This window comes from Lentibacillus sp. L22 (assembly GCF_040812445.1).
GTDB classification, from domain to species: Bacteria; Bacillota; Bacilli; order Bacillales; family Amphibacillaceae; genus Lentibacillus_C; species Lentibacillus_C daqui.
Genome location: NZ_JBFNXI010000012.1, coordinates 1 through 57,504, shown reverse-complemented (window position 1 = coordinate 57,504; position 57,504 = coordinate 1). Strand labels below are relative to the sequence as shown.

Sequence of the window (57,504 nt, the reverse complement as noted above, 5' to 3'; positions counted from 1 at the left end):
TAATAAAAAGCAAAGAATTACAGTTGATATTCCTCCAATTATACAAGAACTGCCAAAAAGGGAAGGAAAAGCCCCTGAGGTAGAAGTGAAATATCCTTGTCTGCAAAAAGAAGAAATGTCGCCGGAGCATTTGCGGAATGAGCTGTTGGATAGGGCGGCGGGTTTGCCTGGTGTTTCCTTAAAACCGACAGATCTGAATGTACCGGCGTTGGCTCTCAACATGGAGGACACCACAGACGGAACGGAGGAGGCTTTTATCAGGGATAAGGAATTTGCGCTGATCCGGACGGACGGGAGTATCCATATGCCTCTTGAACTTGCATGGGGAGAACATGTACTTAAAAGGGGATGGGCATGCATACATCCTCTTGTAATCTATATGGCGGGGGCACTTCCACCCCAGAACTTCATTGTATATGCACCAAGAGACGAGGAAGAGTTGAATATCGTGTGGCGCATTGTACAATGCTCCTATTATTACGCCACCGGTTGGATTGAACCCGTAGAATTGTAGAGAGGGGTAAGATAATGAAAACAACTTGCAAAATCAATTTTGTGGCAGCGGATATAATTTCATTGTACGGAACAGACGGAACAATGAAAGATTTGATAGAGTTATGAGTGAACATTATCCGGTCCATGTAAACCGCCCTGATTGTGAAGTCGATTTTGAGGCTGATTCCGAGGAGTACCTGCTCTATGAAGTATCAAAAACGGACCTGTACTGGCCACGTGCATGTGAGCAAGGCTGGTGTCTGTCCTGTGCTGCCAAGCTTCAAAAAGGAGAGGTTGACCAAAGTGGAGCCTACCTTTATTATCCGGAGGACTATGAAGCGGGTTTTGTGCTGATGTGCTCAGCTAAACCCCGTTCTCCGTTGGTAATTAACCATGATCCTCATAAAACAAGGCGGGAAATGATACAGCATCGTATCCAAAACGGGCTGCTGACCAGGACTTTTCCGAAACCTGGTTGGCGTAGAGGGCCAGCAAAAGGGAAAAAGAATTAGATAGATTCATTGTCGTGGGGTAGGATGGGTAATATTACCTATATATCGATAGAAGCTGTATCGTGTTTCGACGCAATTGCAGTAACCAAAAATAAATCTACGGTCTGAGTTGGTGACTATACCACTTGCAGAGAGGAGAATTTTAATGAAAAACAATGTACCTTTTACAGGGATGCCCAGGAATAAGTGGGCTATCCCCCCTACCCCCCAATTAATCAGAGATGCCTGGATGCTAATCATGGGATATAAAGCAGATACGAACGCGCTTCGTGAAGTGCTTCCCCCAGGATTGAAGCCGCATCCTAATGGTTTGGTTCAGCTGAACATGTATGAAGTGCCCGATGCAGATCAGACCAGCGGATTTGGCTCTTTTGGCTTGTCATACTTAACAATAGAAATAGCTGATCATGATAGCTTGGCTGCAAATGGGACAATCAGTATTCCTGGACGGTTTTTTGCCCATTATTTCAATAGCTCAAGTTTGATGAGAACCTATGTACGTGAGTCCATGGGAGTACCTGCATTGCCCGGTTCGTTGAAAAGGGAATTCAATGGTAACGAATTAACCTCAACGATGACTGTTGATGGAAGCCCCGTAATTAAGGCTACTGTAGATGTTGGGAATGAAGTGGTGGATAAAATGGGAGGACATTTGAATTATTATGCCCATCGCCAAATCCCTAAACCAGAGGGTGGGAGTGCAGCAATTAGCGAAGTGATTGAGTTTCCTTTGCCTTTTACGGCGGAAACATATGATATCAAGGTAAAGGATATCATATTTAATTTCCCTGAGAGCGATCCGGCATCCCTTTTGAAGCCAATTGAGCCTTTGGAAACACCTTCTGTTATGTATGGTAAATTTTCATTTACGTATTCAATGGGCAGAACAATTATTGACTATCTGGAAGAGGATTATTGATAGGTCATATGGATACAGGTATTTCCTTCACCCCCACTGATAAGTAAAGGATTTTATTTGCTAAGTCCCTAATTAGCTAGAGGTATTGTAAAAAGTACGATGAAAGAAAACTATAAATCCAGTTTTCGGGTTTTCGCAGCATGAAAGCGCCCGTCATCAACATGGTTTTAAATAGTATCAAGGGTGATGGGGACAAAAAAGTATGCATGTGTAAAAAACAGTCAGTTGAATGTTGATGTTGTTTCATTTAGCGGTTTCGCTAACATAGTAGAGACACCTCTTCTGTTTAGGTAGTGATTTTCGCCAAATCAACTATACCAAAAGTAGGGGTGTTTTTTGTACTCAATTGTTAATTGCAAAATATCGTTCCCAGTGGACGCTTATGGATATTAGCTCTACTGCAATTTTCTTGGTGTGAAAGCTAGGTTAAATAGCTTGAAATCAACGAAAGTGAAAATTTTAACTTAACAACTTTTCATGATACGGGAAAAAATCACAAAAGGGGGTTGACAGATATGAAGACAATGACGAACTTCTTTGACCGTTTTGTACAGCGCTATTTGCCTGATGCTTTTTTATTTGCGATCACGCTAACAATTGTCGTGTTTTTGATAGGTATGTTCGTGATGGGAAATACACCGGTTCAAATGATTGACTATTGGGGCAATGGATTCTGGGATTTACTAGAGTTTGCCATGCAGATGTCCCTCATTGTCGTAACTGGTAATGTGCTGGCTAACACACCGGTCGTGAAAAGGTTATTGGAAAAACCGAGCGCATTGGCAAAGTCACCCGCACAGGCGGTTATACTTGTAACAATTACCGCAATCGTTGCTTCTTTGATTAACTATGGATTTGGACTGGTTGGAGGAGCATTGTTTGCTCTCCAGGTCGCCAAACGTGTGCCATCTGCCGATTATCGCCTGCTCATTGCTAGTGCGTACAGCGGCTTTTTGCTTTGGCATGGGGGATTGTCCGGAGCTATTCCATTGTGGGTAGCAACTCCAGGTCACTTTTTGGAAGATACGATTGGGACGATACCAGTTACGGAAACTTTGTTCAGCGGTTCTAATTTGTTCATCATCCTTATATTGCTCATTACGTTACCATTCTTGAACAGGATGTTGCTCAAGACACAAGAGGGAAAAATTCAAAACCAAATTGACTGGAAGGATACCGGTTTTAAAGAGGAATTTGAAGAGCCGGAATTACAGGCCCAGACACCCTCAGAGCGTTTGGAGAACAGTCGGATTGTTTCACTTATTATTGGAATCTTTGGTCTTACATATATTATTTACCACTTTTCGGCAAATGGTTTTGATTTAAACATTGATATTGTCAATTTAATCATGTTGTTTCTGGGAATTCTGTTACACCGAACACCCAGGAGATTTTTAAACAGTGTGAATCATGCGGTCAGGGATGCTGGCGGCATCATCATCCAGTTCCCATTCTATGCGGGTATTATGGGGATGATGGTGGACTCAGGACTGTCAGAGAGCATGTCACTATGGTTCGTCAGTATCTCAAATGAATTTACCTATCCTTTATTTGTTTTCTTAAGTGCTGGTTTGGTAAATTTCTTCGTACCATCTGGCGGGGGGCAATGGGCTGTACAAGGACCCATGTTGGTTTCGGCTAGTATTGATATTGGCGTCGATCCAACCAAAACAGCGATGGCAGTGGCTTGGGGATCTGCGTGGACAAATATGATTCAGCCATTCTGGGCACTTCCGCTTCTTTCTGTTGCGGGTTTGAAAGTGAAAGATATCATGGGTTTTTGTTTCATTATCCTGGTTTATAGTTTCTTCCCAATCGCCATCGGGCTGTTGTTTTTCTGAAGATGACGAAGGATAGATAATATGATGCTGAATACAAGGGGGATTTTCAAATGATAAACTAATTAGCTACGGAAAAAACACGGAAAGCGTAGTGTTTTTCCGTAGCGATCGCCTATAAATTACATCTAATCTGTCAACTATAGATTTTGGTTAAGAGCCGTTTTTATCATTCACTTTTTCTGATTAAGTTCCCCATAAATTGTTACAGAATGCCCTGTTCATCGTGCCCCTCACCGAATGAAGTTTCACTTTATAATTCTTTTTGCTATGATGGAGATAATTCATTAGTAAAGATTGGTGATGAAGATGGATGAGTTTGCTTTTATTAATACCATTAAACAAGCTTCCTACAAACAAGCATCCTTAATAAAGGGAGTGGGGGACGATGCCGCTGTATTCAGACAAACCAGTCAGGACATCGTTACAGCGGTTGATACGTTTGTAGAAAATATACATTTCTCGTGTAAAACAATGGACCCTTTTCATATTGGTTACCGGGCACTCGCAGCGAATGTTAGTGATCTGGCTGCCATGGGCGCACAGCCAGCTTTTTATCTTGTATCGATTGTTATTCCATCACATTGGAAGCCTCAAGTGATTCAACAAGTCGTGACAGGTATGCAAGCACTGGCTGGAACCTATCGAATGGATTTGATTGGCGGAGATACGGTTGCCGGTAAAGAATTATCCCTCTCAATTACAGTTATTGGCTATGTTCCCAGAGGCAAGTCGCGTTATCGTCATGCTGCAAAGGCCGATGATGTAGTGTTTGCTACAGGGACACTTGGGGACTCTCGTGCAGGGTTGCACATACTAACAAATCCAGGTAACTATAATGATCATGAATTTTATGTGAAGCGACATCAAATGCCTTCACCACGGGTTGCTTTTGCCTGGAATTTGGAAGGACTTTCCCGATTGGCATTGAACGATATTAGTGATGGGATAGCTAATGAGGCTGCGGAAATTGCTGAAGCATCAGAGGTAACCATTGTATTGGATTTTGCCAAATTACCTGTGAGCGATGCATTCCATCAATTTACGGCGGAACAGCAGCGAACATGGCAATTATTCGGCGGAGAGGATTTTGAACTGCTTGGTACTGTTCCGAAAAGTGATTGGTCAAAGGTTGTTCAAGCTGCACAGGAAACAGGAGTCAAAGTAACAAAAATTGGCTATGTGACAGAGAGAGATCATGATGCGGTTTATTTACAGGATCATGGACATCAGGTACCATTAAAAAAACAAGGCTATACACATTTGAAGCAGGTGAAACGCAGATGAGTAATCATACAATAGAAACCCGTTCGGAAAGTGAAACCGTGACATTGGCACAACAACTCGCTAAACTATTAATGCCAGGTGATGTCATTACATTGGAAGGTGACTTGGGTGCCGGGAAAACTGCCTTTACAAAAGGGATTGCTAAAGGACTTGGCGTGAAACGTACCGTAAACAGCCCAACGTTTACGATTATCAAGGAATATCAGGGGGTACTTCCACTGTATCATATGGATGTTTATCGGTTGGAGGATTCAGATGAGGATATAGGTTTCTCCGAGTATTTTAATGGTGAGGGTATTTCCATTGTTGAATGGGCACAATTTATTAAAGAATTTTTACCGCCTGAACGGCTGGATATAAGCCTGACATATTTAGATGAACATTCGCGTTTATTGGCGTTTTCTCCATACGGTGCTCATTTTGAAAAAGTTGTTGCTGAAATCATTGGTTCATAAAGCGGTTGTTCAATGCGGAAACGCTGCAATCATCACTTTGCACACACTTATAATCTATGTTTTGAGGAGTTACAGGAATGAATTTACTTGCGATAGATACATCCAATCAAGTACTCGGTATCGCATTACATAAAGATGGCGTTTTGATTGGTGAATTAGTAACAAATATAAAAAAGAATCATTCAGTTCGGTTAATGCCAGCGATTGACCAATTGATGCGGGATACGGGTGTGCCCCCTGATATGTTGGATAAAATCGTTGTTGCCAAAGGACCAGGATCGTTTACTGGTGTACGGATTGGTCTTGCTACAGCAAAGGCGATGGCATGGGCTTTAGATATTCCCATCAGCGGTGTTTCAAGCTTGCAGGTGTTAGCTCATCAAGGAAGTTTAACTGATTTATTGATATGTCCATTTTTTGATGCACGACGAGGAAATGTTTATACAGGTCTATATCAATGGCGCAATGGTCAACCGGTATTGGTTAAACAGGAGCAAAATGTGGCAATGTTTGACTGGTTGCAGCAATTGGCAGCCGACGAACAAAAGGTACTATTTTTGAGTCCGGATATATCGGCCTATCAGGAAATAATCAATCAGGAGATGAGGTCGTTAGCCGTAATTCCGGAGGGTTCCTGTCATTTGGCAAATCCGTCACACTTGGCTTTGGCAGGACTGAACAAAGCCCCTGACAACACGCACACCTTAACACCACAGTATCTGCGTTTGGCTGAAGCTGAAGCAAAATGGTTAGAGGCACAAAAAGGACAGAAATCGAATGGCTAATTTGGTGATTCGTCCCATGAAAGTTACAGACATTGATCAGGTGATGGAAGTGGAAACAGCAACATTTGCAACACCATGGACGGTGGATATTTTTCAACAAGAAATGGTGGATAATCAGTTTGCTCATTATTTTGTTGTCGTAATAGATGATAAAATTGTCGGTTATGCTGGTCTGTGGGGGATTGCAGATGATGCGCAAATAACGAATATTGCTATCTTGCCTGGTTATCGGGGAAACAAGCTTGGCGAGAAATTATTTCAGTATGTGATGATGCAGGCTGTTCGTTTGGGTGGCCAACGCTTGTCCCTGGAGGTTCGGACATCAAACTTGGTTGCTCAACATCTATACCGGAAATTTGGGCTTGTGCCGGGTGGTATACGGAAAAATTATTATGTGGATAACCAGGAAGATGCAATAGTAATGTGGGTGAATTTAAATGGAAAAAGATAAATATATACTAGCGATTGAGACTAGCTGTGATGAGACAGCTGTGGCTATTATTAAAAATGGCCGGGAGATTATTGCCAATGTGGTTGCTTCACAAATTGAGAGCCATAAACGGTTTGGTGGCGTTGTGCCGGAAATAGCATCAAGACATCATGTAGAGCAAATGACGGTCGTGCTGGAAGAGGCCTTTTCAGAGAGCCTGTTGACATGGGATGATATTGATGCGATTGCAGTTACGGAGGGACCGGGCTTAGTTGGTGCGTTGTTGATAGGGGTGAGTACGGCAAAAGCACTAGCATTTGCCAAGCATAAGCCACTCGTTGGCGTACATCATATTGCTGGACATATTTATGCAAATCGGTTCGAACGTGAATTTGCATTTCCTTTGTTGGCTTTAGTTGTTTCCGGTGGGCATACGGAACTGATTTTGATGCGTGAGCACGGAAACTTTGCAGTCATTGGAGAAACCCGGGATGATGCAGCCGGCGAGGCCTATGATAAAGTTGCCCGAATGCTGGAGTTACCTTATCCCGGTGGTCCGCAAATTGACCGGCTTGCAAGTACAGGCAAAGAAACGATTGCCTTTCCGCGTGCATGGCTGGAGGAAGGAAGTTATGATTTTAGCTTCAGTGGATTAAAATCATCAGTTATCAACACGATTCACAATGCCAAACAGCGTGGAGAGACATTAAGAAAAGAAGATATTGCAGCCAGTTTTCAGGCAAGTGTTGTTGAGGTATTGACGGAAAAAACCTATAAAGCGGCAATGGAATATGGGGTAAAACAGGTGATTGTTGCCGGCGGGGTCGCGGCGAATCAAGGTCTCCGCACCGCACTTGATCAGCGGTTTGCTGATACCGGTATCCCATTATTAATACCACCATTGAAACTATGCACCGATAATGCAGCGATGATCGGTGCTGCCGGAACAATTTTTTACGAGCAAGGCAAACGTGCAGGCTGGGATATGAATGCCCATCCAGGCCTGTTATTAACTTAATAACAGGCTATCAACAGAGGTGTGGATATCTAAATCGATGTCCTTTATATTCCCTCATGAATATGTGGACAATAATTGTGGGTAAGTCACGAAAAATCTGTTGATAATGTGCATAACTCTAAACAAGACAGTATTCATCTTTTTTAAGCTGTGGATAACTGCGGAATAGACGCACACAGTTCTCAACTTAAGATAAACATACTAAGATTAGTGGGTAAAGTCACCCGTCGATGACCTTACCCACTAATCTTAGTATGTTTTTTCAAGCTGAGAAAGTTCCTCTTTATTGTAATTCCGTCCATTCTTCCATTAGTTGTTCGATTTCTCCACGTAGTTTATCCGTTTTTGTAGTTAGTTCCAATGCCTTTTCATGATCTTGATAAATTTTTGGTTCCGCCATTTTATGTTCTAAATGGCTTAGTTCTGTTTCTAATTGTTCAATGGTTGTCTCAAGCTCCGCAATTTTACGTTCCTTCTTTCGCTGTTCACTTTGCCGCTTCTTTTCTTCCTGGAAGGTGGAGGCCGATTTGTTTTTTGGCTCGCGTTCAGGTACGATTTTGTTCGCTTGTTTTATTTGCTCCCGTTCCGCTTCTTCTTGCTTCTTCTCCAGATAGTAGTCATAGTCACCTAAATAGACGGTAACCCCATCATGTTGCATCTCGACGACTTGATCGGTAATTTTATTGATAAAATATCGATCGTGGGATACGAAGATAATGGTTCCCGGAAAATCCATTAATGCTGCCTCCAGTACCTCCTTACTATCAATATCCAAGTGGTTTGTCGGTTCATCAAGGATAAGTAAGTTGGCTTTTTGCATCATCAGTTTGGCTAATGACAGACGGGCTTTTTCGCCGCCGCTTAAGGAATGTACCTGTTTTAAAACATCATCCCCGGAGAATAAAAAGTTGCCCAAAACGGTTCGAATATCTCGTTCATTGATGGTTGGATAGTCATCCCATAATTCCTGCAAGATGGTTTTTGTCGGGGTTAAGGTCATTTGTTCCTGGTCATAATAGCCAATTTGTACACCGGTACCAAGCTGGATCGTTCCATGATTTGGTTTTAAGGTTCCAAGTATTATTTTAAGCAGGGTCGTTTTCCCCACGCCATTGGGTCCAACCAGTGCAACCCGATCCCCGCGGTTGACATGCAAATTGACGTGGGAAAACAGCTCTTTTTTATCATCGTCATAGCGAAAGGAAACATCATTTAATTTTAGTACATCATTTCCGCTTCTGCGGGCAATCTCAAATGTGAAATTTGCTGATGATTCCTCCCCGGCAGGTTTATCCAGTTTCTCCATTTTTTCCAATTGTTTTCGTCTGGATTGAGCGCGCTTCGTTGTCGATGCCCGGACAATATTTTTTTGAATAAAGGTTTCCATTCGTTTGATTTCTGTTTGCTGTTTTTCATATTCTTTCATTTCCTGTTCAAATTGCTGGGCCTTTTGTTCTAAAAATTTACTATAGGTTCCATGATATTTTTTTGTATGATGGTAAGAGATCTCATAAACAATCGTCACGGTTTTGTCCAAAAAGTAGCGGTCATGGGAAACAATAGTAACCGCTCCGGGATAACCGGCTAAATAATTTTCCAGCCATGCAAGTGTATCAATATCAAGATGGTTGGTTGGTTCGTCAAGGATAAGCAGATCTGGTTTCATCAACAGCAGTTTACCCAGGGCAAGCCGGGTTTTCTGGCCGCCACTCAATGCATTGATCGGGGTGCTGTCATCATAGTCCTGAAAATTTAACCCCGTCAGTACAGATTTTATCTCTGCCTCGTAACGATATCCGCCACCTGCTGTAAAGGCTTGTTGTGCCCGGTCATAGTCATGTAATAGCTGTTGATAATCCTCTTGGGAAAGCGAATCTGTATCTGCCATTTGTTGTTCCATGATTCGCAAGCGTTTTTCTTGTTTCATTAAGTCTTGAAAAACCGTCAGCATTTCTTCCCAGATAGTTTTATCGGATTCAAGTCCTGTATGCTGGCACAAATAGCCAATGGAAAGATCTTTTGGTTTGTGTATTTCCCCTTCATCATGGGAAAGTTCCCCGGCCATTATTTTCAGCAAGGTAGATTTTCCTGCTCCGTTTCTCCCGACAATAGCAATTCGGTCTTTATCTTTTATTTCCAATTTTATATTCGATAATATTTGTTCCGCGCCAAAGGATTTGGAAATACCATTTAGTTGCATGATAATCATAAATCGTTCACCTCATCCACATTAGTGTATCGTATTCTTGGAAGGTTAGAAAGTATAAGGTAGATCATTTCGACTGCGGTTTTTGAATGTGAAATAAATCACGACTTCTGTTCCTGTTTCTGTTAAACTATAAGAAGTACGGTTGAAAGCGAAATGGAGTTGAAAAAATGGCGGATTTCACACACTTTAATCAACAGGGACGAGCCCATATGGTGGATATAAGTGAAAAGGCTGAGACAGAACGAACGGCCATTGCTGCGTCCAGTGTTAAAGTCTCAGAAGAAATTTATCAAAAAATCAACGATTATCAAATAGAAAAAGGCGACGTACTAGCGGTCGCTCAAGTAGCCGGTATTATGGCGGCAAAGAAAACATCTGACTGGATTCCCATGTGTCATCCATTGTCATTGAAAGGGATCGATATTTCATTTGATTGGCATGTCAAAGATGACGTGTTTGAATTGAAAATAGAAGCGTTTGTCAAAACAAAAGGCAGTACAGGAGTGGAAATGGAGGCATTAACTGCTGCTACTGCGACAGCATTAACCGTCTATGATATGTGTAAGGCGATTGATAAGGGCATGATCATTGGAGAAACACGCTTATTAGCGAAGAAAGGCGGAAAATCCGGTGACTATCATCGCGAACAAGGGGAGGATAACGGTGGAGCAAAATAAGATTCCGCAAGCAACAGCAAAAAGATTACCTCTATATTATCGGTTTTTAAACAATCTGCACATTCAGGGGAAAATGCGCGTCTCCTCCAAGGAATTAAGTGATGCAGTTAAAGTGGACTCAGCCACCATTCGTCGTGATTTTAGTTACTTTGGTGCTTTGGGAAAAAAAGGTTATGGCTATAATGTAGAATATTTGCTTGGCTTTTTCCGGAAAACGCTGGATCAGGATGAAACAACCGAGGTTGCCCTCATTGGGGTCGGAAATCTTGGTACGGCTTTTTTGCACTATAATTTTATGAAAAACAACAACACCAAAATCGTAATGGCGTTTGATACCAATAAAGAAAAAGTGGGAACCGATATTGGCGGGATACCTGTCTATCATATTAGCGATCTGGAAGAAAAGCTCGGCGACGTACAAGTGGCTATCCTGACTGTACCGGCAAGTGAAGCGGATGGAATTACAGAAAGGCTTGTCAACCAGGGAATCGCTGGCATTCTGAATTTTACCCCAGCCAGAATAACAGTCCCCGACAATGTCCGTGTCCATCATATTGATTTAGCTGTAGAACTGCAAGCACTCGTCTATTTCTTAAAACATTATCCATTGTAGGGACAGAGGGCCGGTTTCGGGTCGGTTCTCCTGCCTCACCTTTAGGGACAGGATCCTTGTCCCACCATTTTTTTCTTGTAAAAAATTGCCGGGACAGAAGAACCGTCCCTTTGTCCCGGAACAATTTGGGTTATCTGTCATATAGTATAGTGATCGTTCAACTTTGGAAAAGGATTGGTTGTAAATGGCGGTTGTGCAAACATCTAAGTGGCTTGACGCGTACATGGCAAAAAAAGATAAGGAAACATCCAAAATAAAGGTAAGAAAACATCACCAGGAGCAAATAAGCGGCAGACTAAAACCCTATTTTCATCATGCAAATACTGTCGAAATTCATGAGCATTTACTGAGAAACGGGCTGTTTTTACCCAGCCCGGACGATAAGTCAATCATCAAATCGTTAAAAGAAAAAAATTGTTGGGAGACCGTGAAGACATCACTGACCAAGTTGCGAAAAGATTGGCATGGCCCCGATGTTCCTGTCTTTATATTGCCTTCCAATGTGCAAAATCGAAAACTCCAGGCTGATTTTAACGGGCTATCCGGTTTGTCCTATCCGGATAAAGTGTTTTTGTTTGTCACCCCATACAATAAAAAAGTTGAGCTGGAGAAACTGCTGATTCATGAATATAATCATGTATGCCGGTTAAAACACCTTGATAAATCCGAAGCAAACATGGATTTGCTTGATTCTATTGTTCTGGAAGGTTTGGCGGAAATGGCCGTGGAAGAGCGCCTGGGCAAGGAACACCTGGCAAAATGGGCAACCCTTTATCCATCCAAAACGGCCTTGTATCACTGGGAAAAATGGCTTCAACCAAATTGTACCGTAAAAAGAGCCGAACGCAGGCACTATGAATTGCTGTATGGAAAAGGATTTATTCCGCGATGGGCCGGTTATAATACCGGCTATCATATGGTTTCATCCTATGTAGCGAATACAAATAGTACCATTGAGCAGATGTTGGATGTCCCAGCAGAAACAATTCTAAAGGAGTCCGACTTTCCAAAATAGTGTTACAAAGCCCGCTATATTGGCAGGCTTTGTAACATGTGGCAAGCAGCCGGTAAGGTATTTAAAGGGAGGGCAAACGAATCATCCACACATTCCGTCATCTTGGTCCGTTTTTTTACCAGAAGAAAAGTGGGGAAAATGCTGCAATGGCACCAAGGGCAATTCCTGAGACAAATCCCAGCCCAAACCCACCAAATCCCCATCCGTAGCCGTACCCGCCAAGACCTCTGTGCATTGGACGAAGATAGACATGGGTAGGTGTGACCCGATCAACAATCCCATGATGTACCCGACCATCTTTCGTTCTAATCCTTACTGGTCTGCCCCTGCATTCCATGCATCGATGATAATAAGGATTTACAGGCATTCTTCAATTTACTCCTTTCTTAACCATAAAGGTATCCTTCTATTGATGTGTTTTCTCACAATAGATAAAGCAAACAAGTGAAATCAATCATTCACTGCTGTAATAATACCTTATGTATTTACCCCCCCTGATGATTGGACAATAGTCTCGGGGAATTCATTAAATTACGTTAAAACGGAGGGATAAAGTGGATGGAAAGGTACACGTATCATGATTTGTTGGCGTACCTTGGTGTGGGTGGAGCGCATCCAGGCGGGCTACCGCTTACGAAAGAAATTGTCCGGGAACTTCCGATTAAATCAACGGATCATATACTAGACGCTGGTTGCGGGACAGGACAAACGGCTGCTTTCCTGGCTGATCAATATGGCTGCCATGTAACAGCGATGGATCAGCATCCAATCATGATTGAAAAGTCAAAAGAACGATTCACCGATCGGGAAGTTACCGTTGATTTGGTCAAAGGGAACATCGAAAACAGTCAACTGGAAGCAGGCACTTTTGATTGGATTATCGTTGAGCCCGTTACAGTATTTACCAATATTGAGAAAGCGGTAAATGAATATTGGCGGCTTTTGCGCACAGGGGGAGTTCTGATTGATTTGGAAATGACGGCAGCTGATTCACTTTCCAAAGAGGAACTCGGTGAATTCCAGTCGTTATATGGACTTCACGAAATTCCAAAAGCGTCCGACTGGAAAAGAATCTTTAAAATGGCTGGCTTTCGTACAGTTGACAGTTTTAAGGAAGATACAGTAGCCGAGGTGTTGATGAGGCAGTCTTTTGATACAGAGGCATTTGCCCAGCAGGAAATTGATTTTTCCGTTGCTCTGGATCCTGCATTATATGAAATTTGGGATCATCATCAGTTGTTGACCGAGGCGTTCGCCAATAGATTGAAATATGTAGTTTACCGGGCCGAAAAGGGATAGTTCAGGCACATAAGTCTGGCGAGGCTACCATGAAGTAAGTAGAAGAGAGCATCATTTTGACAGGAAGAAGACCACTACTTCTTCCTGTTTTTTTGTTTGAGCCGAAAATGAATCAGCATTAATCTAATTGCTACACCAAACTGAAGTGTTGCAATAATGGCCAGTACGATAGTGGAAAAGTTCCACATGGTGTTGGTCACCGTTTTCGTAGCGATATATGTAAAAAAAATTCCCATTACAAAGTAAATAATGGCCATGATTTTCGGTGATGTTTGCATTATTATCCTCCAATAAAGTGAAACTTCAATCAGGGGGTTTTTCCCCCCTTAGCAGTTAATATATGATAAGAATCATTTGCACTTTGTCGGCTTGTTCCATCATTTTTTGCAGATCCTCCGGAGACAGGAGCAGTTGAACGATTACGGAAATCGAGTTGAGTGTCATATGTACGAGAATCGGTGCGATGATCCGTTTTGTTTGGACATAGACAAATGCTAGTACAAATCCCATCGAAGCGTAAATCAGTAAGTGTTCTGGTTCCTGATGAATAATCGCGAAAATCAAGGCGGACAACAAAGCCGCAAAGAAAAAGTTCATTCTCTTGTAGAACCAGCCAAAAATAATCTTCCTGAAAATGATTTCTTCCAGAATGGGCGCAATCAGTGCAGGAATAATCACAAATAAAGGAGCCATTCGTGAAATATTGATGATCATATTCGTGTTTTCGGAGCTACTTTGGATGCCAAGTAATTTTGTTTCGATCCAGACGGCTATAGCCTGAAAAACATAAGCCATGACAACGCCAGCAATCACCCACACAATGGTATAACCCCAATCCGCTGCGTTGCGGTTGTTATTTGCCTTCATTTCCGGCTTCATTAATAACAATGTCACCACAAGCCCCGCAATAAAGCTGAAGATTGTCCAATAAATGGATATGTCAAAGTTATTCAACGAAGTAGTAAAATAGATGAGTGGCACAAATACAATGCCAGAAAATTGCATGATGATATAGGTTAGAATGACGTACCAATATCTTCTTGTCAAAATGAAACGACTCCTTTTGCGTTAAGTTGTATCAAAATAGTATATGCAAAAACACTAACCAATATTTTAGCATATTTTTCACCGGGATAATAAATACTATTGACTTGTGTTAAGGATTTTATTTAATTTGACTTTCTACAAAACAATCATCATACCATTTGATGCAATGTGTACAAAAGGGAATATGACACCACCTCGAAATGTAGCAGTAACATGGATATTAGAAAAATGGATAAAAAAAATAGAAGAGATTACTTGCATTTTTGTTCAGTATTATTTATTATATTAAGTGGAATTAGCACTCGGCATTCTTGAGTGCTAATAAAACAAAAAATACTTAGTAGAAACGAATTAAGGAGGTCGTCTCATTGATTAAACCACTAGGAGATCGTGTTGTAATCGAGCTTGTTGAACAAGAGGAAAAAACGGCAAGCGGTATTGTACTTCCAGACTCGGCAAAAGAAAAGCCTCAAGAGGGTAAAGTTGTTGCAGTTGGTGCTGGTCGTGTAACCGATAACGGTGAAAGGGTAGCCCCGGAAGTTGCAGAAGGTAATTTGGTCATCTTCTCCAAATTTGCAGGCACGGAAGTAAAATATGAAGGCACTGAGTACTTAATTCTTCGCGAAAATGACATTTTAGCTGTTATTGGCTAAAACAATGATAACATACGATTTTTTAAGGAGGACATTTAAAAATGGCTAAAGAAATTAAATTTTCAGAAGACGCTCGCCGTGCAATGCTTCGCGGTGTAGATACATTAGCAGATGCAGTTAAGGTAACATTGGGGCCAAAGGGTCGTAACGTTGTTTTAGATAAAAAATTCGGTTCTCCATTAATTACCAATGACGGTGTAACAATCGCCAAAGAAATCGAATTGGAAGACCACTTTGAAAACATGGGAGCACAGCTTGTATCTGAAGTCGCATCGAAAACAAACGATGTTGCTGGTGACGGTACAACTACTGCAACTGTACTTGCCCAATCCATGATCAGTGAAGGTTTGAAAAACGTTACATCCGGAGCAAATCCTGTAGGTGTTCGTCGTGGAATTGAAAAAGCGGTTGAAGCAGCTGTTACAGAATTAAAGACTATTTCAAAACCAATTGAATCCAAAGAATCAATCGCTCAAGTTGCATCCGTTTCTTCAGATGATAAGGAAGTTGGCGACCTGATTTCAGAAGCAATGGAGCGCGTTGGCAATGACGGTGTTATCACTATTGAAGAATCAAAAGGATTTAACACTGAATTAGAAGTTGTCGAAGGTATGCAATTTGATCGCGGCTATTCTTCTCCATACATGGTAACTGACCAGGATAAGATGGAAGCAGAATTGGAAAATCCATATATCTTTATCACAGATAAAAAAATCAGCAATATCCAGGAAATTCTTCCAGTACTTGAACAAGTGGTACAACAAGGAAAACCACTTCTTCTCATTGCCGAAGATGTAGAAGGAGAAGCCCTTGCAACATTAGTGCTGAACAAACTTCGCGGTACATTTAATGTTGTTGCTGTCAAAGCTCCTGGTTTTGGTGATCGTCGTAAAGCAATGCTTGAAGATATCGCTGTATTAACTGGTGCAGAGGTCATTACAGAAGATCTTGGCCTGGAACTTAAAAACACAACTATCGAACAATTAGGTCGTGCGTCTAAAGTTGTTGTTACAAAAGATAACACAACCATTGTGGAAGGTTCCGGAAACCCTGAAGCTATTTCTTCCCGTGTGACACAAATCCGTGCACAAGCAGAAGAAACAACTTCTGAGTTTGATAAAGAAAAATTACAAGAACGCCTTGCTAAACTTTCCGGCGGAGTAGCTGTTATCAAAGTTGGTGCTGCTACTGAAACTGAGTTGAAAGAACGTAAACTTCGTATTGAAGATGCACTGAACTCAACTCGTGCAGCTGTTGAAGAAGGTATCGTTTCTGGTGGTGGTACTGCACTAGTGAACGTCTACCATAAAGTTGAGGGATTAACACTTGAAGGTGACGAAGCAACAGGTGCAAGTATTGTTCTTCGTGCTTTAGAAGAACCAGTACGCCAAATCGCACATAACGCTGGTCTGGAAGGATCCATCGTTGTGGAACGCTTAAAAGGCGAAAAAGTTGGTGTTGGTTTCAATGCTGCATCTGGTGAATGGGTAAACATGATTGAAGCTGGTATTGTTGATCCAACAAAAGTTACCCGTTATGCACTGCAAAATGCAGCATCTGTAGCAGCTATGTTCTTGACTACCGAGGCTGTAGTAGCTGACAAGCCAGAAGAAAACGCTGGCGGTGGTGCCCCTGACATGGGCGGCATGGGCGGCGGAATGCCGGGCATGATGTAAGCCAAATCCAGTTTTAAAGAAATAATAAAAAAGACACCCTCTTGTATGCTTGTGATGCAAGAGGGTGTCTTTGTGTTTTACTGCATAGTTCCCTTTTGTTGTATAAGATAGGGTGTACAAATGAATGTACACCTTTCCATATTAATTTCCAAAGTTGTATGTTTGTTTTTAATCCATCTTATTCTAAATGATCAATGGCATATTGTGCTTCTTCTTCCGTAAATTGTTCCCCGTGTTCAGATATTAATTGATCAAAAATAGCATCATTCGACATATCCATGTCGTCCGCGTATGTTTTTGCTTTATTTAGAGCATTTTCTTTCCAATCAGCTTCGATATTTTCTATTGCGTAATCCGCCGCATCTTCCGGAAAGTTTTCTCCATGTTCAGAAACTAGTTGGTCATATATACCAGCTTTAGACATATCCATCGTATTCGCATATGTTTCAGCTTTATTTAATGCAGACTTATGCTCTCTGGGCACGTCTTCTTCTTTCTCTTCTTTATTATCACTATTGTCTTCGTTATCATCTGCTTCTTCTTCTGCATCGACTTCTTCTGAATCATCTTCATCTGCTGATTTTCTACTACTATTCTCCACAGTAGAGGAATCATCCTCGCCGTCCGCATCCTTTTCATCATCCATGTTTGACGCAACACCAATAACGACGACGATAACAATTAACCAAAACCACCACCGTTTGAAAATAGGCTTTTTTTCCTTCTCTTTTGCCAAATTAATAACCCCCTAGTAAAATAGTGCTATATAATATCTATAAATAAAACGACCATTTCTGATCGTGTATTATTTGTTTTGCTTTGACTTTAAATTTAATAAATCACTTAATACGTTTCATATCCCTAATCTCTGTTTCTTGTTTTAAGGAACGAGTTGCAAGGGATTCGAGAATTTTATCTTGTCGCAGCTGGCTATCAGCTAATTTATTTATGGATTCGCTATTTTGCTTAACGATCTTATTTGTTTCTAGTAAAGTTTGTTTAAGTTGATTTTGTTCTGTTTTCATATCTGAGAGGGCGTTTTCGATTTTATCAAATCTGTTATTCATATCTGATAATGTATTTTCAACTTTGTCAAATCTGTTATTTGTGTGTTCCTGCATTTGTTTCAACTGTTCATTGATTTGTTTTAATTCTTCACTCATATCATTTCTCACCCTCTATTTACAAGTCACTTTACTGGAGACAAGGTTTTTATCAATCATTTATCCTGCTGCACTTTAAACTTACACCTCTTTTAATTGTTCCGCATCCATCTTAGCTAGATTAATCAGCCTTTCTCCTTTTCTTCTATATACAATATTATACAGCAACAGTGAGTTAGATTAAATATATAGAAACAAAAAGTTGCATATAATAGAAATTAGTTGACAATTATATGAATCTTACGTTCTATCAGATATTTGGAATACTGTGTGGCTAAATCAACCCTTGATGCTGTAGAAAGGGCATGTCCCATATAGTTAATCGCTGCTGTATTCGCCGTTGAAATTACACCAAGAATGAATCTATCCGAAAAAGGAGCGACAGTTGACGAGGAAACGACACCATTGATCATTGAATTTTCGCTTAGGTCATCTTTTATTAAGGTATCGTTTAAAAATTTAATTTGCTTTTTTGCAAGTTCTCTTCCACGCATTAAATATTTTTTGATTTCCTCATCCTTAACAACCTGGATAAATCCCGGCAATAAAATGTCACCAAGATAAGTTCCGTTCGATATTGAAAAATATATCAGTGATCTCCAACACATTTACTGGGCGACTAGTGGTCTTTGTTTGTCATTACAGTTCCCTCGCTTCCAGTTGAGTGTCTTTTTTATTATGTGTAAAACATAAATTTTTAATGTATAAGCTGGATTCGTATTCAACTATGCTGGGGAATATCAAACAGAATTTGAATTATATTACCGTTCTCCAAATAGACATCACCATTTCGCATATGTTATAAATGTATTGATCCGGAACAATATTGATGATGTGAAAAAAACTAATTAAATGCCAGATCAATTAGAAGTAACTGTAGCATATTTTAATCAAATGAAATTCACAACAACGGGATAATGGTAGTTAAAACCATCATGCATATATGAAACTTCATGATGGTTTTTCATGTTAATAACGCGTACATCATGCCCGGCATTCCACCGCTCGTGTACTGGATTTTTCCGTTAAAAGATGGACAACAAGTATAGTATTCATGGTACGGGAAGGATAAGGAATAAATAAAATTAAAGTGAGATAGTGAGGAGGGAGAGGAAGATGACAGCGGAAAAAAACGCGGCAATCCGATTGAATCGTGTAAATTATACGGCAGGTGATACGCCGATTATCAAAAATGTTACCGGTGATTTAACAGAAGGTGCGATTACTACCATTGTCGGACCATCTGGAGCGGGGAAGACGACATTATTCAGGCTATGTAACGGTCTGTTATCGCCCAGTACTGGAGAAATTTATATTAAAGATAAACGTACTTCTGACTATGATCCGGTAACATTACGCCGAACAGTTGGTATGGCCTTGCAAAGCGCGACAATGATCCCTGGAAGTGTACGGAAAAATTTAGCCTTGCCGCGTAAACTGCAAGGAAAGGATTTGACTGATGAAGAAGCCGAAAAAATGCTTCACACAGTCGGATTAGACGAGAGCCTTTTATCACGAAATATAAAAGATCTCTCAGGTGGCCAGCGGCAAAAACTATCCGTTGCCCGTACACTGGTCAATCAGCCTGACATTTTATTACTGGATGAAATTACATCCTCCCTGGATCGCGTTTCCAAGGAGGCAATGGAGGAACTGATTGTGAAAATTAATCGTGAACATGGGACAACCATTATTTGGATCAGTCATAACCTGGAGCAAGCAGAAACTATCGGTGATTATTCATGGGTTATGATGGATGGTGAAGTATTGGAAACAGGAGAGAGCGGTTTTCTTCACAATCCCCAAAATGAGCGGGTGGAAGATTTCGTGAAGGGGGTAAACAGATGAGCTATTTGACATTATCCATGGCTCTTATTTTTGTTTTCATCCCCATCGTATTATCCAAAGTATTTAAATTGGGGCTGGAAAAAGATACAGTAATTGCTACCGTCCGATCCATTATTCAATTACTTATTGTTGGCTATCTCCTGCAGTTTGTTTTTGATTCAGAGCATCGCATTTATATTATTTTGATGATTATTCTCATGATTGTCGCTGCAACGCAAAATGCACGCAAAAAAGGAACATTTATTAAAGGGATTACCTGGAAGTTAGTTGTTACGTTTACCGCTGTGGAAATATTGACCCAGGCCATTTTACTTGGGTTTCAGATTACACCAGCAACTGCCCAGTATATCATTCCAATTAGCGGGATGATGATCGGCAATTCTATGGTACTCTCCATTCTCTTTCTTAATCGGTTCATCTCTGAAGTTGATGCGAACTACGATCAGACAGAATTGATTCTATCGCTTGGCGGAACACCGAAACAGGCCATTCACAGACAACTCGTCGCTGCCATTAGAGCGAGCACGATTCCAACCATTGAAAGCCAGAAAACGATTGGCCTCGTTCAATTGCCAGGAATGATGAGTGGTCAAATTATTGCTGGTGCTGATCCAGTACAAGCGGTGCAATTTCAACTGCTGGTCCTTTTCTTACTTTTGACGGCTGCGGTTGTATCCAGTATTATGCTGGGTTATTTATCGTATCCAGCGTTGTTTAACCAGCGGATGCAATTGATTCTGAAGCCACAAGAACAAACAGAATAGCAAGTTGGTTTTTAGGCCAGGGTGAGATCGGCATCGCTGATATAATGTCCAAAATCGCTGATAGGAGGGCCGGAATCGCTGATAATGTCCAAAACCGCTGATAGGAGGGCTGGAATCGCTGATATAATGTCCAAAACCGCTGATAGGAGAGCTGGAATCGCTGATATAATGCCAAAAACCGCTACAACATCACGTAGCGGTTTTTCCCATATTTTAAGCTTCCTGTTCATACAATACAGGAGTTTCTGCTTTTTTGTTTTGTGACCGGGATGGAAGCATGTTGAATACGATATTCAGAATGATTGCTGTGAAACTGCCGGCAACAATGCCATTGCTTGTTAAAATTTGTACGCTTGCTGGCAAGTGGGCAAATAAATCAGGTGCTACTGTTACCCCAAGGCCCATTCCGACCGAACATGCAATAATCATCGGGTTTCCTTGTGATTGTGAGATGGTGTCGCCAAGCATTTTAATCCCTTGGGAAACAATCATTCCAAACATGGCAATCATCGCCCCGCCTAGAACCGGGTCAGGAATAATGGTTGCCAGCGCTGCAACTTTTGGCAGAAAACCGAGCGCCACCAGCATTAATCCAGTAAGCACAATAACACGGCGTGAACGCACACCTGACATTTGCATTAAGCCAACGTTTTGGGAAAAAGTAGTATAAGGAAAGGCATTGAAGATTCCGCCAATCACCGATGCAAGTCCTTCTGCCCGGTATCCTTTTGCCAAATCTTTTTCCTGCAAATCTTTTTCACAAATATCACTTAAGGCAAAATAGACACCGGTGGATTCAACAAGCGAAACAATTGCAACCAGCGTCATCGTAAGGATAGCGGGCCATTCAAATGTTGGCAAGCCAAAATGAAACGGTTCTACCATACGAAAAACCGAAGCATCTGCCACTGCAGAAAAATCGACCTTTCCCATGATCATTGCAACGATTGTGCCGGCAATTAAACCAAGCAAAATGGAAATAGAACGAATAAAACCAGTCGAAAAACGATAGATAAGAACGATCAAAAGAAGTGTTCCAAAAGCAAGCCCAATATTGGATAAGGAACCAAAGTCACTCGCTCCGTCACCGCCACCCATATTGGTTACCGCAACAGGGATGAGCGTAATACCGATGACGGTTACCACCGAACCAGTGACAACCGGTGGAAAAAAGCGGACAAGTTTGCCGAAGAATCCGCTGATTAGTATAATGATAAGACCTGAAGCGATTACGGATCCATATACAGCTGCTACGCCAAACTCACCACCAATGGCAATGATGGGACCGACTGCGGTAAATGTACAGCCGAGCACGACAGGCAGCCCAATTCCGGTAAACCGATTGCTAAAAATCTGCAGGAAGGTGGCAACTCCACACATTAAAATATCAATAGAAACGAGGTACGTTAAGTCTTCTCCCTGAAATCCGAGGGCACCGCCAATGACTAGTGGTACAACAACAGCACCAGCGTACATCGCTAATAAGTGTTGAATCCCCAACATCGTATTTTTCATTACGCACGAACCCCCTCGAAAAATTCGACATGACCATTTTTCAGGGAGGAGATGTTGGCTAATGATTCGACACGAACACCACGATCGCGCAGCAATTTGCCACCTGACTGAAAACCTTTTTCGATAACAATACCAATTCCGGCAAGTGATGCGCCAGTTTGTTCCACGAGATCTATTAACCCGAGAGCAGCTTGACCATTCGCCAGGAAATCATCAATAATCAGCACGATATCGTTGTTATGAATAAATTCTTTTGAAATGGAAATATCATTTGTTTCGTTCTTTGTGTATGAGTATACCTTTGCTGTGTATAGGTTATCGGATAAGGTAAGTGATTTTCGTTTTCGGGCAAAAATGACAGGTGCATCCAACACGAGACCAGCCATCGTTGCCGGGGCTATACCTGATGATTCAATGGAAAGAATTTTGGTAATTCCCGTATCATGGAACCGTTTAGCAAATTCCTCCCCGATTTCCTTCATCAGCTGTGGGTCGATTTGGTGGTTTAAAAATGAATCAACCTTTAACACATCATCCGATAGCACTTTTCCTTCCTGACGTATTTTATCCTTCAGTCTTTGCATTATTTGCTCTCCCTTCCAAATCATCTTTAATGGTCCCCGGACAAACAAAAAAGCCCAAACGACCGTGCATCCATTCATTATGAGTGGAGCAAAGTCCTTTGAGCTGTAACATCGAAAGGAAAAGAAAGGAAATAACACCTTTCCCATTGCTACTCATAGTCAGTTTGTTATCGGCAAACTGGTAGAAACTTACAGGCCATATTCCTGAGATTATATGAGTGAATGCGTCTTATAAGAATGTCCTCATTATAACATGGAAATGGCAAAATTCAATGGTTTTTTGTCGAAAACCGATTATTTCACCTATAAAGAGCCGGGTTGTTCGTTTCCAAGTTGAACCTCTGTTAAGCCGCTTAATTCAACAGGCTGAGAATGGTGCATTTCATCAAGCGGGAAAACGGTTGCTGTTTCATTGTTTGGGTCAAGTGCTTGTATATAAACGGGAATGCCATGGTAATGAACATTGATCATCGGTAATGATTCCACAATTTCCTGTGCTCGCTGTATATCCATAATGCTCTCCTTTAGATGGCTTATCTCTATTTTTGGCGGAATAGGGATAACTATGTCAGGGAGAACCAGCCATTTTTGTACGCTTTTGCTTATGAATATCAACCAAACCTGCTCCATATCGGCCAAATAATCTCGTATATCAACCAGAATTACAGGATATCGGCCGGAAAAGAAGAATATCAACCAAAAGCACGGAATATCAACCCGGAGCACGCTGATATCGACTGAATCCGTGCATATATCAACCGCAGTCGTGTGGATATCGACCGAAAGCCAGGCAACCGCTACCTTTTGTCTATCTTTCCTCTAAGCAAAATAAATTGAATCAAAAAGCCAACTGCAAGACCAAGCGGGAGAAATAGTATCGGCAGCCACATCGGTCCCGGCAGTATACCAAATAGTCGGAGTCCGGGAGAGAAAATTAAACCTAATGTAACAAAATAAGCGGAAAATACAAAAGGCATAAAGGAATAGGATCTTTTTCCCCCGCCGGCATCACGAAATGCATCCCACATCGCAAAGAAATAAAGACAAGGATAAAACATGAGCCACAGGTAGTTTGTTTGCTCGACTGCCTCCAGTGTTTTCCCATTAAAACTTAGAACAATAATCGTGTTAAAATTTCCATTGACGTTAATGATAAACTCCAAAATGACAAAAAATATACCTTTGATGTAGTGTTTATTCAATAATTGGCCAAATCCGGGTAAAGCGATACTCCATAGCAGCATTTCTAATTTTTTATTTCGGGACTCATGGCTCGTTTGCATAGCCAAGGCCTATTGTGCCAAATCTTTGCGATCTGCTGCCATCGGTGGTTGTTCCATCCAGCCATGTTCGATCAGGATATTGGCCCCTTTGTTGGAGTACTTGCCGACTTCAGCCATATGTTGTGCATACATTGCACCTAGATCATGCCTTGGGCTAAGTGACATCGATGTACCGTATTGTCCCAGACCGGAGGCAATTAATGTTGTTATCAAACACATCATCAACTTGTCGGAAAAAGGGGCAACCGTTGAATTGGTTACTTCGGAAGTTAAGATGCATGCACCATCGGGAATATAATCTTTATTTAAAATTTTAGTGAACGCCTTGAGCTGTTTCGCGGCAATATCACGTCCTTTTTCAAAATACTGACGAACCTCTTTAGACTTGGCTACTTGCGCAAATCCGGCAATAAGTGCCTGTCCAAGCGCATTACGTCGTGTATTTAATACCAGTGCGGTAATTTCGACACCTAATAATGGCCGTTTTTCACCAAACCAGCCGGTCAAAAAGCTATCATTCGTAACAAATTCAACTTCTCTTGCTTTAGGAATTTTGGGGTAACTAATGTAGAATCCTTTTTCTTTTGTCAGGTTTATTGTTTTTTTAAACAAATGCTTTGCTGTATCAACACAGGTTGCATAAAAATGAATGATATCATCACGTTCTGACTGGGTCATAGCCAATCCCATAATGGCGATGTCAAAGTTGCCAATATTTAACATCAGGTCCAGGTAAATCCGGTCAGAAAATAGCCGTGGTGCATCCAAATAAACATCGTTTTCCGTAAAACCTTGTGGAATCGGGTAATCTTCCGCATTGAGGATGTTGGTCACCGTTGTTTGAATTTCCTCTGAAAACGCCAAAAAATCCTCAAGAACATTACGAATGTCCGCATCATCGACATGTTCCAAAAAATAACGCAATCCGCAAATCATCATTGTACTATTTTGATAGGATGTCCAAAGACTGGAAATTTCCGCTGCTGTTAATTCTTCATTTTGTTCATCTGCGTTTGCCATTGTTTCCATTCCCTCACTTCTATTTATCTGAATTGTATGCATGTCAGGCACTCCCCTAATTCTGAATAATGTGTATACCGTGCTTATTGGGTCACCCTGCATCTGTGTTAGCTTCGGGCGCACTGTCTTTGCTCATGCTAGTTCATTTTCTTCGTTTGGTTAGTTTGGCAAATATCGCCGGTTATATACTCGTCTATTTCGCATAAAAACATGAAAAATGGGAAACCAAAGGAGAGTGGTATCTCAAGGGGACTGTCCCCAAAAGGGAGAGATTGCGATGGGTTTTTTCAAACGTAAAAAGCAAGAAAAAAAGAAACAAAAGGATGGCAGCAGGTACGGTGTCGAGTTGGTCAAACAGCTTGATAAGAATACGGAAATCATCAAAACCATGCTGGATCAGCCGAATGACTTGATCGTTCGTACATTCTCCGTTCGAAATACGGAGCATAAATGCGCTGTCATTTGTATCGATGGGCTGGTAAATACTGCTGAAGTACATAACAGTATTATTTTAAGAATTCAGGGTGTAACAGAAAGAAAAGAACTCCCAAGTAATACGAAGGCTCTGTTTGACACCATTTTTCAGGAAATGATCGTATCAAGTGATATGGAAAAAGGACATTCGATGGATGATGTGATTGATGCGATTCTTTATGGGGGTACCGTGTTTTTCCTGGATGGAATCGATGAAGTTCTTATCATGGATACGAAAGGTTGGGAAACCCGATCCATTGAGGAGCCGCAAACAGAACCAGTTATTCGCGGTCCAAGAGAGGGCTTTGTAGAAAATATTCGTACTAATATGGTATTGATCAGGAGATATATTCGCGATCCAAATTTGCGCTTTAAAACGGAAAAGATTGGGAAACGCTCCAAAAAGAATCTGGTCGTCACGTATATTGAGGGTGTGACTCATCCGGATTTGATTAAAGAAGTCAATCGCCGCCTAAAGACCATTGATATGGATGATGCTCCCGAATCTGGGTTTATTGAACAATGGATTGAAGATAGCTATTTATCTCCGTTTCCGCAAATCACTAATACGGAACGACCAGATAAAGTTGCGATCGCATTATTACAAGGGAAAATTGCTATTCTGCTGGATGGAACCCCGCTCGTACTAGTGATGCCGTTTAATATTGGTGATGCCCTGCAGAACCCTGAGGACTATTATGAGCGCTGGGCAGTGGGGACGTTAATTAGGGCACTAAGGTATCTGGCCGCTTTTATTGCAATGTTTGCCCCGGCACTGTATGTTGCGCTTATTTCGTTTCATCAGGGCATGCTTCCATCAAAGCTCGCCTTTTCGATTGCCGCATCAAGGGAAGGGGTACCATTTCCTGCTATTGTAGAGGCATTATTAATGGCAATCACGATGGAGCTATTGCGGGAAGCGGGTGCCCGGTTACCAAAGACCATCGGGGACACGATTGGTATTGTCGGTGGGTTGGTTATTGGTGAAGCCGCGGTACAGGCAGGTATTGTCAGTCCGGTTATGGTTATCGTGGTGGCATTGACGGCAATTGCTTCGTTTTCCATGCCGGAGTATAGTGTGTCGATTGCTTTTCGGATGATTCGCTTTGGATTTATGATTGCGGCAGCGTTTTTTGGCCTGTATGGAATTATTCTTGCGTACATTATGCTCAACATTCATATTGTTAATTTGAAAAGTGTTGGTGTGCCTTTTTCGACTCCTTTTGCACCAAGTTTTCTGTCTGATTGGAAGGATCTTGTATTTCGTGCACCGGTTCAGGTATTAACGAAACGTCCACAATATTTGGACACAAGGAACGTGAAATCCGGCGATAACCATTATAAAGGCGACAAAACGAATAAGAAAGACAAAGGAAATAAAGGAGACAACGGATCATGAAATGGTTTGAATATGGCGATGAAAAAATTAGCCATCGGGAAATCTTGATTGCGATACCATCCATTATGATCGGTGTTGGTGTCTTGTCATTACCGAGAGATTTGGCTGGTGAAACAATTGGCGTAGATGGCTGGATATCGCTATTGATTAGTGGTGGGTTTATTATTCTTATTACCTGGTTAGCTGCCAGGTTAGCCATCCGTTTTCCACATCAATCGTTTGTTTCCTATTCAGCCAAACTTCTTTCCAAACCAGTAGCAGTTGTTGTAACGTTTATTTTTATTGTCATTGCCCTATGGTTGGCCGCTTTGGAGGTACGGGAAATATCGGATATTGCCAAACAGTATCTATTTGACCGTACACCACTTGAGATCCTGTCGCTTACATTTTTGCTTGTAGTCATTTACGCGGTTTCCGGTTCACGGGCAGGAATCTTTCGTCTAAATTTGATGTTCCTGCCGATCATTATTTTTATTGCCTTGGCGGTTATTGTATTGAATATTGGCTGGTTTCGGCTGGATCATTTACTGCCAGTTTTTGAAACAAGCTTTACAGGTTATCGTAAGGGGATTGGTAGCAGCCTGTCCCCTTTAATGGGATTTGGGATGATCCTGTTGTTTTATACGTCACTTGTCGACAGGCCGAAGAAGGTACCACGATCTGCTGTAATTGGGACATGTATCCCTATTGTATTATATATCTTCCTGTACATAACCAGTATTGGTGTGTTTGGCAACTCGGTAACGTCCAATCTGATTTTTCCTGTGATTGAATTGGCCAAAGTAGTAGATATACCGGGTGGGTTCTTTGAACGATTTGAATCGATATTTTTCGTAATTTGGATCATGGCGATTTTTAATACAACGGTAATGGCATTGGATATTGCCGTATTGGCACTTGGCAACATGTTTAAAAATAAATCAAAAATCACCATGGTTTGCATCCTGTCACCAATCGTGTATGTAGTCGCCATGTATCCGGAAGATTTAGTTGGTGTTGCATCCATGGGGAAATATTTAGGCTATGTCTCCATCGGTTTTACAACGTTCATTACGATCTTGCTGACCATTATTGCCAAGCTAAGGAAGGTGAGACAAAAATGAGACGACCTGTAATGGTACTTCCCTTATTTATTGCGTTGACATTGATGCTGGCAGGCTGTTGGGATACCACTGATATTGAAGATCGTGGTTTTATTGTTGGTTCCGGTATTGATTTAGGAGGAACGGAGAACGGCGGAGATGGGATCACCTTGACCCACCAATTTGTGGTACCAGCCGGGATCGGTACACCAACAGATGGCGGGGGTGACACGCAGGCATTTGATAATCTCACATCGTCTGGGGAAAGTATGTTTGATATCTCCCGCCAAATGACCGAAAAAACAAGTAAGAATCCCTTTTACGAACATGAGAAGGTCATTGTTATTTCGGATAAGGTAGCAGAGCAGCCATATTTGTTTGGAAAAGTAATGGATATGTTCCTGCGCAATTCGGAAATGCGCAGAAACATTAAAGTTGTTATCGCCAATGGACAGGCAAGCAAGGTCCTGGACACCAAACCGCAAAGTGAAAAAATACCGATCATTTACCTGGACGACATTCTGGAAAACAGTGTTGCCAATATCACGGAAATCCAGCCTATTGTAAATGGCGATGTGCAGGATAAATTATTAAATAAACTAAGCTATATACTTCCCCTTGTGACCCCCAAAAAGAAAAGTATCGAATCGATGGGTGCTGCTGTTTTTAACGGATACAATAATCAAATGATTGGCGTACTTAACGGTTTGGAGACAGAGGGATTAAACCTGATTACCGGAAATGGGAAGGAAGGGAACATTAAAATTGCGATTCACCAAAAGAACATTGCGTACGAGCTAAAAGATGTCAAAAGCAAGATCAAACTGAATGTTGATGATATAAAACATATGCATGTGCAGGTGAATATCGATACCAGCGGGGACATTTCGGAAACGTTTGGTACACAGAACCTGTTTCAAGGTGGATCATTAAGTGAAATCGAAAAACAGGTATCCCGCGAAATTAAAAGAATTGCCGAACAAACGATTAATACAGCACAAATGGATTTAAAAACAGATGTATTTGATATTGGCAAAATGTTAAAAGAACATCATTATAACCTGTGGCAACAAATCAAAGATGACTGGGATCATGGAGAGAATTACTTCTCGGATGTCACATTCGATGTAAATGTTACGTCAAGAATCAACGCAACAGGTAATGTTAATAAGACGAAGAAATAGGGAGCTGGCATTTCATGTGGACACGTATATTAGAATTATTGCCGGAACCGATTGTGATCTTTTATACCATTGTGGCATTCCTGGTGCCGCTTGTAATTTATAAAATCAATCGAAAACTGCATCGATTTGGTGATCCGCCATGGAAGGAAGATGAAAAAGGGGTGGACGAGGATGCGTAAAGCGGAGGGATAGTTTAATGTCCCTTCGCTTAATAAATAAGACTTGGATTGGGAGAGATTCGCTTTAACTCGGGAGACGGTTTGGCCAGGCCAGGAGGGAATCGCATCAACTCGGGAGACAGCCCGCTTTGGTCGGTAGAGAATCGTAGTAACCTGGGAGACAGCCTCCCCAGGCCGGTAGAGAACTGCACCAACTCGGGAGGCAGCCTGCTCTGGCCAGGAGGAAATCGCATCAACCCGGGAGACAACGCGCCCGGTCGGGGGAAGAGGAAGTAATAAGGTAATAGAAATCGAACCTCTATTATAAAACCACCTAATCAAACTTGGATTAGGTGGTTTTATAAACTGTTTTATTCATTTCGCGGTAAAATTTTTACGGTCGCACTTACGGGTCCTTTTCCCAACATAGGTGAAAGATACATACTGTTACTGTATTTTTCTTTATAGGCCTCGTCTATCTTTGCTGTTAATTCAGGATCGGTATCTACTGGTTGAAAAGTAACATTGTATTCTTCCCCTGCTAATTTTATTTTTCCGGCTTTTTGTTGAACAGCAGATTGATACCATCTGGAATGTTGACCATTATAAGCTCTGACATATAGATTGTTATCTGCAACAACGGACCAAATCCAAGTTGGTGTTCCAGGGGTTTTGCCATCACTGTAAAATGGCGATATATACATATCATCAGCTTGGGAAAAAGCAGCAAGTTGCTCTTGACTCCAGTTGGCTTGCATGTCGTTCACCTCCTTGTGTTTTATGATAATGCTAATACCTAGAGTCCACTCTAAGTCAAGAATAATGATCAAAATTGACTATACTGGATGTTATAAATAAATGTTAGAATTTGAGGGTTTATCCATTTTGATTATATTTTTCAATATTATTTCGAATTTGCTCTAAAAATTTACCCGCTGCATTGGAGAATACTTGATGTTTTTTCCAGATAATATTCAAACCAGCCTCTAATTTGGGATTCAATGGTTTAAAGCAAAGGTTGCTGTTGCCTGATGTATTAATCAGTTTGTCTATGCATAAGGCGTATCCAAGATCTTCTTCCACCATACGTGCGGCGTTATATAGCAAGTTATACGTTCCAGTAATATTTAAATCTTTAACATTTTGTCCAAACCATCCGGATAGCTCATTATCGACAGTTGTTTGACGAGAGATTATTAAAGGCTTATCCATTAGATCCGCTGGTTGAATCGATGGTTTATCCGCCAAAGGACTATCTTTACGCATTAAAACGCCCCAAACATCGGTAGCGGGTAATTGTATGTAATCATATTTTTGTTTATCCATTGGTTCAATAACAATACCAAAATCTAATAACCCACTATCTAACTTGCTGGTAATATCATCTGCATTTCCACTGTACAAATGAAATTGAATACTAGGATAACACGCAAGTAATGCTTTTAATGTTTTGGCAATAAAGTGCATCGCCTCTGTTTCGCCACCACCAATGTATATTTCGCCGCTGATAATTTCTTCGGGCTGGTTAAAATTAGCTTCCGTTTTATCCACTAATTCAACAATTTCTTTCGCTTTTTTTAATAAGAACACACCTTCATTTGTCAAGGTGATTTTTCTGTTTCCTCTGATAAATAAAGGAGTGCCCAATTCCTTTTCAAACTCACTTAATTGTCTAGATAATGATGGCTGTGATACATGGAGATATTTCGCTGCACCCGAGATACTCTGCTGGTTCGCTACCGCAATAAAATAGCGTAACAATCGGATTTCCATCATGAGCTTCCTCTCCTATGCTTAATAGTTATACCAATCTATTTGATATAGGTATTTGTTATCTGGATTGTATCATTTTAGAATGTTATTGAAAAGATAAGCACTTACGAGGAGGTGGAACTATATTTTATGAAAAACTCTAAAGGTTTGCTTATATTTATCCTGGCAGTTGGTGTTTTTGGTATCATCAATACCGAAATGGGTGTCATTGGCATACTCCCTGATTTGGCAAGTCATTTTAATGTCAGTGTCTCGTCAGCTGGTTTATTAGTTAGTCTTTTTGCCCTGGGCATTGCCATTGCTGGACCAACGATGCCATGAGTATTTTCTAGTATCAATCGAAAAAAAGTCATGTTACTGGTACTGGTTATTTTCATTATTAGTAACATTATTTCCGTCTTTACGACCAATTTTACGGTTGCATTAATAGCGCGTGTGATTCCAGCATTCTTCCATCCTGTCTATGTCTCGATGGCTTTATCCGTTGCAGGTGCTTCTGTTAGCGAAAAGGAAGCACCAAAAGCTATCTCCAAAGTATTTATAGGGGTTTCGGCAGGTATGGTTTTAGGTGTTCCAGTCGCAAGCTTCATTGCCGATACAATTTCCCTTCAAGTGGCGATGTCCTTTTTTGCTATCGTCAATATTTTTACATTTATTGCGACTATACTATTTATACCTTCCATGCCGGTGCAGGAAAGACTTTCTTACGGTTCGCAGTTAAAGATTTTAACGCATGGAATGATGTGGCTTTCTATTTTGGCAGTTCTCTTTTTAAATGCAGCCATTTTCGGCGTATATAGTTATCTTGCTGAATATTTGGATGTAGTAACAAATATGTCGGCAAATATAATTAGTGCTATGTTGCTTGTTTATGGTCTGGCCAATATTGTCGGGAATGTGATAGCTGGCAGACTGCTTACAGACCACCCTATCCATTCGGTAACCGTCTTCCCAATTGCGTTAACTGCTGTTTATCTGATCTTTTTCTTCGTGGCAGAACTGACGGTGCCTACTGCGATTATTATTTTGGTTTGGGGGATACTGGCGGGGATTGGTGCAAATATCAATCAATATTGGGTGATGTCCGCCGCTCCTAAGGCACCCGATTTTTCAAATGGGTTATTCCTGACTTCTGTTAACTTGGGTACCACGATTGGATCAGGTGTAGCTGGAGTTATCATCGCGCAATTTGGAACGAAATACATTTTATTCGTAGGTGTACTTTCGTTAGTGGTCAGTTTTATCTGTATTATACTTCGAAATTCATTGTATAAAACTACTGCATAATTGTTCCATTGTTTTAGGACTTACATTAGACATGAAGAATAGTTTCTTTTTAATAACATTAAAGCATGATAATCACTTGACCTAGAGTTAACTTCATGGGGTAACATGATTCCCAGAAGAAAAAGGGGTGATGTGATTGAAAAAATCTTATCAGGATATCTAATCGGTATTCTTTTCCTTATTGGTTGTTCGAGGAAATCCACAGGAAAAGGACGATAGGTTATACAGAATGCCGCTCGCTGATGCTAATTAAATCGAGGGAAAAATAAGTTGTTACTGAAATAGATTGAATAGTACTCTCAAAAATATGACTAAAGAAACAACAAATAATTTTAAAGCCTTGCCTTGGAGTTGACTTCAAGGTGTAAGGTATAACTATCAAAAGATAAAGGAGAGATCATATTATGGCAATCAAAGACAAAGTAGTAATTATTACAGGTACTTCGTCAGGAATTGGTGAGGCTACCGCAAAATTATTGGCATCAAAAGGTGCGAAAATGGTATTGGGTGCTCGTCGTGAAGATAAATTACAAAAATTGACGGAAGCTATCTCAAAAGACGGAGGTGAGGCCATTTACCAAGTAACCGATGTTACAAAAGTAGAAGATAATCAGAAATTAGTTGAATTAGCAAAAGCGGAATTTGGCAAAGTGGATGTCATCTTTTTAAATGCTGGTTTAATGCCGAACTCGCCATTGTCCGAACTAAAGAGCGATGAATGGAATCAAATGGTTGATGTAAACTTGAAAGGTGTTTTAAATGGCCTTGAAGCAGTTCTTCCAGAATTTAAACAACAAAAATCTGGTCATGTGATTACAACTTCTTCTGTAGCTGGACTCAAGGCTTATCCTGGTGGTGCCGTTTACGGTGCAACGAAATGGGCTGTTCGCGATTTAATGGAGGTCCTGCGTATGGAATCCGCGCAAGAAGGGACAAATATCAGAACAGCAACCATTTATCCAGCTGCAATTAAATCGGAGTTACTTGAAACAATCACGGATGAACAAACCGCAAAAAGTGCAAATGCAATGTATAATCAATATCAAATTGGCCCAGACCGCGTTGCCAATGTTGTCGCATTTGCAATCGATCAGCCGGAAGATACCAATGTTAATGAATTTACGATTGGACCGACAGCACAACCTTGGTGATGTAGAAATTTTTCCTGAATATAAAAGAAACCACAGACCATCTGATGAGCAGGTGGTTTGTGATAAATAACTTCTTGTACTGAACATGAAGGAGTTGATGGAAATGAAAAAAGTAAAGATTGCCGGAAGAGAAGTTTTTCCCATAGGCTTGGGGACTTTGAATATGGGAGATAAAACAGATAAATTTGCTCAAGAAGTTGAAGCGATAAGAGCCGGCTTGGACCACGGTGTTCAAGTGATTGATACAGCGGAAATGTATGGTAATGGAAACGCTGAAAGTTTGGTAGGGCATGCTATTGAACCTTTTGAACGAGAAAATTTATTTCTTGTCTCAAAAGTTCTTCCCAATAATGCTTCAAAAAAACAGATACCCATCAGTTTAGATCATTCCTTAAAACGGTTGAAGACAGATTATGTAGATCTCTATTTGCTTCATTGGGAAAGCAGTATTCCAATGGAAGAAACAATAGAAGCACTGGAACAAGCTAAAATGCAAGGGAAGATTAAATCCTGGGGTGTTTCTAATTTTGATGTGAACGATATGACGAAACTATTAAAGCTGTCTAATGGTCGCCACTGTGCCACGAATCAAGTCCGTTATAACCTGGGGGATCGAGGAATTGATTACGATTTAGTTCCCATGATGAAAGAAAATAGCATGCCGTTAATGGCGTACGCCCCTGTAGCAAGAGGAGACCGCTTAGGTGCTGATTTAACGAAACAAAACGTTTTACAAGATATATCGAAAAAGTATCATGCAGATGTTTTTCAAATTTTATTGGCATGGTGCATTCGAAATGGACAGACTATTGCGATTCCGCAGTCCAGTAATAAGAAACATGTTATCAATAACGTAAAAGCTGCAGATATCCAGCTTACCGAGCAGGACCTGGCGAAAATAGATTCTGTTTATCCGGAACTAACTATTATCGAGCCATTAGCCTTGTGGTAGTAAACCAATGATGAAGGAGCTGACAAAATATAACAGCATAACAACCGGTTGACTAGGAGTTAACTCCAAGTGTAAGCTAGCATTAGCCGATCTGTCACTTGAGTTAATACTAGAAAAAATGTCGTTACGGAATGCATTACACTTCATCGTACTGATTGGATTATGGAGTGCGGTACAAAAAGATTGACGACAACATGCGAAGGGGAGAAAATGAAACGATGCTAACGTTGATTATTTTACTTATTTTGGTCGGTGGCTTCTTTATCGGATTGAGAAGAGGCCTGGTTAATCAGATCGTTCATTTAACCAGTCTTATTGTTTCACTGGTCGTTGCCTATTTATTTTTTAATGATATTGCTCCGCATTTAAGATGGATTCCTTACCCCGGTTCTGCCGACAGCCAATGGGACTTTTTCTCGAATACTTTAAGCGTGGAAGATATTTATTACCAAGCTATTGCTTTCGCGATCTTGTTCTTTGGTACAAATTTCTTATGGCGCGCGCTTGGTTCCATACTCGATTTTCTGGCAGATTTACCTTTGTTAAGGATAGTGAATCGTTGGCTAGGCGGAGCGTTTGGATTCATGAAAGTATATTTGATCGTTTTTCTACTTTTATACGTAGTTGCTTTTGTTCCAATTGTTTCTGTACAACATGCAGTTACAAATTCGGCATTGGCACAGACGATGGTTCAGCACACGCCGATCCTTTCTGAAAAAATAGAAGAACTGTAAGCTGCCGAGAAGGTAATCCGGGAGCCAGCTCATTCCGGCCGGGAGGGATCCGCTCCAACTTGGGGAGATTCCAAGTTGGAGCTGAAATAAAATGAAACAAATCACAAGGGGTTCCCTAACCAGATTGTATCTCAATACATTTTTAATTGTAAATACCTTCCATGAAAAATCAGAACTATACTGGAGCGTGTAATTGTGAAACGGCTGATTCTACTATTATTGATTGTGTTTATCTGTTATGTTTCAAAACCATTATGGGAAGAGCCAGTTCAACAACTCGTTCCTTCATCTATAGGAGATTCCTTCCGTTCTACAGTCGATTTTGTAAAAGATAAGGCAAATAACAATTTTTCCTTGAATAACTTAAATCAGCAATTAAATTCTCTATTTCAATCGCATGATAATCCGCCGTCAGAATCAAGATATGCGAACGTTGAAACACCAGAATTGACAGCTCCTAAAGATGACACATTTTCAATCCATAATATTGAATTAGGTGAATCAAGGGATGAAGTTGAGCAGGAAACCGGGGAGCCGCAAAGGGCTTCGAAAAATGAATATGGTGTTAGCTGGGAAGCCTATCATCATAACTACCAAAATTTCATCATGGTTGCTTATGATAAAAAAGATATCGTTCGCGGCCTCTTTACTAATCAAGATTTAATTGCCTCTTCAACCGGAATAGAATTGGGAAGCTCAAAACAAGCTGTTCGAGATCAGTTGGGTACTCCCGAATCAACCATGAGAAAAGGTTTGGTCAACTACCAGATTAATGGTAATGGAGAATATGATGTATTCCGCCTCGATAACAACTATGTCACAGTTTTTTATGATGAACATGAAAACAATACGGTTACAGCCATTCAGATGATCGATGAAGGACTGGAACAAAACAAAGATAATATTTATACCGAATCCAGCCAGCAGCTAAAAGAAGGATTTGAATATCAGTTGTTTGATTTAACCAACGCTACAAGAGTAAAGCACAATCTGCCCATTTTAACGTGGGATAATGACGTGAGAGAAACAGCCCGGAAGCATAGCCGGGATATGGCGGACAATCAATATTTCGACCATACAAATTTACAGGGCCAATCCCCGTTTGATCGTATGAAGGAAGACGATATTCAATTTAATATGGCTGGTGAAAACCTGGCGTACGGTCAGTTCAGTAGCATCTTTGCCCATGAAGGGTTGATGAATTCCTTAGGACACAGGGAAAACATCCTTAAGGAAAACTATCAATATTTAGGAGTCGGAGTGGCATTTAATAATAAGTCACAGCCTTACTATACTGAAAACTATTATAGTGATTCACTGTCTCTATAAAAGTTTAATAAAATTGTGGTCGGGAGAGATACGCTCCAGCTCGGTAGCCAGCTTGCTCAGGACGGTAGAGAACGCACCAACTCGGGAGACGGCGCACTCCATGAATTGAACAAAACTGCCCCTAGGGATTGAAAACTATCGATACACCTGTTAGATTATACTACTTGATATTGATTTTGTAAGCTCAAGCATTGGAAAAATAAGTAAAAGATGCTGTTTTATATTTAAGAGGGGAATAGCACATGAAACGCATAAGAAATATACTCCTCCCATGGATGATTATCACCCTGTTTCTAGTTATTCTATTTATCGCCTATAACAAAATGGATGATGGATATCTAGGCTCGGGAAATAGATATGAAGATTTAGGAGAAGATGCGCCGATTCCGAGCGAACTACATCCAAAAGTTGAAAAAAACAAAAATATATTGTTGGAACAAGCGGCTGATATAAATATAGATGTAGTTATCACGGAAGAAACCCGCCCAATTGATGAGCAAAATGAATTATATGCACAGGGACGGTCAACAAGCGGTGATATTGTTACAAATGCAAGGGGTGGTGAATCCTATCACAACTATGGACTGGCCATTGATTATGCCTTGAGGAAAGATAATGGTGAGATCACCTGGGATACACAATATGACGGCAATAACAACGGAAAATCCGATTGGTTGGAAGTTGCTGAGCTTGCAAAAGATCTGGGATTTGAATGGGGCGGTGATTGGAAAAGGTTTCCTGATTATCCTCACCTGCAAATGGATTTTGGTCTAAGCATTAGCCAGCTTCAAAATGGAAAAAGGCCAGCTCATAATAAAAATACGGAAGAAGCGCTTGAATAGACAATCTTATTCACGGCGCTTTTTGCTTTCACTTCACATTCTGACCAAACTATATTTTAATTCCGACGTATAAAAAAATAATAACAGTCAATACTGGATTTTAAATTATTATAATACTCCAAAACTACCTTTACTTGTACTTTTACTTCAATATCCATTTCTAGTATAGTTAGGGTGGAGTACTGTCGGATCCATTCTGTTGTTGGGAAGGAGCAACCATGATGCAGGAAACAATGATGTATAATGAAAAAATTGAAAAGGTATTATCCAATATTAATAGAGTCATGATTGGCAAGGATCAGGAGGTAATATTAAGCTTGGTTGCCTTGCTTGCCGGCGGACACGTATTGCTGGAAGATGTCCCTGGTGTGGGTAAGACGATGCTTGTCAGAGCACTTGCCAAATCATTGGATTGTGATTTTCGCCGGATTCAATTCACGCCCGATTTATTACCGTCTGATGTGACCGGCGTATCAATATATAATCCGAAAGAATTGGAATTTGAATTCAGACCGGGGCCAATTCTCGGCAATATTGTGCTCGCAGATGAGATTAACCGGACCTCACCGAAAACGCAGAGCTCCCTATTGGAAGCAATGGAAGAAAAGAATGTAACCGTTGATGGAAACACGATACCACTAAAACAACCATTTTTTGTCATGGCGACGCAAAACCCGATTGAATATGAAGGGACCTACCCATTGCCGGAAGCCCAGCTTGATCGTTTTTTGTTAAAGCTGAAAATGGGCTACCCAACGCCGGAAGAAGAGGTAAGCATGTTAGAAAGGACATCTGCCCTTCATCCGATTGAACAAGTGACAGCCATTATCACCAAGGAGCAGTTACTGGAGGCACAGGAAGAAGTCAGGGCGGTATATATCGATGAAACTATTCAGCATTATATTGTGAATATGACGACCGCTACGAGGCGGCATCCGGCTATTTATTTGGGAACTAGCCCGCGTGCATCCATCGCTCTGATGAAAGCGGCTAAGGCATATGCCTATATTTCTTCCCGGGACTATTGTATACCTGATGATATAAAATATTTGGCACCATACGTGCTGTCCCATCGGCTTATATTAACAACGGAAGCAAAGTATGATGGACTGACAAATGAACAGGTGATGCAAACGATTATAAACAGTGCGGAGGTACCGATACGAAAGGAATTCAGATCATGAACCGGCTAGCAGGCTTAATGGGCAGGATACTCTTGATTGTTACCCTGTTTGGCGTATTATTTTCCTTCGCGATGTTTCAAGGTGGATTTGTCAGCTGGTTTTTATTTTTCAGCTATCTGCCCATCTTCATTTATCATGTCGGACTACTCATTTATCCGATTCATCGCTTCCAGGTTACCAGACATTTATCACGTTATATTGTGCGATCCGGTGATAGTATAACCGTCACCATAAGGCTGAAACGATCGATCCCATTTCCGCTCTACTATTGTGTCTGTGAGGAAATCTTTCCATTTTCGTTAAACAAACTGGATAAGCGGGTCGAAAAATATCAATACCTGGATCATCCGGAGAAATTACAAGTGAATCGTTCCATGAAACAAGTCATTTTCCCGGGGCTGAAACGGGCGGTAGAGTTGTCATACCAATTAGATGGTGTGCCAAGGGGCGAACATCATTTCCAAGCCATTCGGGTCAAAACGGGAGATGTGTTTGGGTTTATTCAAAAGACACATATATTCCCGGTGGCCGATCAGCTTGTGGCCCATCCCGTTCAACGTCCGATCGAGATGACCGAACGGATGGACAGTTTTGAACAGGGCCCGGTCTCCTCCAACGTATTGCATATGAATAATACCAACATTGCCGCGGGGATTCGTGAATACGAACCGGGGGACAAATTTTCCTGGATTGACTGGAAACAAACAGCGAAGAAACATACGATGATGACCAAGGAATTTGAACAGGAAAAGAGTACAGACACCATTGTTATGCTGGATAATGGTTACTACGACGGGATAAATGGATTAGCTTATGAAGCAGCGATTGAACTAAGTCTGTCTCTGATCGAGGCATTGAAACAACAATCATCCAACATCAGCTTTTTCTCCATTGGCAAAGAAACCGTGCCATTTGCCGTTAATCAGAACCCATATGAAACAGACCGTTTGCTGAACCATTTAACACGAATGCAGCCAAATGGAACAAATCCGTTTGCCTTAGAGTTAAGCAAGACCGTCATGAATTTGCCGTATGTCGGTTTGATCATGCTGGTGACTACACGCCTGGACGATATGCAAACAGTGATTAAACACCTGAGACAACGGGCGAAACAGGTGGTTGTGCATTTGATTCGGCAGGAAAACGCAATCATGGAAGCGGAACGAAAGCAGATCAAGCAATTGCGTTTTCAAGGGGCTATCATTCATGTGATCACGGAAAAACAATTAGTGCGGCAGACAATTGAGGTGAATGCCGGATGAATACGAATGCAAATATAAAGATTCCGTTTTTCTACACCTCGATCCTGTATTTGCTAGGGTTTCTCCTTTTGCTGGAGTGGCTTTATCCTGTTCGGCAAGTGACTGAGATCAGCAACTTGTCTATTTTTATTGTCTATGCCGTGTTTTGTTTTTTGATTTCAATGTTTCAGATCAAATGGTGGCTGTCGTTTATCCTCAAGGGTGCGGCCATGCTGTTTATCATCCATTTATTGTTTATGCCTTACCCATTCTTTAGCAAGGCTTGGCTGCAACAATTTAATTTGGAAATGGCTGCTAATTTTCAATCCTTGGTCATGCAAAACTGGTATGACCTGACACCACTATTTCGCAGCCTTTTATTTCTGCTGCTGATTTGGTTAATGAGCTATCTCCTGTATTATTGGTTTGTTGTGATGAAGCGTATTTTTTTGTTTGTCCTCTTGACGGTGGTTTATGTCGCGATTCTGGATACATTTACTGCTTATGAAGCGGATGGATCAGTTATCCGTATCTTTATTATTTCGTTTGCTGCGCTCGGGCTTGCCAACATGATGAAAGTTATTGATCGTGAATCGATTCGCTTTGCCTGGCTTAAAAAATCACCGGTCTGGATCTTGCCGCTTATTGCAGTTGTGCTGTTCTCCACACTCGTTGGCTACGCTGCACCAAAATTTGATCCGCAATGGCCAGATCCGTTTCCGTTTTTAAGAAATGCTGCGGAAAATGCTGGCTACACCGGTGATGTGGGTGGATTTCACAAAGTTGGCTATGGGGAGGATGATACGCGGCTTGGCGGTTCGTTCATCCAGGATTATACACCGGTTTTTCAGGCGGCGACGAAGCGTGAACATTATTGGCGGATTGAAACGAAGGATGTTTATACCGGTAAAGGTTGGGAAAACTCCAAACCGGCGGATTATATTACTCAGCCACATGATCAATTAAGCTTGGATACATTCAGTGACAGCGTGCCAACCGAGCGGCAAAAGGATATTGTGCAGTTTCAAGGCAATACCCATATCGAAAAGTTGCTTTATCCATATGGCATTCGCCAAGTACAAACCAGGTCGGATGCAGAACTATTACTGGATCAGCATTCAGGGACAATTCGCACACAAGCGGACGGCAAAGCGATCAGCCTGGATAAATATACGATTACCTTTGATTATCCATCTTTCGCTCTGGATCAATTACGCAAAGAATCAGCGGGAGATCCCAAGCAAATTAAAGCGCAATATACCCAGCTCCCGGACGCACTGCCAAAGCGCGTCGGTGAACTGGCCAATGAAATTACAAACGGTAAGGAAAATCGTTATGATCAGGCCAAGGAAATCGAACGTTATTTTGGCCAGCATGGGTTTAGATACCAGACATCCAACATTCCTGTTCCTAAGAGAGATCAGGATTATGTCGAACAATTTTTATTTGATTCACAGGTAGGTTATTGTGATAACTATTCGACATCAATGGTGGTCATGCTCCGAACATTGGGGATCCCGGCCAGGTGGGTAAAAGGATTTACAAGTGGTGAAAAAACCGCTGACCGTATGGATGGTGCTGATGATGCGTATGATGTATATGAGGTAACCAGTGCCAATGCCCATTCATGGGTGGAAGTATATTTTCCGGAATCTGGCTGGGTACCATTTGAACCAACACAAGGATTCTCCAATTTAGCCGATTTCCATGAGAATGTGGAAAATGCCGACGAGGGCAATGACCAAGGAGAAACGGCGGAGACACCAGCTGAACAGGATACCGAACAAAAAGAATCGGAAGCGGAAAAAGATGATCAAGCAGCAACGGATACCAATGAACATACTGATAGGTCGTCTAATTCGCATCTGAATTGGTGGTTACTGGGGATCGCCTCAATGGTAATCATTGTGTTAGCTTTCGTGGTTTACCGATTGCGGTTCCGATTAAAGACAAGGATGGTATCGATGAAATTAAACCGGCAAACTGGTTCACGAACATTTCAGGAAGCCTATCATCATTTGTTGAAATTGCTAAAACGTGATGGAGCGGCATTGAAAACCGGACAAACCCTACGTGAATATGCACAGCAAATTGATAAGAAGTACGGGACAAACGAGATGCGTGTGCTTACCGATTATTATGAACGCATGTTGTATCGCAATGAATTGGATCAGACAGAAATACAGCAGCTAAATGATTTATGGAAAAATTTAATCAGACGGATAACTGCTTGACCAGGAAGACTGATACCAGTAAAATAAATGAAGTAAAATGTAATTTAAATTGTCAAGTGTGCTTTCGTATATCCTCTGAAATATGGTCGGAAAGTTTCTACCGGGACACCGTAAATGTCCTGACTATGAAGGCGGAATATCTATTGGTTGATAAACGGAACCTGGATTTCTGCCTTTTTGTAGCTAATTCGTTGCAATCGGTGGAAATGCAGGTTTTTTTGTATAAATATAAGCACTTAGTATATTAAGCTATGGTAGGAGTGGCAACATGGATAATAATGAAATGATTTTAGTGCTGGACTTTGGCAGCCAGTACAATCAGCTGATCACAAGGCGAATCAGGGAATTCGGCGTTTATAGTGAACTGCATTCCCATCAATTGACGGCTGAAGAGATTAAACAAATGAATCCGGCGGGCATTATTTTATCCGGCGGCCCGCACAGTGTATATGATGAAAATAGTTTCCGCTGTGATGAGAAAATTTTTGATCTTGATATTCCAATTCTGGGCATTTGCTATGGTATGCAATTAATGACCCTACATTTCGATGGCAAGGTAGAAAAGGCGAAAGACCGGGAATACGGTAAGGCGCTTATTTCGTTAAGCCATGATGCTCTTTTATTCCATGATACACCGACTGAGCAAACGGTGTGGATGAGCCATGGTGATAAAGTGATACAGGTACCGGAATCATTTCAAATCGACGCGACGAGTCCATCCACTCCGATTGCAGCGATGAGTGATCCCAACCGTCAATTGTACGGGGTACAGTTTCATCCGGAAGTCCGTCATACAGAATATGGCAACCAATTACTAAAGCAGTTTGTTTTTGACGCGTGCAAATGTGCTGGGGACTGGACAATCGAAAACTTTATCGAACTGGAAACGGAAAAAATCAAGCAACAGGTTGGGGACCGAAACGTTCTCTGTGCACTAAGTGGCGGGGTTGACTCATCCGTTGTGGCAGCATTGATCCATCAGGCGATCGGCGACCAGCTGACTTGTATATTTGTTGACCATGGATTACTCCGTAAAAATGAAGCGGATGATGTCATGAAAACATTCGCGGATGGTTTTCATATGAACATTATCAAAATTGACGCACGGGAGCGATTTTTGAACAAGTTGGCTGGTGTTAGCGATCCCGAACAAAAGCGGAAAATCATCGGTAATGAATTTATTTACGTGTTTGATGACGAAGCGGCCAAGTTAACCGATATTGATTTCCTGGCGCAGGGAACATTGTACACGGACGTGATTGAAAGTGGAACGGAGACTGCGCAAACGATCAAATCGCACCATAATGTTGGCGGACTTCCGGAAGACATGCAATTTGAATTGATTGAACCATTGAACACCTTGTTTAAAGATGAAGTTCGTGAACTTGGCCTGCAACTTGGTGTTCCAGAGCATATTGTTTGGAGACAACCATTCCCTGGGCCAGGTTTAGGTATCCGGGTGCTTGGAGCGATCACTGAACAGAAACTGGAAATTGTTCGTGAATCCGATGCTATTTTAAGAGATGAAATTGCCAAAGCCGGGCTGGAAAAAGACATCTGGCAATATTTCACCGTACTGCCGGATATCCGCAGTGTTGGTGTCATGGGAGATGCCCGCACGTATGATTATACAATTGGTATCAGGGCTGTGACATCGATTGATGGTATGACCTCAGACTGGGCACGGATTCCTTGGGATGTCCTAGAAAAGATCTCCACAAGAATCGTCAACGAGGTGGAACATATTAACCGCGTGGTGTATGATGTGACGAGTAAGCCGCCTGCTACGATTGAGTGGGAATGAGAATACAACTTAACTTGAAGAGGGAACGCCAATTTATAAGGATTTTTCCTAATCTAATATGGATAAAATGATTAAAAAAAAGATAGTTCCCTGCCAAAACCCTGCCAAAATAAAATGGTAGGGTTTTTTGTTTTTTTATTGAATTTTGGTAGGGACTATTTTTTTGTATCCGGATTATCTTGTGGAATAAAATTAAATTTAATGTATGTTAAAATATGTTAAAAGCTTAATTCAAAGTATTTTTTATTACACAAACGGGCCAAATTGTGAAACAGACTGGGGGAAAGGAAGATGAAAAAAGGTATATGGATTGCGATAGGTGTAATTTTACTCATTGTCATAGCAACTCCATTTGTATTTATCTACTTGTTAAACAACGGAAATCCCTATACAAAATATCTAGCTAATAAAAATGTACCAGTTTATTTGGAAGAACAGGGATACACAGAAAATGACATAGAGGAATCGCATTATGTGGAGCCTAAACACGGTATAAACAGTGATTTTTATCACGGGCATTATATGGTCATATTTAAGGATGAGCCTGAAGTGACATATTATTATGGAATCACTAAAAAAGGGAAACAGGTAAAACAGTTCTGTGAAAAAGATATATTATCTTCTGATGGAATTACTGATACAATCGAAGAAAACACCAAACATAGCGAAAAAGACTGTTCTAAATCATTGTAATTATATTCCGGTTGCGATTGTTGAACAAAAAAAGGATACACATACTAGTTATGTCTATCCTTTTTATCCGCAATAATCAGGCAAAAAGTTTTAGGTGTTTTTATCAATGAAATTGAAATGGATGATGTGGTCAGTTCAGTTGATTCATTTATTGAATTAGTTTTGGAAAAAAACAATGAGGAATGGAGAATTGTAGACTTTAATTTTTTTCAGTATTGATAATATGTTATCATAGATTAAATGAAAATTATTCTAATTGAAGGTGATTTTCTTGCATAAACACGTGTTAAAAATAATGGTATTGATGATTTTTTCTATCAGCCTAATAGCATGTGGAAATTCAGAAGCTAAAACAAATAATAATTTAACCTATGAAGATTTAGTAGATTTGACTATGGAAAAGTTTGAATCAGAGTTGCCTAAGTCAGGTGAGTTGGAATATGAACCTTATGATATAGATTATGGAAATGATTTAAGAAGTAATTCAGATATTACAATGTGGGAAAATGGAAAATATATAAAAATTGTTGTTTATGATAAAGAAGAAGATAAAAATGAAACAAACCATTATAGATTAAAAGATGATGAATTAGTGAATATAAACGGTCATCCAGACATTGACTTTGATTCTATAGAGGAACAAGAGCCCGATTATATAGAAGAAAAAGGAAAAATAATTAAGCAGTAATTAATTAGATAAAATTAATAGGAGGTAATAATATGAGTAAAGAAGTGACTAATGAGCAGATTTTACAAGCTATTAGTGAATTATCAAAAGAAGTAAAAGATGTAAAACAAGAGGTGAAGGAAAATTCTGATAAAATAGACAAGTTAGATGCTAAAGTAACTGTATTATCACAGGGATTACTAGATACTCAAGCAGAAGTAAAAATTCTTAAAAATGCAAAATGATAATTGCAATGAAAAGCAATGTCCTGAATTAAAGGGCATTCCAATTAGCGTGTTGAATTATGGTTGATTGGCGTATATTAAACTAACTTAAAATTCACAGACCCGTTTCCTTCAATAAACGACCAGATCGATAACTTTGAGGAATACGCAAAGGAGGATGTCAGTAAATGAAAAAAATCGGCTTGTTATTTGTGATTACTTTTATTTTCATTGTTGCAGGTTGCTCCCAAAACATTGAAGATGAAATTATCGGTACTTGGGAAAGCACAGATAAAGACGATGAGTGTTTAGAAGCGGAAAATGATAAATTAACATTTGAAGAAGACGGAACTGTGATAGGTGTAGAAGATTACAACAAATATAAAATCGCAGAATCTGAAAATGAGGATTTTGATTATGCCGTTTTAAGTGGCGATTTTAGTAACTCAAAACGATATAAAATTAAATTTGATCAAGATGATAATCTATGGTTGGTAGATGAAGATGATGAAGAAGGTTTTGATTCCTCAGTCACTTGTAAAATGGAAAAAGTGAATGATAAATGATGAAAATGAGAAAGATGAATAATGACCAAAAATAGAGTCGCTAAAATAGCATAATTAAAGAGAGTGAATCTATGAGTGTAGTTACTAACTATGCTGATTCTGTGAAGGTAGTTTTTGTTTATCAGAAGAATGAACAAGTGGAGGAAGTTACTCTTAATTCAGCAGAATTAATAGCTTTATTGAACTCTAAACAGGTATGGGTTGAGAATTTTAGAAATAATCTGAAAATAGAAAATACTGTATGGTCTTATAGTGATAGTGTTTCAATACAAATTTATTTAAAATAGTTCTTCTCCGTATTGCTTTCTGACTACTCTAAATTAAATATTTGATTTGTTAAAAGAGCAGATAAATTATCTGTTCTTTTTTATTGAAAAAAATAAGGAGGAATTGTTTTGCTAACGAATAAAACCATTTCAAAAAAGAATTGCAAGATATTGGTTTCTTGCCATATCAAGCTGTAGAGTGCGCCCGGCATGGGCTATAACTTGGTGGTGAAAGTCCACTACAGGCTTGGCAGTAGGAACTGTTAGCGAAAGGCAAGGGTGTCCATTGTGAAGTGGAATCTGAAGGAAGCCGGACGCAAAATCCCGAACTGACGAACAGAAACTGTATACAAGGCTGAATGGGAATGGACGAGTTTGCTCTACAAAACAAAGTCCGATACTGCACGAGTTCCCTACAGTAAATACAGCAGTTACATGGGAGGAAGGTTATAGCCCTTACCCGGAGAGGTCTCACGGACGGGAGCAATCCTGGTTGAAATAAGATTTGTCGTGAGAAGTCAGCAGAAGCCATAATAGTTTCCACAGGAAATGAAGGGCTGAACAATCTTAAATCTTGGAAAACAGGGAGGTGTAGGCATCGCCGCCTAAGCGCAGAAAACATCGCGGTATAGACCAAACAGATGACTGCCTATGGAAAGATAGGTTGGAAACCGAAAGATACATAGGAGTGCGTAGGGATGCCAACATGGATATGAAAGAACAAGATGGTATCAATTTGATCGATGAAGTTATTGTATATGAAAACCTTTGGAAAGCCTATTGGAAAGTGAGAAGCAACAAAGGGGCACCAGGAATTGACGGTATCACGGTATACCAACTCAAAAGCCATATGATGAAGTACTTCTTTCCACTGCCTGTTCCACCAGCAATCAACATATATGGTAACTTATCATATTCCCAATAGAATGATTTCATCAGCTTTAAGCTGCCATTTTGCGCAGTAACTTCCTCAATCGAAATACGGTTCGCAATCATATCATAGAAAAGGACATATTCCACATAGGAATCGTGTAACGCTTTTGATACCAATTCACAGTACAAACCACTTTCCAGTTTGTTTTCGAAATTTAGTAATTGGTCTTGATATTTCCCCAATGTAATTTCTGTTTGAATATAAAGCAATCCTTTTTCAAGCCGATAGTACATTTTAGAAAAGTGACTAATTTTCTCTTTTGTTTTTCCGTTTGGTATGTCTTCAAAAAAGCTACTTGATTGTACTTGTTTTGTTTCATACCATCCGTTTTCCAAGATCATTTTAGCAAGTTTTTGACTTTAAGTCATAGGTGCATTCCTTAACTTCCGATGATACCGTTCCATCTTCATTTTGAAGAAAAACTTCTCTTCGTAATGCAGAAAACTTTAATAAACCAAATGTTTTTTCTTTATCAATGATAATACCTTGTGCTAATCTCATGTTTTTTTCCTCCATGCTTTGCCCATGTCATCTGCATGTAAAATATAATTTGTGAAACCACGTTCTCCAATCTTATAACCCTCTACGGTGATTCTTGCATTGACTAATTTTACTTTTTCCTCATGTTCAAAGAATTTTTTCCTGCTTCTTATGGAAGAATGACTTCAATATCATCTGCACGTTGAATATCGGAATACAGATTATAGCTTCGAGAAAGGGTGGTCATACGTCCATTAATTCTTCGGCGCTGTTCGACCTTGCCTTCTCCTGCGTATTCTAAATTTCCAAAAGTTTTTTCCATGTCGGTGTTACGTGTTTTAATTTCATCGGTATTTTCCTTTCTATGATGTTTATTTGTTTAAAGAGCTAATAAAAGTCATTAAAAGTAGGAGAGCGAGGTGAATATTCTTTCATGGAGTCACAACCTTTTTAAAATACTTAATACAACACAAGTGAAACCTTCATAAATAATTCGAAGTTTCAGTTTGACTACCAAGTTTGAATTTGATACTATTGAAGCAATGGAATATGTAAACAATTCAGATGATTAAATTTAGAAAGGATTGAACAAAATGACTGAATCTAGTGAAAAGAAAATTGATAATACTCTTCCTTATGGACAACGGCTGATAACATAGTTAAATTACTTGATGCCATAAAGAATAAGCAGGGCGATGAAAAAGGAATTAAGGCTACATATACTGGCTCTAAATTAGAAAACACACAAAACACTTTGGAATTACTAGGTATTATTTCTGGTTTAAACCTTACTTCTAGAGGAAAAGCAATTGCTTTTGAGTCTGACGAATTAGTGAGGAATAGTCTTTTTCTAAAAGCGATTATGGAATATCCTCCCTATGAGTATTTCCTATTATATGTTATTCAGGATGGGGCTCCTGAGGAAACGGAAATAGATTTCCTTAAAAACTATTGGGGAAAAAATGATTATGGCACTTCTCCCAACAATCGTAATGAAGCCGCATCAGTATGTTTTTCTATTTTTCAGCTAGCTGGATTGGGGGAATATATCATCGGTCGTAAGGGAAAAAGTACGCGTTTTATTTGGCGGGATAACTACGTCAGTAAAATCAATGCTGCAAAGGAATCCAATGATGAAGTTGTCTCCGAAAATTTCACTGTAGAGAACAATCAAATAAATGATCTTCAGGAAAAACAACAGATGGAAAATAGCTTACAACCTCAGATTATTCAGACGAACAATGGATATAAAATGACTCCTTCCAATCTAACATTTCCAACAACTATAGAAATTAAGGTAGATTTTACCGACTGGGATTTAAAGAAAATCGCGGCTTTTATCAAGCTTTTAAAGGATATAGAATTGGATGAAGACATTTAGAGACTATAGTTTTCCAAGTCAAATAGTATCTGTTACATTTTTAATGGATATTGTTTGTCGTTGTATTGATGGGGCAACTCTGGATAATCTGGTTAGTTATACGGGAAAAAGTAAAAGCTATGTTAAAAACGCCTTAATTGCAGCCTTAACTTTAGAACTTGTTGTAGAAGAAGATAATAAATATTTAGCAGTTTCAGAATGTGCTAATATTCTTTCGAATACACCTACAGAAGAATTAAAGATAGAAGTCTTTAAAAGTTGGCTGCAAAAGTTAGAACCGTTTGTTGTTTTTATGCAGTATATTTCATCTGGTGATAGTATTTCCTTAGCCATAAGAAAAATGACTTCTTTTTACAGTTTTAATCGATCTGTAAGCACTGTTGGAAAAATTCTCTCATCTTGGGGCAAGGGTGTTGGTTTGATAGATAAAAATGGTCACCCTTGCGTGCATACTTTTGAACCTGTCAATTTTGTAGATATAGATAGCATAAGGGCAGAGGTTGAGAGAGATGCCGCAATAAGGCTATATTTGACAGAACAATTATCTGTAGAAATATATTCATGGCTTTCTCATGATGAAATTGAAGAATTGGTTTCAAGCCTTAAAAAACACCAATCTGACGCACGAACATCTATTGGATGTGCTGGGAGAGCTTTAGAAGATATTCTTCGTAGAGTCGCAAGTGATTCTACCCTTGATGTTAGTAAAAAACATGGAATCAATCAAATTGCAAATTACTTGTACTCACATCGCGATGATAGTGGTCAATTGTTAAGTTCAATCCATTCTAAACAGTATAATACCGCTCAAGCCTTAGGAGATATTCGTAATATGGCTGGTCATAGTAAGGAAGCCAAAACCATGGAGCGTTGGGATATTACTATGTCTGGAGCTGTTGGATATATCCATCTGACATTGTCTCTGATAAAAAGTTTATATTACTACACAAAGAAAAAAATATACACATTTTAATGGACAAACATTTGTAAGATTTTTTCAGAAACAGTTAACTTTGAAGGTTTACTATTTCCATTTTTATAATATATTTGTGGAAATTTTTCTTAGCTATAGAAAAAGCCGGAATGATTTCTCATTCCAGCTTTATGATTTATTAAATTCTGTGGCACAGTAGTGGCACACTTTATATCAATTTACATGCTTTTATTGTTTTTGATATTACCTTCAATCCTTTCATATCAACGATATTGCACTATATTGTATTGACGAAGTACTGAATGGGAACAGATAGTAAAAAAAGAGCCGAAATCTTGATTAAGGGAGTTCGGCTCTTAATTATAGTATTACTTTAATTTTATTGATTAGCAAATGATCTTATTTTGATTATGTTCAGATAATAATTAAAAGGAGAATACTTATGATAAAACATACGAATAATCGTATTAACTATTCATTACTGTTTAATCGATACACTCTCATTATAATTGCAATGATTTTATTTTACTTTAAATTATACGTTTTAACTTCCATATACATATTGTTTATAAGTTTATTGTTAATCCTGGTGGACAGAAAAGTATTTAAAAACAAGATAAGGAACTACTTTCTTGAACGGAAAAAACTCAAAAACTTAAATTACTATTATATTACAGACGATAATAAGACAATTGATTTAAGGAAAAGAAAAGATACATATGGTTTATTTCAAGACTTAGCAATGGGGACATTTGTTATATTTATTTTTAATTTTATTTCATTGTATTATCTACTACAATATGTTTTTGATACGTCATCTATTTTGAATTTAATTATGTTGATCGGATTCATTGTCACAATTGTTATCGCTTATGGAGGAATACTAGCTGGAATAGTTTATAAATACACTACGACCATTTACGTTTTAATACCTGGATTAAGTGCATTTATTTATTTTGTTTTTATTGAGCCATTCATTGGTTTTGCACCAATTTTTATTAGATTAACGAGCTATCTACTTATTACACTATCACTGTATTTAATACTGGCATTCGTTTTTCCGGTGCATGTTTTAAGGAAATTAAACAGTAAAACAGTGCTAATTAGTTCCTTTTTAACCATTTCAGCAACTATTCTTACTCAGTTATTTCCTTTTATTTTTTAAAGTATCTTCGGACGGAAAATTATTTTTTGACTGGCAATGATGCAGAAACAGTAACTGGAGTGTCAGATACGCTAAGAAATATAATTGTGGAAAACACAGAATTAATTGATATTATTAATTATTTTATTGAACGAGAAGCTTCAAATCAATTAACGTCAATTATAAGCCTGGTTATTACAACTCTCACGATATCTTATATAATAGGGGGATTAGTAATTAATAGGAAAATAGAAAAAAATAGATTAAAGGCAAAATCGCTTTTTCGAGAACTATTGAAAAATACATTTAAAGTAGATTATCAAATATTAAAACAGTGTTCTTTCTATGGTGGGGAGGAATATGAAAATCTAATATTAAATAATAGTTCGATGTTAGAAGTTGTCATGGATAACGAACCTGACCTTAATAATCCTCGAATATCAAGAATGAAAAGACTTATTGCATGGTATAAAAGAAAGTCTATCTTGTATTCCATTTTGAAAGAGTTAAAACAAATTAGAGACTCTAATTAATACTGCTTTGTTAATTATAGAATTAATTTCCCCATAAAATGACGTCCAAATGAATGAACGTTTGCACAGTAAGAGCGGCAGTATCTTATAGAATTTAACTAAATTTGAATAGTAGAGTTTTGGAAATCAGCATCTGAAATTAACAAGGATTTAACTAAGTGTAATTACATTTTTTCTATACAGTCTATTTGTTTATATACTCCCAAACGTTTTGAGTTTATAGTATTCTTTAAATGGTATAACGGACAAAAAACACTAAAAAACTGCCTAGATTTTATGATATGCTCCCTATGTAGTAGACAGAGAAATAACAAAAAATTTTGGCAGGGAATATTTTATTGGTATCCGGATTATCTTGTGAAATTAAAATTAATTTAAATGTATGTTAAAATAGGATTAAAAGTTCAATTCAAAATATTTTTTATTACATGAACGAGCCAAATTGTAGAACAACTATATAGTTGAAACTTAATATCACTTAAATCGTTATAAAAATTAAGATTAAGAAATATAAAAAATGTATAATCATGAATAAGTCAATAAAAGAAGGGCGATACAATTGAAACAATATCAATTCAATGATGTTTTATACATGAATAAAAGAAATGCTATCCAAGTGGAAAATAAGGAGAAAGAAGGTATTGGAACCATTGAAAAAGCAGATATTTCAGGATGTGAAAAAGGAAATGCAGTGTCATTTATTGCTCACAACGGATCCACTATCAAGATTGGCATTAAAAAACGAAATATCAAAAGCTTACTTGTTGCTACATATGTCATTGAAACAGAAGAGAAGACCTATTTTTTAAAAGATAAGCCAGGGAATAGCCTACTCTACTTTTGTGTTGTAGGAAATATCGACGGACAAGACATTCGTATTGAAGAAAATTGGAGCAGTGATATAGAAGTGAAAATAGACCAAATTCACATCGCTACTATCAAAGCAAATGAGCTCACGTTTAAGACAACCATACTCATCGAAGACAATATTCATGAATCATCTGTACTTTTTGCAGTTACAATATTGATGTACTTTATGTATAAAACTTATAAGAATGAATCCGAATTTATTGAAAATATATTGTTTGATTAATGCTGAAACAACTATGCACTTATGTATAACTTTAAAGTCTTAGTATAAAGGAGCATCCGATTGGATTCATTGAAGTTTAGAATTAGTCGATTGTTTTTGTATTTTCTACTAGTATCGGTATTTCTATTTGTGACAGATAATTTCGGTCAATATTTGATAGAAACTCATGGTATGGACCGAAAAATAGCCATGCTTCTACAAGGAGTTATTTTTACTGGATTAACGCTCATTGTACTTTATATACTCAAGAGAAAAAGTCCAGAGTTGTTTAAAAGTATTGGCTTGAAAGGTGTAAATTCGTCATCTAAGTTGGCTATTGGAATTGCGTTGCCTTTTATTTTACTTGTATTAGGTATTTTAACGGCTTATTTACTCGGCGGGATTGAAAATGTCAGTATAAACTTGACAACAAGTGTTATGATTTCCATTTTAATCAATACAGTAACGGCATTTATGTATGAAGCATTTCCAGAAGAGGTCTTTATCCGTGGATTAATATTTGAAGAGTTGCAAAAAAAATTCCGCTTTTTTATTTCGTTAATTTTGCAACCGTTAATCTTTATTTCGTTACCAACAACAGTGATGGCAATGGAATTTATATTCTTTGATAAGCCATTTGCAATAACTATAGATTATTTTATATTACTCTTTGCTTTTGGAATTGCTTTACAACTTTATAGAGCATATACAGGCTCATTATGGATGAATATAATCTTTCATATTGTTTATCTTGAAGTGGTAAGATATATTTCTTTGGGAGGCACATATGACTCAGGTATTGCACTTCTAGAGTTTGATGAAACGTTTGGAGGCTTCATGACGCTATACCTGTCATTTCTGTTTATTGTAATATTTAGTGTCGTGGCGTTATCAATTTTAATATTATATGATAAAAGAAAAAATAAGTCATAAATGTTCATTTTTTACAACAACATTATAATTGCGTAAAATTAAATTGCCACATTTTCTAATATATATGTGTGTAATACGGCAACAGAAGAGAAAGGAATGTAAAAATGAGAAATTCAACGAAGCTCTTTAATTTCAACGTCCTCCTAATTTTACTGGTTTTATTGATGGCTGGATGTAATGGTAAAGGAGCTACCAATGAAGTCTCTGAACAAAAAGACACAAATAACGACTCCAAATTACAAGAGGAAGTTACTGATGCAGAAGAAGAAACTGATGATACGGAAAAGGATATAAACAATCCAACTGGCAAAACAGAAGATGAACAAGAGCAATCCCAATCATCGACAAATGGAACTAACAACACCAAAGAATCTAATGAAACTAACAATTCGTCCTCTGAGAAAACTGAAAAAGGGGAGACAAATAATACACCCAAAAACGAAAATAACAACGCATTGTCTGGATACTCCCCTCAAGAAATTGAATATGCGCGAGTCTGGTTGCAACTTGGAGAAGTGAAAGATGTGGAGGAATTGAATGTTCGCCATATAATGGACCCAAGAATCTAGACACGAAAAAAGGAGATGTTAAGGTAGGTATATGAAACGAAAAAGATATACAGCCGAATTTAAATCACAAATCGTGTTAGAAGTCTTGAAGGAAGAAAAATCTATGAGCCAAATTGCATCGGAACACGGGATCCATGTGAACCAGATTCATAAATGGAAGACACAGTTCCTGCAAGATATGCCTCAAATCTTTGAGAAACAAAATAAAGACTTGGAAAAAATGAAAGCCGAACATGAAGCACAGGTGGAAAACTTGTATGCCGAAGTCGGGAAACTAACCACGCAATTGTCGTGGCTCAAAAAAAAATCTGGCATCCACCATGACTAAAAAAGAACGCATGGAATTGGTGGACTGGAACGATGCAGAACTATCTATCTCGGAACAGGCTAAATTGCTTGGAATCAATCGTTCCAGTCTTTACTACAAGCCAGTGCTGCCATCAGCCGAAGAAGTGGCCGTGAAGCATCGTATTGATGAGATTTACACCCAATTTCCGTTCTTCGGTTCACGCAGGATTACCCAATTATTAAACCAAGAAGGAGTGAAAATTAATCGTAAAAGAGTACAGCGTCATATGCGTGAAATGGGCATCCAAGCCATCTATCCCGGTCCAAATTTGAGTAAACGCAATCTGCAGCATCGTATTTATCCTTATCTGTTGAAAGGAGTGAACATCAGCCACCCCAACCAAGTTTGGAGTATTGATATTACGTATATTCGCCTGCATCATAGCTGGATGTATTTAACAGCGATTATAGATTGGTATTCCCGTTATATTATTAGTTGGGAATTGGATCAGACGCTGGAAATGGATTTTGTCCTACAAACTGTCCAACAAGCATTCACGGTGAACACGCCTGAGATATTTAATAGTGATCAAGGCAGCCATTTTACAAGTCCGAAATATATTCATCTTTTAAAGGAACATCCATCCATACAAATCAGTATGGACGCAAAAGGGCGGGCATTGGACAATATCATGATTGAACGCTTTTGGAGAAGCTTGAAGTATGAGGAAGTTTACTTAAAAGACTATGATATTCCAAGACAAGCCAGAAGCAATATCAACAATTACATGGATTTTTATAATCATGAACGTCCACACCAATCATTGGATTATCAGACACCAGCTTCGATTTATTTTCATTAGATAGCCATTATCCCATCTTGAGCGATTATCTTTCCTGAGCCAGAGCCTGTCAAGGGAAAGAACGCCCTTGACAGGCTCTGGCTCAGGAAAACCCTGGTCAGTAAGATGGGATAAGGATAAAATAATGGGTCCCACCTTATTTTTATAAAATTGCTGTCTTGACAATGGGGTCCACTTTACCACATTCCATCTGGTACACCTCTTAATCCTGACGATAAAACAAGTGTAAACTATCCCAATGATGTCATTCAACTAACAGGAAGCCGTTTGGTTGATGGCGTGGTAACTTATAGTAGTAATGGAAATGGAACGATTAATGTTTATAACGTTCCTTTGCGTTGGGATGGGAAAAAACCCGCTGGGGAGGATTTTTATAAAAATATTATCAATAACACAAAGTTAGTATCAGTCGATGTAGGCAATGATGAGGAAGTCAAAAAGTTAATTGAAAAAAATAAAAATTAGATTAATTACTACAAATTTAGTTGCACATAAAAAGGGACTTGGTGAAGAGGTGAAATATGAGGTATTTAAAGGGTTTGTATATTGTTATGGCGATAATGGTATTTGTTAATTTGACAAGCGAATACATTTTGAAAGGTAAGTATTCAGCTATTGCGGGTTCGGTTACAGTTCTTTTATTTATTTTTGGAACATTGTTTTTATTTATGCAAGACATTACTTATCCAAGAAGTAATGTGCGGCAAACGCCCAGATAATTGAATAATACCTTTGAAGAACATTGGATATTTATGTTGAAAAAAATAAAGGGATTGTGAAAGATTGTACTTAAGCTAACGGGTAGCTTAGTACAACAAGTAATATGTCCAAATTAATATCAATGTAGAATGGGAGGTGAAAGATTGGATATTTATGTTTGGGTTTTGTCTTTCCTAATCATATTTATGCTTCACAATTTAGAGGAAATTATAACGATTGAAAGATGGTTTCAAAAAACGTATCCTCGGGTTAGTAAAAGGATACCTTCATTTGCACAAAAGGAACTCAAGAATTATAAAGATATTACATCCGTACAGTTTTCTATCGTTGTTTTTGTGTTTTCCGTCTTTGTCTCTGCATTGATATTGATAGCTGTAAATACACAACATCATTATTTGTTTTTGGGGGTAACCCTACTTTTTGCTTTAAACATTTTTACCCATCCATTACAGGCTTTGTACTTAAGGTGCTACACTCCAGGATTTTTGACATCACTATTACTGATTATTCCCTATTACAGTTTATTTTTCTATCACTTCTATAAAACTGATATGTTATCCTTGAACTCGATTGTTGGTTCAATAATTGTAATGGTCTTTCTTATACCAGTATTTCTCCTTAGTCATAAAATTGGAGAGAAGTGGAGTTAACTTTACAATGTAAGCCTCAAATAAAACACACGTAGGAAACAACGGTTATAATTTTACTTGACTCTAACGTAGCGTAATACCTTAGTCTTGAAATATGGAGGTGAATTACACTGTTTACAACGGGGGACGTTTGCAAAAGAACTGGACTTACTGAACGCTCTATACGATACTATTCTAATTTGGATTTATTAAAAGCAAGGAAGAATGCTAACGGCCAGTTAGTTTTATCTAAATTTGAATTAGAAAAAATTGTACAAATGCTTGCCGCGAAGATTACAGGTTATAAACTTAAAGATTTAATAGACCGACAATCTTCATTAGGATTAGTTAAAAATGACTTAACACAAATAATTGCTGACTTAGAAAATATATTATTTCATTTAGACCTAACTGACTCCGAGGAAAATCTTATGGAAAATATAAAGTTGCTTCGGTACTGTCAATAAGTTTGTGTAAATTAATAGAGTATCCTCGGAATTGGGATTTGTTTTCTGACACCTACCCTGGGTACCCAGGGTAGGTGTCAGAAAATTAAATCAGATATTATTTGGTTTCCCGTATCGTTTTTCAAACATGTCCTGTAGCTGCTGATAAGCGCTTGCGAATCCCCTTAATTTTCGTTCTCCCCATCTTTGGTTATAGTCGGTTACTTGA

At 39.3% G+C, this 57,504-nt stretch carries 64 protein-coding genes, 4 pseudogenes and 2 riboswitches (2 of these 70 cut by a window edge); of the genes and pseudogenes, 50 read left to right on the top strand and 18 right to left on the bottom strand.

All coding sequences use genetic code 11. From position 1 onward, the window contains the following. Positions 1–3: the final stretch of a 2Fe-2S iron-sulfur cluster-binding protein gene (locus tag ABRT01_RS08085; RefSeq protein WP_367746774.1), read on the top strand. It extends 993 nt beyond the left edge of the window; 3 of the gene's 996 nt are visible here — the last part of the coding sequence; its start codon lies beyond the left edge, outside the window; the stop codon is at positions 1–3. Then, positions 1–514, top strand: partial view of a luciferase domain-containing protein gene (locus tag ABRT01_RS08080; protein WP_269411316.1) — the 3' portion only. 5 nt of this gene lie to the left of the window's left edge; 514 of the gene's 519 nt are visible here — the last part of the coding sequence; its start codon lies beyond the left edge, outside the window; it ends in the stop codon at positions 512–514. Before ABRT01_RS08085 ends, ABRT01_RS08080 begins: the two co-directional genes overlap by 8 nt. Before the next feature lie 103 nt (positions 515–617). Next, positions 618–1,007 (top strand): 2Fe-2S iron-sulfur cluster binding domain-containing protein, encoded by a 390-nt coding sequence (locus ABRT01_RS08075; RefSeq protein ID WP_269411317.1) that lies wholly within the window; start codon positions 618–620, stop codon positions 1,005–1,007. Positions 1,008–1,152: 145 nt separating this feature from the next. Further along, positions 1,153–1,926 carry an acetoacetate decarboxylase family protein gene (locus ABRT01_RS08070; RefSeq protein ID WP_269411318.1) on the top strand — a complete coding sequence of 258 codons (774 nt, stop codon included), beginning with the start codon at positions 1,153–1,155 and terminating at the stop codon, positions 1,924–1,926. Between the two features lie 515 nt (positions 1,927–2,441). Further along, a complete protein-coding gene (locus ABRT01_RS08065; protein WP_367746773.1) occupies positions 2,442–3,767 on the top strand; it encodes a short-chain fatty acid transporter in 1,326 nt (441 codons plus the stop codon). Between the two features lie 306 nt (positions 3,768–4,073). Next, positions 4,074–5,051, top strand: coding sequence for a thiamine-phosphate kinase (gene thiL, locus ABRT01_RS08060; protein WP_269412457.1), 978 nt, complete (start codon positions 4,074–4,076; stop codon positions 5,049–5,051). After that, positions 5,048–5,506 carry a tRNA (adenosine(37)-N6)-threonylcarbamoyltransferase complex ATPase subunit type 1 TsaE gene (gene tsaE, locus ABRT01_RS08055; RefSeq protein ID WP_269411319.1) on the top strand — a complete coding sequence of 153 codons (459 nt, stop codon included), beginning with the start codon at positions 5,048–5,050 and terminating at the stop codon, positions 5,504–5,506. Before thiL ends, tsaE begins: the two co-directional genes overlap by 4 nt. Positions 5,507–5,583: 77 nt before the next feature. Next, the gene (gene tsaB, locus ABRT01_RS08050; RefSeq protein ID WP_269411320.1) at positions 5,584–6,291 is read left to right on the top strand and encodes a tRNA (adenosine(37)-N6)-threonylcarbamoyltransferase complex dimerization subunit type 1 TsaB; all 708 of its coding nucleotides are present in this window, start codon (positions 5,584–5,586) and stop codon (positions 6,289–6,291) included. Beyond that, positions 6,284–6,742 carry a ribosomal protein S18-alanine N-acetyltransferase gene (rimI, locus tag ABRT01_RS08045; RefSeq protein ID WP_367746772.1) on the top strand — a complete coding sequence of 153 codons (459 nt, stop codon included), beginning with the start codon at positions 6,284–6,286 and terminating at the stop codon, positions 6,740–6,742. The genes tsaB and rimI overlap by 8 nt, the downstream gene beginning before the upstream one ends. Continuing rightward, positions 6,729–7,739 carry a tRNA (adenosine(37)-N6)-threonylcarbamoyltransferase complex transferase subunit TsaD gene (tsaD, locus tag ABRT01_RS08040; protein WP_367746771.1) on the top strand — a complete coding sequence of 337 codons (1,011 nt, stop codon included), beginning with the start codon at positions 6,729–6,731 and terminating at the stop codon, positions 7,737–7,739. Before rimI ends, tsaD begins: the two co-directional genes overlap by 14 nt. Before the next feature lie 283 nt (positions 7,740–8,022). On the opposite strand, the gene ABRT01_RS08035 is transcribed toward tsaD, so the two are convergent. Beyond that, positions 8,023–9,948, bottom strand: coding sequence for an ABC-F family ATP-binding cassette domain-containing protein (locus tag ABRT01_RS08035; protein ID WP_367746770.1), 1,926 nt, complete (start codon positions 9,946–9,948; stop codon positions 8,023–8,025). Positions 9,949–10,115: 167 nt separating this feature from the next. Between ABRT01_RS08035 and moaC the strand changes: the two genes are divergently transcribed. The 3 genes from moaC (at position 10,116) to ABRT01_RS08020 (ending at position 12,253) form a co-directional block, all read left to right on the top strand. Then, the gene (gene moaC / locus ABRT01_RS08030; RefSeq protein WP_367746769.1) at positions 10,116–10,625 is read left to right on the top strand and encodes a cyclic pyranopterin monophosphate synthase MoaC; all 510 of its coding nucleotides are present in this window, start codon (positions 10,116–10,118) and stop codon (positions 10,623–10,625) included. Then, positions 10,606–11,238 carry a redox-sensing transcriptional repressor Rex gene (locus ABRT01_RS08025; RefSeq protein WP_367746784.1) on the top strand — a complete coding sequence of 211 codons (633 nt, stop codon included), beginning with the start codon at positions 10,606–10,608 and terminating at the stop codon, positions 11,236–11,238. Before moaC ends, ABRT01_RS08025 begins: the two co-directional genes overlap by 20 nt. A gap of 184 nt (positions 11,239–11,422) precedes the next feature. Beyond that, positions 11,423–12,253, top strand: a complete 831-nt coding sequence (locus tag ABRT01_RS08020) for a DUF2268 domain-containing putative Zn-dependent protease (RefSeq protein WP_367746768.1) — start codon at positions 11,423–11,425, stop codon at positions 12,251–12,253. Between the two features lie 115 nt (positions 12,254–12,368). Here the strand turns inward: ABRT01_RS08020 and ABRT01_RS08015 are convergent, their stop codons facing one another. Beyond that, positions 12,369–12,620: a hypothetical protein gene (locus ABRT01_RS08015; protein WP_269411326.1), complete on the bottom strand. Its 252-nt coding sequence runs from the start codon at positions 12,618–12,620 to the stop codon at positions 12,369–12,371. A gap of 191 nt (positions 12,621–12,811) precedes the next feature. Here ABRT01_RS08015 and ABRT01_RS08010 point away from each other — a divergent pair, with 191 nt between their 5' ends. Continuing rightward, positions 12,812–13,552 (top strand): class I SAM-dependent methyltransferase, encoded by a 741-nt coding sequence (locus tag ABRT01_RS08010; RefSeq protein ID WP_367746767.1) that lies wholly within the window; start codon positions 12,812–12,814, stop codon positions 13,550–13,552. 74 nt (positions 13,553–13,626) lie between these two features. Here ABRT01_RS08010 and ABRT01_RS08005 read toward each other — a convergent pair whose 3' ends face one another. Continuing rightward, on the bottom strand, positions 13,627–13,830 hold the full coding sequence (locus ABRT01_RS08005; protein WP_367746766.1) for a YdiK family protein: 204 nt from the start codon (positions 13,828–13,830) through the stop codon (positions 13,627–13,629). A gap of 55 nt (positions 13,831–13,885) precedes the next feature. Further along, positions 13,886–14,599 (bottom strand): CPBP family intramembrane glutamic endopeptidase, encoded by a 714-nt coding sequence (locus ABRT01_RS08000; RefSeq protein ID WP_367746765.1) that lies wholly within the window; start codon positions 14,597–14,599, stop codon positions 13,886–13,888. A gap of 368 nt (positions 14,600–14,967) precedes the next feature. Here ABRT01_RS08000 and groES point away from each other — a divergent pair, with 368 nt between their 5' ends. Together groES and groL are read left to right on the top strand one after the other, a co-directional pair. After that, the gene (gene groES, locus ABRT01_RS07995) at positions 14,968–15,252 is read left to right on the top strand and encodes a co-chaperone GroES (protein WP_269411329.1); all 285 of its coding nucleotides are present in this window, start codon (positions 14,968–14,970) and stop codon (positions 15,250–15,252) included. Positions 15,253–15,293: 41 nt separating this feature from the next. Further along, a complete protein-coding gene (gene groL, locus ABRT01_RS07990; protein ID WP_269411330.1) occupies positions 15,294–16,928 on the top strand; it encodes a chaperonin GroEL in 1,635 nt (544 codons plus the stop codon). 178 nt (positions 16,929–17,106) lie between these two features. Here the strand turns inward: groL and ABRT01_RS07985 are convergent, their stop codons facing one another. From ABRT01_RS07985 to ABRT01_RS07975, 3 genes are all read right to left on the bottom strand, one after another. Continuing rightward, the gene (locus tag ABRT01_RS07985; protein WP_367746764.1) at positions 17,107–17,664 is read right to left on the bottom strand and encodes an Ltp family lipoprotein; all 558 of its coding nucleotides are present in this window, start codon (positions 17,662–17,664) and stop codon (positions 17,107–17,109) included. A gap of 103 nt (positions 17,665–17,767) precedes the next feature. After that, positions 17,768–18,091, bottom strand: a complete 324-nt coding sequence (locus ABRT01_RS07980) for a hypothetical protein (protein ID WP_367746763.1) — start codon at positions 18,089–18,091, stop codon at positions 17,768–17,770. A gap of 218 nt (positions 18,092–18,309) precedes the next feature. Then, positions 18,310–18,699, bottom strand: coding sequence for a DUF3231 family protein (locus tag ABRT01_RS07975; protein WP_367746762.1), 390 nt, complete (start codon positions 18,697–18,699; stop codon positions 18,310–18,312). 121 nt (positions 18,700–18,820) lie between these two features. Between ABRT01_RS07975 and ABRT01_RS07970 the strand changes: the two are divergent. The 3 genes and pseudogenes from ABRT01_RS07970 to ABRT01_RS07960 all read left to right on the top strand — a co-directional run. Beyond that, positions 18,821–18,943 (top strand): annotated as a pseudogene (locus ABRT01_RS07970) (hypothetical protein); the annotation flags it as partial. A gap of 264 nt (positions 18,944–19,207) precedes the next feature. Further along, positions 19,208–19,939: an ABC transporter ATP-binding protein gene (locus tag ABRT01_RS07965; protein WP_269411332.1), complete on the top strand. Its 732-nt coding sequence runs from the start codon at positions 19,208–19,210 to the stop codon at positions 19,937–19,939. After that, the gene (locus tag ABRT01_RS07960; RefSeq protein ID WP_269411333.1) at positions 19,936–20,703 is read left to right on the top strand and encodes an ABC transporter permease; all 768 of its coding nucleotides are present in this window, start codon (positions 19,936–19,938) and stop codon (positions 20,701–20,703) included. Before ABRT01_RS07965 ends, ABRT01_RS07960 begins: the two co-directional genes overlap by 4 nt. Positions 20,704–20,916: 213 nt before the next feature. Here ABRT01_RS07960 and ABRT01_RS07955 read toward each other — a convergent pair whose 3' ends face one another. The 5 genes from ABRT01_RS07955 to ABRT01_RS07935 all read right to left on the bottom strand — a co-directional run bounded on the left by ABRT01_RS07955 (position 20,917) and on the right by ABRT01_RS07935 (position 25,147). Then, a complete protein-coding gene (locus tag ABRT01_RS07955) occupies positions 20,917–22,218 on the bottom strand; it encodes a nucleobase:cation symporter-2 family protein (RefSeq protein WP_269411334.1) in 1,302 nt (433 codons plus the stop codon). Next, complete coding sequence (locus ABRT01_RS07950) at positions 22,218–22,802, bottom strand: xanthine phosphoribosyltransferase (protein ID WP_269411335.1); 585 nt, start codon at positions 22,800–22,802, stop codon at positions 22,218–22,220. Before ABRT01_RS07950 ends, ABRT01_RS07955 begins: the two co-directional genes overlap by 1 nt. Positions 22,803–22,938: 136 nt before the next feature. Further along, positions 22,939–23,040: riboswitch (purine riboswitch) on the bottom strand. Positions 23,041–23,105: 65 nt separating this feature from the next. Next, positions 23,106–23,315: an H-type small acid-soluble spore protein gene (locus tag ABRT01_RS07945; RefSeq protein WP_269411336.1), complete on the bottom strand. Its 210-nt coding sequence runs from the start codon at positions 23,313–23,315 to the stop codon at positions 23,106–23,108. A gap of 284 nt (positions 23,316–23,599) precedes the next feature. Next, positions 23,600–24,085 (bottom strand): hypothetical protein, encoded by a 486-nt coding sequence (locus tag ABRT01_RS07940; RefSeq protein ID WP_269411338.1) that lies wholly within the window; start codon positions 24,083–24,085, stop codon positions 23,600–23,602. Between the two features lie 9 nt (positions 24,086–24,094). Continuing rightward, positions 24,095–25,147, bottom strand: coding sequence for a DUF3231 family protein (locus tag ABRT01_RS07935; protein ID WP_269411339.1), 1,053 nt, complete (start codon positions 25,145–25,147; stop codon positions 24,095–24,097). Positions 25,148–25,382: 235 nt separating this feature from the next. Between ABRT01_RS07935 and ABRT01_RS07930 the strand changes: the two genes are divergently transcribed. From ABRT01_RS07930 to ABRT01_RS07915, 4 genes are read left to right on the top strand one after another with little or no spacing between them, the layout of a single operon-like run. Next, positions 25,383–26,978 carry a spore germination protein gene (locus ABRT01_RS07930; RefSeq protein WP_269411340.1) on the top strand — a complete coding sequence of 532 codons (1,596 nt, stop codon included), beginning with the start codon at positions 25,383–25,385 and terminating at the stop codon, positions 26,976–26,978. Continuing rightward, a complete protein-coding gene (locus ABRT01_RS07925; protein WP_269411341.1) occupies positions 26,975–28,081 on the top strand; it encodes a GerAB/ArcD/ProY family transporter in 1,107 nt (368 codons plus the stop codon). Before ABRT01_RS07930 ends, ABRT01_RS07925 begins: the two co-directional genes overlap by 4 nt. Beyond that, a complete protein-coding gene (locus ABRT01_RS07920) occupies positions 28,078–29,244 on the top strand; it encodes a Ger(x)C family spore germination protein (RefSeq protein ID WP_269411342.1) in 1,167 nt (388 codons plus the stop codon). The genes ABRT01_RS07925 and ABRT01_RS07920 overlap by 4 nt, the downstream gene beginning before the upstream one ends. Before the next feature lie 14 nt (positions 29,245–29,258). Then, positions 29,259–29,423: a hypothetical protein gene (locus ABRT01_RS07915; RefSeq protein ID WP_269411343.1), complete on the top strand. Its 165-nt coding sequence runs from the start codon at positions 29,259–29,261 to the stop codon at positions 29,421–29,423. A gap of 350 nt (positions 29,424–29,773) precedes the next feature. On the opposite strand, the gene ABRT01_RS07910 is transcribed toward ABRT01_RS07915, so the two are convergent. Together ABRT01_RS07910 and ABRT01_RS07905 are read right to left on the bottom strand one after the other, a co-directional pair. Next, positions 29,774–30,160, bottom strand: a complete 387-nt coding sequence (locus tag ABRT01_RS07910) for a DUF2255 family protein (RefSeq protein WP_269411344.1) — start codon at positions 30,158–30,160, stop codon at positions 29,774–29,776. Positions 30,161–30,278: 118 nt separating this feature from the next. Beyond that, positions 30,279–31,175: a LysR family transcriptional regulator gene (locus tag ABRT01_RS07905; RefSeq protein ID WP_269412459.1), complete on the bottom strand. Its 897-nt coding sequence runs from the start codon at positions 31,173–31,175 to the stop codon at positions 30,279–30,281. A gap of 129 nt (positions 31,176–31,304) precedes the next feature. Here ABRT01_RS07905 and ABRT01_RS07900 point away from each other — a divergent pair. From ABRT01_RS07900 to ABRT01_RS07830, 15 genes and pseudogenes are all read left to right on the top strand, one after another. Continuing rightward, positions 31,305–32,462, top strand: a pseudogene (locus ABRT01_RS07900) (MFS transporter). 404 nt (positions 32,463–32,866) lie between these two features. Further along, a complete protein-coding gene (locus ABRT01_RS07895; RefSeq protein WP_367746761.1) occupies positions 32,867–33,613 on the top strand; it encodes an SDR family oxidoreductase in 747 nt (248 codons plus the stop codon). Positions 33,614–33,716: 103 nt separating this feature from the next. After that, positions 33,717–34,565, top strand: coding sequence for an aldo/keto reductase (locus ABRT01_RS07890; protein WP_367746760.1), 849 nt, complete (start codon positions 33,717–33,719; stop codon positions 34,563–34,565). A gap of 218 nt (positions 34,566–34,783) precedes the next feature. Beyond that, positions 34,784–35,299, top strand: a complete 516-nt coding sequence (locus ABRT01_RS07885) for a CvpA family protein (protein ID WP_367746759.1) — start codon at positions 34,784–34,786, stop codon at positions 35,297–35,299. A gap of 195 nt (positions 35,300–35,494) precedes the next feature. Continuing rightward, a complete protein-coding gene (locus ABRT01_RS07880) occupies positions 35,495–36,628 on the top strand; it encodes a CAP domain-containing protein (protein WP_367746758.1) in 1,134 nt (377 codons plus the stop codon). A 242-nt stretch (positions 36,629–36,870) separates the two neighbouring features. Next, entirely contained in the window at positions 36,871–37,470 is a 600-nt protein-coding gene (locus ABRT01_RS07875) for a M15 family metallopeptidase (protein ID WP_367746757.1), read from the top strand. Positions 37,471–37,688: 218 nt separating this feature from the next. Next, positions 37,689–38,654 (top strand): AAA family ATPase, encoded by a 966-nt coding sequence (locus ABRT01_RS07870; RefSeq protein ID WP_367746756.1) that lies wholly within the window; start codon positions 37,689–37,691, stop codon positions 38,652–38,654. Next, positions 38,651–39,916, top strand: a complete 1,266-nt coding sequence (locus ABRT01_RS07865) for a DUF58 domain-containing protein (protein ID WP_367746755.1) — start codon at positions 38,651–38,653, stop codon at positions 39,914–39,916. The genes ABRT01_RS07870 and ABRT01_RS07865 overlap by 4 nt, the downstream gene beginning before the upstream one ends. Beyond that, on the top strand, positions 39,913–42,129 hold the full coding sequence (locus ABRT01_RS07860) for a DUF4129 domain-containing transglutaminase family protein (RefSeq protein ID WP_367746754.1): 2,217 nt from the start codon (positions 39,913–39,915) through the stop codon (positions 42,127–42,129). The genes ABRT01_RS07865 and ABRT01_RS07860 overlap by 4 nt, the downstream gene beginning before the upstream one ends. 44 nt (positions 42,130–42,173) lie before the next feature. Then, positions 42,174–42,275: riboswitch (purine riboswitch) on the top strand. Between the two features lie 122 nt (positions 42,276–42,397). Beyond that, entirely contained in the window at positions 42,398–43,933 is a 1,536-nt protein-coding gene (guaA, locus tag ABRT01_RS07855; RefSeq protein WP_269411353.1) for a glutamine-hydrolyzing GMP synthase, read from the top strand. Between the two features lie 291 nt (positions 43,934–44,224). Then, a complete protein-coding gene (locus tag ABRT01_RS07850) occupies positions 44,225–44,626 on the top strand; it encodes a DUF3139 domain-containing protein (protein WP_269411394.1) in 402 nt (133 codons plus the stop codon). Positions 44,627–44,897: 271 nt separating this feature from the next. Further along, positions 44,898–45,314 carry a hypothetical protein gene (locus ABRT01_RS07845; protein ID WP_367746753.1) on the top strand — a complete coding sequence of 139 codons (417 nt, stop codon included), beginning with the start codon at positions 44,898–44,900 and terminating at the stop codon, positions 45,312–45,314. 32 nt (positions 45,315–45,346) lie between these two features. Then, positions 45,347–45,538, top strand: a complete 192-nt coding sequence (locus ABRT01_RS07840; protein ID WP_269411396.1) for a hypothetical protein — start codon at positions 45,347–45,349, stop codon at positions 45,536–45,538. A 167-nt stretch (positions 45,539–45,705) separates the two neighbouring features. Continuing rightward, the gene (locus tag ABRT01_RS07835) at positions 45,706–46,083 is read left to right on the top strand and encodes a DUF2147 domain-containing protein (protein WP_269411397.1); all 378 of its coding nucleotides are present in this window, start codon (positions 45,706–45,708) and stop codon (positions 46,081–46,083) included. A gap of 71 nt (positions 46,084–46,154) precedes the next feature. Then, a complete protein-coding gene (locus tag ABRT01_RS07830) occupies positions 46,155–46,370 on the top strand; it encodes a hypothetical protein (protein ID WP_269411398.1) in 216 nt (71 codons plus the stop codon). Positions 46,371–47,189: 819 nt separating this feature from the next. Here the strand turns inward: ABRT01_RS07830 and ABRT01_RS07825 are convergent. The 4 genes and pseudogenes from ABRT01_RS07825 to ABRT01_RS18360 all read right to left on the bottom strand — a co-directional run. Then, positions 47,190–47,639 (bottom strand): annotated as a pseudogene (locus tag ABRT01_RS07825) (ATP-binding protein); the annotation flags it as partial. Beyond that, positions 47,635–47,784: pseudogene (locus tag ABRT01_RS07820) on the bottom strand (DUF961 family protein); the annotation flags it as partial. The pseudogenes ABRT01_RS07825 and ABRT01_RS07820, both read right to left, overlap by 5 nt. Further along, positions 47,781–47,876, bottom strand: a complete 96-nt coding sequence (locus ABRT01_RS18365) for a hypothetical protein (protein ID WP_483101244.1) — start codon at positions 47,874–47,876, stop codon at positions 47,781–47,783. The pseudogene ABRT01_RS07820 and the gene ABRT01_RS18365, both read right to left, overlap by 4 nt. Positions 47,877–47,932: 56 nt before the next feature. Next, a complete protein-coding gene (locus ABRT01_RS18360) occupies positions 47,933–48,085 on the bottom strand; it encodes a DUF961 family protein (protein ID WP_439649429.1) in 153 nt (50 codons plus the stop codon). A 432-nt stretch (positions 48,086–48,517) separates the two neighbouring features. On the opposite strand from ABRT01_RS18360, the gene ABRT01_RS07810 reads away from it, so the two are divergent. The 12 genes from ABRT01_RS07810 (at position 48,518) to ABRT01_RS07755 (ending at position 57,296) form a co-directional block, all read left to right on the top strand. Continuing rightward, positions 48,518–49,144, top strand: coding sequence for a hypothetical protein (locus ABRT01_RS07810; protein WP_367746752.1), 627 nt, complete (start codon positions 48,518–48,520; stop codon positions 49,142–49,144). After that, on the top strand, positions 49,131–50,117 hold the full coding sequence (locus ABRT01_RS07805) for a hypothetical protein (protein ID WP_269411400.1): 987 nt from the start codon (positions 49,131–49,133) through the stop codon (positions 50,115–50,117). The genes ABRT01_RS07810 and ABRT01_RS07805 overlap by 14 nt, the downstream gene beginning before the upstream one ends. 703 nt (positions 50,118–50,820) lie before the next feature. Beyond that, the gene (locus tag ABRT01_RS07800; protein ID WP_367746751.1) at positions 50,821–51,243 is read left to right on the top strand and encodes a hypothetical protein; all 423 of its coding nucleotides are present in this window, start codon (positions 50,821–50,823) and stop codon (positions 51,241–51,243) included. A gap of 26 nt (positions 51,244–51,269) precedes the next feature. Continuing rightward, positions 51,270–51,755, top strand: coding sequence for a hypothetical protein (locus tag ABRT01_RS07795; RefSeq protein WP_367746750.1), 486 nt, complete (start codon positions 51,270–51,272; stop codon positions 51,753–51,755). A gap of 559 nt (positions 51,756–52,314) precedes the next feature. Then, the gene (locus tag ABRT01_RS07790; RefSeq protein WP_269411402.1) at positions 52,315–52,848 is read left to right on the top strand and encodes a hypothetical protein; all 534 of its coding nucleotides are present in this window, start codon (positions 52,315–52,317) and stop codon (positions 52,846–52,848) included. 60 nt (positions 52,849–52,908) lie between these two features. Beyond that, the gene (locus ABRT01_RS07785; RefSeq protein WP_367746749.1) at positions 52,909–53,760 is read left to right on the top strand and encodes a CPBP family intramembrane glutamic endopeptidase; all 852 of its coding nucleotides are present in this window, start codon (positions 52,909–52,911) and stop codon (positions 53,758–53,760) included. 104 nt (positions 53,761–53,864) lie between these two features. Continuing rightward, positions 53,865–54,329, top strand: a complete 465-nt coding sequence (locus ABRT01_RS07780) for a hypothetical protein (RefSeq protein WP_367746748.1) — start codon at positions 53,865–53,867, stop codon at positions 54,327–54,329. 31 nt (positions 54,330–54,360) lie between these two features. After that, a protein-coding gene (locus tag ABRT01_RS07775) for an IS3 family transposase (protein ID WP_367746747.1) occupies positions 54,361–55,480 on the top strand; the annotation gives its coding sequence in 2 pieces (ribosomal slippage) (positions 54,361–54,629 and positions 54,628–55,480; 1,122 coding nt in all). A gap of 267 nt (positions 55,481–55,747) precedes the next feature. Further along, positions 55,748–55,945 carry a hypothetical protein gene (locus ABRT01_RS07770; RefSeq protein WP_367746746.1) on the top strand — a complete coding sequence of 66 codons (198 nt, stop codon included), beginning with the start codon at positions 55,748–55,750 and terminating at the stop codon, positions 55,943–55,945. A gap of 56 nt (positions 55,946–56,001) precedes the next feature. After that, the gene (locus ABRT01_RS07765; protein ID WP_367746745.1) at positions 56,002–56,199 is read left to right on the top strand and encodes a hypothetical protein; all 198 of its coding nucleotides are present in this window, start codon (positions 56,002–56,004) and stop codon (positions 56,197–56,199) included. 129 nt (positions 56,200–56,328) lie between these two features. Beyond that, the gene (locus ABRT01_RS07760; protein WP_367746744.1) at positions 56,329–56,850 is read left to right on the top strand and encodes an HXXEE domain-containing protein; all 522 of its coding nucleotides are present in this window, start codon (positions 56,329–56,331) and stop codon (positions 56,848–56,850) included. 104 nt (positions 56,851–56,954) lie between these two features. Beyond that, positions 56,955–57,296: a MerR family transcriptional regulator gene (locus ABRT01_RS07755; protein ID WP_367746783.1), complete on the top strand. Its 342-nt coding sequence runs from the start codon at positions 56,955–56,957 to the stop codon at positions 57,294–57,296. The last annotated feature ends 208 nt before the right edge of the window (positions 57,297–57,504 follow it).

Coding starts and splice junctions, on each gene's coding strand:
- ABRT01_RS08075 (WP_269411317.1), top strand. CDS start 618: ATGAGTGAACATTATCCGGTCCATGTAAACCGCCCTGATTGTGAAGTC.
- ABRT01_RS08070 (WP_269411318.1), top strand. CDS start 1,153: ATGAAAAACAATGTACCTTTTACAGGGATGCCCAGGAATAAGTGGGCT.
- ABRT01_RS08065 (WP_367746773.1), top strand. CDS start 2,442: ATGAAGACAATGACGAACTTCTTTGACCGTTTTGTACAGCGCTATTTG.
- thiL (WP_269412457.1), top strand. CDS start 4,074: ATGGATGAGTTTGCTTTTATTAATACCATTAAACAAGCTTCCTACAAA.
- tsaE (WP_269411319.1), top strand. CDS start 5,048: ATGAGTAATCATACAATAGAAACCCGTTCGGAAAGTGAAACCGTGACA.
- tsaB (WP_269411320.1), top strand. CDS start 5,584: ATGAATTTACTTGCGATAGATACATCCAATCAAGTACTCGGTATCGCA.
- rimI (WP_367746772.1), top strand. CDS start 6,284: ATGGCTAATTTGGTGATTCGTCCCATGAAAGTTACAGACATTGATCAG.
- tsaD (WP_367746771.1), top strand. CDS start 6,729: ATGGAAAAAGATAAATATATACTAGCGATTGAGACTAGCTGTGATGAG.
- ABRT01_RS08035 (WP_367746770.1), bottom strand. CDS start 9,948: ATGATTATCATGCAACTAAATGGTATTTCCAAATCCTTTGGCGCGGAA.
- moaC (WP_367746769.1), top strand. CDS start 10,116: ATGGCGGATTTCACACACTTTAATCAACAGGGACGAGCCCATATGGTG.
- ABRT01_RS08020 (WP_367746768.1), top strand. CDS start 11,423: ATGGCGGTTGTGCAAACATCTAAGTGGCTTGACGCGTACATGGCAAAA.
- ABRT01_RS08015 (WP_269411326.1), bottom strand. CDS start 12,620: ATGCCTGTAAATCCTTATTATCATCGATGCATGGAATGCAGGGGCAGA.
- ABRT01_RS08010 (WP_367746767.1), top strand. CDS start 12,812: ATGGAAAGGTACACGTATCATGATTTGTTGGCGTACCTTGGTGTGGGT.
- ABRT01_RS08005 (WP_367746766.1), bottom strand. CDS start 13,830: ATGCAAACATCACCGAAAATCATGGCCATTATTTACTTTGTAATGGGA.
- groL (WP_269411330.1), top strand. CDS start 15,294: ATGGCTAAAGAAATTAAATTTTCAGAAGACGCTCGCCGTGCAATGCTT.
- ABRT01_RS07980 (WP_367746763.1), bottom strand. CDS start 18,091: ATGAGTGAAGAATTAAAACAAATCAATGAACAGTTGAAACAAATGCAG.
- ABRT01_RS07975 (WP_367746762.1), bottom strand. CDS start 18,699: ATGTGTTGGAGATCACTGATATATTTTTCAATATCGAACGGAACTTAT.
- ABRT01_RS07965 (WP_269411332.1), top strand. CDS start 19,208: ATGACAGCGGAAAAAAACGCGGCAATCCGATTGAATCGTGTAAATTAT.
- ABRT01_RS07960 (WP_269411333.1), top strand. CDS start 19,936: ATGAGCTATTTGACATTATCCATGGCTCTTATTTTTGTTTTCATCCCC.
- ABRT01_RS07955 (WP_269411334.1), bottom strand. CDS start 22,218: ATGAAAAATACGATGTTGGGGATTCAACACTTATTAGCGATGTACGCT.
- ABRT01_RS07950 (WP_269411335.1), bottom strand. CDS start 22,802: ATGCAAAGACTGAAGGATAAAATACGTCAGGAAGGAAAAGTGCTATCG.
- ABRT01_RS07945 (WP_269411336.1), bottom strand. CDS start 23,315: ATGGATATACAGCGAGCACAGGAAATTGTGGAATCATTACCGATGATC.
- ABRT01_RS07940 (WP_269411338.1), bottom strand. CDS start 24,085: ATGCAAACGAGCCATGAGTCCCGAAATAAAAAATTAGAAATGCTGCTA.
- ABRT01_RS07935 (WP_269411339.1), bottom strand. CDS start 25,147: ATGCATACAATTCAGATAAATAGAAGTGAGGGAATGGAAACAATGGCA.
- ABRT01_RS07930 (WP_269411340.1), top strand. CDS start 25,383: ATGGGTTTTTTCAAACGTAAAAAGCAAGAAAAAAAGAAACAAAAGGAT.
- ABRT01_RS07925 (WP_269411341.1), top strand. CDS start 26,975: ATGAAATGGTTTGAATATGGCGATGAAAAAATTAGCCATCGGGAAATC.
- ABRT01_RS07920 (WP_269411342.1), top strand. CDS start 28,078: ATGAGACGACCTGTAATGGTACTTCCCTTATTTATTGCGTTGACATTG.
- ABRT01_RS07915 (WP_269411343.1), top strand. CDS start 29,259: ATGTGGACACGTATATTAGAATTATTGCCGGAACCGATTGTGATCTTT.
- ABRT01_RS07910 (WP_269411344.1), bottom strand. CDS start 30,160: ATGCAAGCCAACTGGAGTCAAGAGCAACTTGCTGCTTTTTCCCAAGCT.
- ABRT01_RS07905 (WP_269412459.1), bottom strand. CDS start 31,175: ATGGAAATCCGATTGTTACGCTATTTTATTGCGGTAGCGAACCAGCAG.
- ABRT01_RS07895 (WP_367746761.1), top strand. CDS start 32,867: ATGGCAATCAAAGACAAAGTAGTAATTATTACAGGTACTTCGTCAGGA.
- ABRT01_RS07890 (WP_367746760.1), top strand. CDS start 33,717: ATGAAAAAAGTAAAGATTGCCGGAAGAGAAGTTTTTCCCATAGGCTTG.
- ABRT01_RS07885 (WP_367746759.1), top strand. CDS start 34,784: ATGCTAACGTTGATTATTTTACTTATTTTGGTCGGTGGCTTCTTTATC.
- ABRT01_RS07875 (WP_367746757.1), top strand. CDS start 36,871: ATGAAACGCATAAGAAATATACTCCTCCCATGGATGATTATCACCCTG.
- ABRT01_RS07870 (WP_367746756.1), top strand. CDS start 37,689: ATGATGCAGGAAACAATGATGTATAATGAAAAAATTGAAAAGGTATTA.
- ABRT01_RS07865 (WP_367746755.1), top strand. CDS start 38,651: ATGAACCGGCTAGCAGGCTTAATGGGCAGGATACTCTTGATTGTTACC.
- ABRT01_RS07860 (WP_367746754.1), top strand. CDS start 39,913: ATGAATACGAATGCAAATATAAAGATTCCGTTTTTCTACACCTCGATC.
- guaA (WP_269411353.1), top strand. CDS start 42,398: ATGGATAATAATGAAATGATTTTAGTGCTGGACTTTGGCAGCCAGTAC.
- ABRT01_RS07850 (WP_269411394.1), top strand. CDS start 44,225: ATGAAAAAAGGTATATGGATTGCGATAGGTGTAATTTTACTCATTGTC.
- ABRT01_RS07840 (WP_269411396.1), top strand. CDS start 45,347: ATGAGTAAAGAAGTGACTAATGAGCAGATTTTACAAGCTATTAGTGAA.
- ABRT01_RS07835 (WP_269411397.1), top strand. CDS start 45,706: ATGAAAAAAATCGGCTTGTTATTTGTGATTACTTTTATTTTCATTGTT.
- ABRT01_RS07830 (WP_269411398.1), top strand. CDS start 46,155: ATGAGTGTAGTTACTAACTATGCTGATTCTGTGAAGGTAGTTTTTGTT.
- ABRT01_RS18360 (WP_439649429.1), bottom strand. CDS start 48,085: ATGGAAAAAACTTTTGGAAATTTAGAATACGCAGGAGAAGGCAAGGTC.
- ABRT01_RS07805 (WP_269411400.1), top strand. CDS start 49,131: ATGAAGACATTTAGAGACTATAGTTTTCCAAGTCAAATAGTATCTGTT.
- ABRT01_RS07800 (WP_367746751.1), top strand. CDS start 50,821: ATGGGGACATTTGTTATATTTATTTTTAATTTTATTTCATTGTATTAT.
- ABRT01_RS07780 (WP_367746748.1), top strand. CDS start 53,865: ATGAGAAATTCAACGAAGCTCTTTAATTTCAACGTCCTCCTAATTTTA.
- ABRT01_RS07765 (WP_367746745.1), top strand. CDS start 56,002: ATGAGGTATTTAAAGGGTTTGTATATTGTTATGGCGATAATGGTATTT.
- ABRT01_RS07760 (WP_367746744.1), top strand. CDS start 56,329: ATGGGAGGTGAAAGATTGGATATTTATGTTTGGGTTTTGTCTTTCCTA.